This is a genomic window from Pseudomonas sp. CFII64 (assembly GCF_000416235.1).
Classification (GTDB): domain Bacteria; phylum Pseudomonadota; class Gammaproteobacteria; order Pseudomonadales; family Pseudomonadaceae; genus Aquipseudomonas.
Map to the genome: position 1 here is coordinate 1 of NZ_ATLO01000011.1, position 55,565 is coordinate 55,565.

Genomic DNA, 55,565 nt, shown 5'->3' on the forward strand with positions numbered 1-55,565 from the left:
AGCCGCCGTTACCGCAGCAATGGATATGTACCCAATCAACAAACCCGGCAAAGACCCATCGAATCAGTGATTCGCTTGAGACATCTCCGGCTGCTGAAGCAGCGCCTGATCAATCTCGCTGAACCGCAACACACGACCGCCTTGCTCGGCAGCAAGCTTCTCAGCCGCCTGCTGACTGGAAAACGACGCCAGCACCACGCCCATTGCCCCCTTGAGTCGAGTGCCAACCACATAAAAAGCATCCCGGGCATTGATCAGATGAGAATCAGCCGGAGCGTTCCACGCACTGCGGCCCATGTCGTGAACATACAGCCTGGCATCGCCATGATGATTCTCCGGCTGCAACCACCAACCGATCATCTCCGCCGTAGAGCAAAATTTCTTGACCCCGGAACGCTCCACCACTTCGCCCTTGGGTCCGGGGAAGCCGTCGATGATCATGCCGCAGACATGACACTCATCGCTCGGGTGAAACGCCACGGCAGCGTCGCTGTAACTGGCTTTAGCGGGTTCGTCACAGGCCGCCAGCAGCACACAGACCATCAGGCCAGCCACCGCACGTGCCGTCGTCGAAAATAGAGTGTTGATCATCAGATGCTCCAAAACCAAAGTGTAAATTCATGTCACCCGACGGCGGAACAACAGCCAGGCAGAGCTCAACGGCAGCGCAACCCATGCGATCAGGCATAACCAGAGCATTGCGCCGGGTACCGGCAGATCGCTGCCCAGCGTCAGCACGCCTGCGGCATGGGTCCCGTCCGCAAAACCGGAAAGGTTGATCAAGCGATAGATATCGGCGGGATTAAGCAGCAATAGCCAGGGCAGCACCTTCGGGTTGAACTGCCCCTCGCTGAGCACCAGCAATGCCAGCAGCGCCAGGTCGAACACCAGCACAAAGAAGAACCACACCCCCAGCGCGAGTCCGGCCGCCGTGGATTTTTCGGCAGACACGCTGCTCAGCGCATAGGCCAGCCCCAGAAAACCCCAGCCCAGTAGCGTCGACGACACCATGAAGCGTCCAAACGCCCAGAGCAGCAGGTTCAGTTCAACGTCCTCCACCAACAGAGCGATGGCCAGCATGGCGCAGCCGAATCCGATCAGCGTCGCCAGTGCCAGGATCAACCCGTGGCCAATGAATTTGCCGAGCAGGATGTGCCCGCGCCCGAGCGGATAGGTCAACAACAGCAGCAATGTGCCGCTTTCGTCTTCGCCGACGATGGCGTCGTAGGCCAACAGCAAGGCAATCAGTGGCATCAGGAAAGTCGCCAGGCTGGCCAGACTGGCGATGGTGGCAGGCACCGAGGTAAATCCCAGTTGGCCGGAAGCCGCGGCCCCGAGCCAGGCGATGCCGGTGGCCAAAATCGCGAACAGCAGGCTGATCGCCAACAACCAGCGGTTGCGCATGCCGTCGCTGAACTCCTTGCGGGCCATGTTCCAGATCGGGTTCATACGATCGCTCCGTTGGGACTCGCACCCGCCCGCCCCATGTAATAGCGGTAGATGTCTTCCAGGGATGGTGGAGTGATTTCCACGTCAGCCGGCTCGTCTTCATTGAGCAATTGGCGCAACAGGTCAAGCTTGCTGCCATTGAGCGCGGCCACTTCCAGGCCTTCCGCGCCCCAGCGCTGGGTGACGTATCCGGCGGCGTTCCAGGATTCCTGCAAGGGACCCGCACGCTTGAGCCCGTTGGCGCGAATCAGCGTCGGCAAGCCGGCTTCCTCGCGCAGGCTGCGCAGACTGCCCAGCGCCAGCAGACGCCCCTGGGTCAGAATCGCCGCGCGGTTGATATGCGCCTCGACCCCCGGCAGTACGTGGGAACAGAGAATGATGCTGCTGCCCTGGCTGCGCAGCCGATCAAGCAACCGATATAGGTCCTGGGTGGCGATGGGATCGAGGCCGACGGTCGGCTCGTCGAGCAACAACAGGCGTGGTTCGCCGAGCAAGGCTTGCGCCAGCCCCAGGCGTTGGCGCATGCCTTTGGAGTAGGTCTTGACCCGTCGCTGCGCCGCTCCGGTCAGGCCGACTTCTTCCAGCAGCACGTCCACCTGAGCCGGTGCGGCCCCCTTGAGTCGTGCGAAATGACGCAGGGTTTCCAGGCCGGTCAGCTGCGGATAAAAGGTCACGTTCTCCGGCAAATAGCCCAGCATGCGCCTGACGTGCGGATCGCTGGGCAAGCGGCCGAAGACCCGGACCTGACCTTCGCTGGGTTGCAGCAGACCGAGCATCAGTTTCATGCTCGTGGTCTTGCCCGCGCCGTTGTGCCCGAACAGGCCCAGCACTTCGCCTGTGCCCAGGCTCAGGTTCAACTCGTGCAACACGGTGGTGTGCCCATAGCGCTGGCTGACGCCGTCCATGTCGATAACATTCATGCGTCGGGCTCCTGGGTCAGGGTTTGCAGGGTGGATTTCATCAGCGGATGGCTGTCCAGTACGCCCGGCGCTTTCACCACCGGAAAGGCCCGTTGCACGCCGCGCAGCAATTCGATGCCGGGGCTATTCATCAACAGCCGCACCTGCGGGTAAAGCCACAGCAGCCGGTCGACGTTGTCGTTGGGTTCGTAGGCGACATCGCCCAGGCCGTCGTTGTTACGGTCCCAGCCCAGGTAATCGCTCCAGTAATTACCCCGGCCATCTGCCGACCATTCCTGCAGGCGGGTGGCAACGTATTTCACCTGCCGCTGGTTGCCGACAAACGCGTTGTCGGCGATGCGGTTGTCTTCGGAGCCGGCCGTGAGGTGGATGCCTACGGCGCTGTGTTCGAATTGGTTGTGTTCAATGCTGTTGAACAGTGAGTTGTAGATGAACAGCGCTTTGCCTTCGGCGCCGCTGATCATGCTGTCACCCGTCGAGCCGTCGCGCACGTCCGTGACGAAGTTGTCGCGCAAGGTTGAATAGGTGATGTAGTTCATCAGGATGCCGTAGTTCTGATCCTGTTCGGAGCGGTTGCCGATCACCGTGAGCTTGCGGCTTTGCATCAAGGCATAGCCGGTGCGGGTGCGACGCGTGATGTTGCCGATCAGTTGGTTGTCGTTGGCGAACATGTAATGCACGCCGTAGCGCAGGTCTTCCAGGGTGTTGCCTTGCAGCAGGTTGCCGTTGGAGGTGTCGATATAGATGCCATCGCGGGTGTCGCGCACCTGGTTGCCAATGACCCTGGCACCGTGCACCGCATACAAATGGATACCGTTGCCGCGATCCTGGGAACGCAGCAACGGATCCCCCTGAATCCGGTTGTCGATCAGACTCACGTCCTGAGTGCCATCGACCCAGATACCGAAACCCTGGCCCTGCATGCGATTGCCTTTGATGAGCGCACCACCGGCCTTGGGCTGGATGAAAATCGCGGCATTCATTGCCGTGAGATCGTGCCCCCAGTCCAGGAAGGTGCAGCCCTCGATGCCGACGTTCGGCGCGCTGACGATCACACCGTTGCCCTGCCCTTGCCCCTGAAACACCGCACCGGGCTCGCAGAGAATCTGCATCGGTTGATCGACGCTGAACGAGCCACGGTACTCGCCCGCCGGCAGGTGCCAGCGCTGTTCGGCATCCATCCGCAGCGGCAAGGTGGTGATGGGCTGCACTGCCAGCGCACTGCCGGACATCAGCAGGAGCGCAAGCGCGATTACCTTGATCGGGTTTCCCTTGATGTCAGTCATCGGCTGGCTCCTGTCGACGGCAAACGGTCAGGCCCGCTCGACCTTCATGCGGCCAACCATTTCCATGTGCAGCGCGTGGCAGAACCAGCTGCAGTAATACCAATGCAGACCGGCCTTGTCGGCGGTGAAGGTGATGGATGAGGTTTGCTGCGGGCTGATCTCCATACTGGCGCCATGGTTGGTCATGACGAAGCCGTGGGACACGTCCTCGATCTGGTCGATGTTGGTGATGGTCACCGTCACTTCGTTGCCCTGCTTGACGGTGAACTCGGTCAGGCCATAGGCCGGCGCCATGGAGGTCATATAGACCCGCACATGATTGCCATCGCGAATGACTTTGTTGTCGGTCTCCAGCTTGATGCCATCCTTTTTGGCCAGCTCTACGGTGGCGGCGAAGAACGGATCGTTGCGATCCCAGATCTTTTTGGTCTTGATCTGGTCCCGGCGCGCCAGAATGCAATCGTGGGGTTCGGCAAACGCCGGACCGTCGTGCACCAGTTTCATTTCTTCGCCGGAAATATCGATCAACTGGTCGTTTTCCGGGTGCAGCGGCCCGGTCGGCAGGAAGCGGTCCTTGGAGAATTTGCACAACACCACCAGCCATTTGCCATCCGCTTCGCTGGTTTCGGTGAGCGAGGCATGGTTATGGCCAGGCTGGTAATGCACGTCCAGCTTCTGCTTGATGTAATTGATCTTCTCGCCTTTGTAGGCCCGAACCGCTTCCGCCATGTTCCACTTCACCACCTGGCTGTCGATGAACAACGTGGTGTAGGCGTTGCCGCGCCCGTCGAAGGTGGTGTGCAGCGGCCCCAGCCCCAGCTCCGGTTCGGCTTCGATAACCTCGCGCGGGTCCTTGAATTTATCGGCGAACAAGTCGTCCAGGCGGTCGATGGCAATCATCGATACGGTTGGCGAAAGCTTGCCGTTGGCAATGAAGTATTTGCCGTCGGGTGAGGTGTTGAGGCCGTGGGGGTTCTTCGGAATCGGGATGTAACGCGTGAACTCGGAGTCTTTGCCATCGGTTTTACGACCATCGACCACCGGCACTTTCGAGTTTTCCAGGGTGATGAACTTACCGGCCTTGATGGCGGCCTCGATACGCGGAATGTTAAACACCACGACCCAGTCGCGTTCGTTGCGCATCATGCCGCCCAGGTCGTAGGCCTTTTCCGAGTTGTAGCAGGTGGACGCCGCGTACTTGCCGGTGTAATCGGCGTCGGCGTTGTCCAGGTTGCCGTCGACGATGACCTGGAACGCCATTTCCATTTTTTCGGCATCGATGGCGTTGAACATGGTGAAGCTGTTCTTGTCTTGCAGATCAAACGTATGGCCGTCATTGGGGTGCGGGATGACGAACTCGGCATTGGCGAAGACATACTTGGTGTAGGGCACTTTCTGCAGACGCAGGCCGTGAATCGCCTGTACGTTCGGCACCGTGAGCATCTTGTCGCACTTCATGATGTCCAGACGGATGCGCGCGACCCGGGAGTTGGCCTTGTCATTGATGAACAGGTACTTGCCGTCGTATTTGCCGTCGGTCATGGAGATGTGCGGGTGATGGCAGTCACCGTTCTGGAACTTCGCGCTGTCGCCCAGAATCCGTTTGCTTTCGTTGGTCAGGCCCCAACCGGTGGCCGAGTCGACGTTGAACACCGGAATCCGCATCAATTCACGCATCGACGGTATACCCAGCACCCGCACTTCGCCCTGATGACCACCGCTCCAAAAACCGTAGTATTCGTCCAGCTCGCCGGGGCCGACATGGATCTTCGCCTGGGCGTCCTTGACCGCCGCCGCCCAGGATTCGCGGCTGAACACCGCGCTGCCCAGACCCGTGGCGCCCGCCAGCACCGCGCCGGCCACCGCACTGCTGCCCAGAAAACCGCGCCGGCTGAGGCCGACGTGTTCTTCTTCCTGCCCGTTTTTTTTGGATTCTGTGTCAGTCATCTTGTGTTACTCCTTGAAGGGATAAAACGGTCACTGCAGCGGTGCGCTCGCGAGCTTCAGTCAGGCGCGCTCACTTCCACGACAGGTATCAATTGCGCCCCCACGGACGTGGGTTTGCCGCGCTTCTTGCGCTTGTTGACCAGCGGCGGGCATTTGTTTTCGTTGTGATAGGTCATCTGGCAATCGAGGCAGTAATGGCACTCGTTGGCATTGATATGACCATCCGGGTGAATTGCCTGGATCTCGCATTCCTTGGCGCACAGCCGGCAAGGATCACCGCACTCCTTGCGGCGTTTGAGCCAGTCGAACAGGCGTAATTTGCTCGGGATCGCCAACGCCGCGCCCAACGGGCAGATGTAGCGGCAATAGACTTTGCGCGTGAAAATGTTGATGACCAGCAGCGCCACGGCGTAGAGGACGAACCACCACTGGCGATCGAACCTGAGGGTGATGGCCGTCTTGAAAGGCTCTACTTCGGCGAACATCTCGGCGGTGGCCATCGACTCCAGGGAAATCCCGAAGAGCAGCAGCAAAATGAGGTACTTGATCGCCCACAACCGCTCATGGACCGCGAATGGCAATTCGTATTGGGGAATCTTCAGCTTGCGCGCGGCTTCATTGATCAGCTCTTGCAAGGCACCAAACGGACACAACCAACCGCAGAACACCCCACGGCCCCACAGCAAAATGCTGGCGGCCGCGAAAACCCAGAGCATGAAGATCAGCGGATCGGTGAGAAACAGTTCCCAGCGAAAATGCTCGAACAACGCGTGCACGAAGGTCAGCACGTTGACCACTGACAGCTGGCCCAAGGCATACCAGCCCAGGAACACCACGGTGAAGAGCAGGTAACCGCGACGCAGCCAGTGCAGAAACCGTGGCCGGCGAGTGAGTGTGTCCTGCAGGAACAGGATCGCCGTCAGCAGCAGCAACGCGCTGGCGAGTACCGCGATCTGGAAGTATTTCTGATACCAGATGGTCATCCACATTGGGCGACTGGCTTCCTCAATGGCGGCCAGTTCCTCGGCACTCGGGGCCGGACGCGCAAGGTATTGCTCGGGCATCTGGTAAAGCAGTTCGAAGCTGCTGAAGGTGCCGCTGACCGGCCCCGTCTGACGCCGAACCAGTAACTCCAGGGTCCACGGCGATCCCGGATCGAATCCGGCCGGTTGGCGGACAATGAAAATCGACATCTCATTGAAGTCGGGCATGCCCTTGGCGAACACGTCAGAGAGTCGCTGATGGTCCATGTCGCGGAAACTGATGACATTGCCGAACTGACGCAATTGCACCCGATCGAAGATCCCGCCACGCACGTAACCTGAACCCTTGTAGGAATACAGCCCACGACCCAGCACCGCGATGGCCTGCTCGCCGGGTTTGAGGTCCTGCATCAGAAAGCGATACTGGTTGTCGCCCAGCAGCGCGCGGCCAACGGTCGGCGGGTTCAAGTCGGCGGTGTACAGCTCGATGAAGGTGTCATCGACCTGGTCAGGACCGGCGCTTTCGACGCCTTCGGCTTCGGTGCCCTTGAAGGCGGCGTCGACTTGCCCACGGGTCAGGTTCAAGCGACGGATCGCGCCGTTGCCGGTCAGTTGTTCCCAGCTGGCGGGTTGGAAAAAATCGGCGCGGACGGTGGCGGGCTTGTTCACCATCCCGCCTTTGTCTGCAACCAGCTTCAGCGACACGGCCACCTCATGGGCGGCACGCATGATCACCTCATTGACCACCATCGCGGTGACCGTTGCACCGGCAATCGCATCGACAGTGACCGCGCTGGGGTCGCTGGAATGGCCGACGACTACCCGCTGACTGACGTTGATCCCTTTGTATCGGCTACTGAAGCCGTGAAGTTTTTCTTCGGGAATGCCGATCAGCAAGATCGGTTCGTGGTGCTCCAGCACATAGGCATCCTGAATCACGCCAGCAGTATCGAGAATCACCTGGGTATTGATCGGCTTGCCCGAGTAGGCAGGGATATCCACCACATCCAGGCTCTGGAATACGTAACCGAGGACCTTGCCGGCTGCGGACAGCGTGCGCACTTTATAGCGGCCTTCGGGCGCGGAAACCGCATCGGTGTCGGGAAACGCCCTGTCGATACGCTGCTGCTCGATGTCGCCGTACGACTTGGCCTGAACCGCCGTGAACGTCGAGAACATCAGCCAGACCATCACCATCAGCCCGACGCTCAAGGCGCGTCGGTTGCCATGTATCGAAGGCTGATGGATTGTCATGGATTCGCTGATTTCAAGGGTCTTGCACGCATGTTAGGGTGCGTGGCGCAGCCTGCCCTTGATTGAAATCAACTTGATGCAATCCCTTGCGATAGAGCGCCTCGCAGCTCAAACCGTGCGTGAAAAACGGCCTTTCTGCTCGCCGCCCAGATAGGCATCAAACGCCATCGCCGCGCTGCGCATCATCAAATGCCCGTGGGGCAACAGCACCAGCGAGTCGTCGTGAATCTGCAGCAATCCATCGCGCACATGCTCGTCCAGTTGCGCCAGGGCATCGGCAAAATACTCGGTAAAGCAGAAGTCATGCTGCGCTTCAAATTTGCCGAAATCGATGCGGCCATGGCACATCAGATCGCTGATCACTTCACGGCGCAGCTGATCATCAGCGCTCAATCGATAACCCCGATGCACCGGCAACAAGCCTTGATCGAGCCGGGCGTAATACTGTGAAAGCTCCTTGACGCTCTGGCTGTAGCTGTCACCGACCTTGCCGATCGAAGACACGCCGAGACCGATCAGATCGCAATCGGCATGGGTTGAATAACCCTGGAAATTGCGCTGTAAGGTGCCATTGGCCCGGGCCAACGCCAGCTCATCGTCGGGCAAGGCGAAGTGGTCCATGCCGATATAGACGTAACCGGCTTCGGTCAGACGGCGGATGGTCAGTTCAAGCAACTCCAGCTTGCGTTCCGGGGGCGGCATGTCGGCGGGGCGAATCAGCCGTTGGGCGCGTACCAGCTCCGGCAAATGGGCGTAGCTGTAGGCCGCAATCCGGTCCGGACGCAACGCGATGATCTTGCCGAGGCTGACATCGAAGCTGTTCACGGTCTGCAAGGGCAGACCGTAGATAAGATCGACGCTGATCGATTTGAATTGCGCCTGGCGTGCCGCAGCGACCAGCGCGTAAATCTGCTCTTCACTTTGCTGACGGTTGACCGCGGCCTGCACGTGCGGATCAAAGTCCTGCACACCAAAGCTCAGGCGATTGAACCCCAACTGGCGCAATGACTGAATCTGCTCGGTGCTGATGGTGCGAGGATCGACTTCGATGGAAAACTCATGGTCATCGCTGTCGTCCATGTCAAAAGCCTGGTGCAGACAGTCCATCAGGTCAGCCAGTTGTTCGCTGGTCAGATAGGTCGGTGTGCCACCACCCAGGTGCAGTTGCGTGAGTTTGCGCGACTTGTCGAACAACGCGGCCTGCATGCCGATTTCCCGCTTGAGGTAGGTCAGGTATTCGACGGCGCGGTGGGTCTTCTGGGTAATGATCTTGTTGCAGGCGCAGTAATAACAAAGGCTTTTGCAGAACGGAATATGGATATAGACCGACAGGGCCTTGGGCACCGGAGCAAGGTTGCTGTCGGCGGCGGCGCGCTGATAGTCATCCACGGCAAAAGCCTGATGGAACTGCGGCGCAGTCGGGTAAGAGGTGTAGCGCGGCCCAGGACGGTCATACTTTTCGACCAGAGCGCGATTGAAATCAAACGAAGTTGTCATGATCAATCCACTTGCATTGGGGTTCATGCCTCGCAGCGCCAACCGCGACTCGTCGGCAATTGGTCCCTGTCCAGCTGCTGCTGATAGCGCTGCAGATCGTCGGTATTTTGCGTGTACACATTGTCGATCTGGCTGATAGCGCCCAAACCCAGTCCGATATGGTCGCAATAGCCGTAACGGGTAAATCCCTCACAAGTGCGCCGCAATCGGCCGCGCTCCTGAGCAATCGCCAGATCGTCATCGTGCCGGACAAACTGCCCCAGGCCGATGTAGTGATAACCGGCACCGATCAGCAGGGTAAAACAGATGCGGCGCATGGCGCCTTTATCGTCCTGGCTGCACGCCGCGCGGATGTTGTCTGCGGCCATTGGCCGATAGCGTAGCGGTGGCCGGGCATAATCAAACACCAGCAGCCGGTCCGGCTCCAGCTCGATGAGGGTTGCCAGTTTCAGCGCAAAACTTTCGGGGGTCTGCCAGGCATGGCCATAACCCAGATCTACATTGATAGAGCGATAGCCAAAGGTGCGAGCGGCATCGACCAGCGAATGGATGGGCGCCGGATTCTGGTAGCAAGCCCCCGACATCTCACTGTCGACACCGATATCCGGAACGCCGATGCTGACCCGGTTGAAGCCCAGGTCACGCAGCACGCCCATGGTCGACCAATCGGTATGGTGCAGGTCCACTTCGATGCTGTTGTCACCACACTCATGGCCGAGAAAGTTGAAACGGCGACGCAGGTGGTTCATCAGCTGCCGCACAGGTGCAGTAGCCGGTGTGCCACCCCCAAGATGAAACTGCTCGACCTGCTGCTCCGACCCCAGGTGACAACTGACGAGGTTGATTTCATGCTCCAGACACTGCAGAAAACGTTCGATACCACCGTGCTCGCCGGCGCTATCGCGAGCAGGCAACTGCACATTCAGTGATAGCGGGCGGCCCCTCTTGCGACTGACGCGCAAGGCGCGAAGCAAATCCAGGGAGCCGATACCTTCATGGAATTTTTCAGTGTCGACAGGGCCGTTGGGATCGAGCACGCTTTGCTCACACCGAGCGTCAAGCGCGCCGGGATCGTGAAATAAATTGAGCATGACAGGTCTCCGAGACAGGCTGCGGACCACCAGTGTCGGGGTTGGACGGCCCATGCTCCTTGACTTGTATCAAGCATGAGCAAAGTGCTGGTTGCGCAAAGGACCAGCGGGCAAGTCCGCTCACCAGGTCAGATAAAACATGCCCTTGGCCAGCAGCACGATAACAATCATGTGGCAGAACAGGCTGCCATGGATGAAATGCAGGAATCGAGCTTTCATCCGGCCAGTTTTGAACAGCGCCATGGCGACCAGGAAATGCAGCAGCACGCTGGCCGCGACGACGATTTTCAGCATCAGCAATGTGCCAAACGATGACGCCATTGGTGTGGCGAGAACGGGCAAATAACGCAGCCAGACCATCCCCGACCCGGCACCGAACAACACCAGCAGAACCCATGGAATCAAGGCGCGGGCACGTCGACCAATGCCCTGCTCGACCAGCAGCATGACCTTGACCGGCAGTTGTTTGCGGATGCTCTCCAGGAACAGCACTTCGAAAAATACCGTGCCGATAAAAATCAGCGCGGCAAACAGATGCAAGGTGAGAAACAGCGGATAGAGCATGGGATTCTCGCTCTCGATACAGCAACAGGATTCACCCACAGTGAGAAATCCACCCCCGCGAGTTCCTGAGCGCCTCTGCAGGATACAGAGCCCGCCGATCCAGGCGTTTGACGCCAATCAAGATGACGCGCAATTCAGCGAGCCCCGAGATGAGCAGGTCAGGATTTCAGGGAACGAGTATTTCCTTGAGAAACTCTATGAACACATTGATCCGACTGGAACCGCGATGATTGGGCAGATACAGCGCATTGATGCAGGTACTTGCGCTCCCGGGGTTGACCTCGTATTGCTCGAGCACGCGGGTCAGGCGGCCTTCGCCAACGTCGTCACGCACCAGCCAGTCGGCCAACAGCGTCACCCCGCCATCCGCCAACGCCGCCTCGCGCAGAATGTCGGCATTGTTGCTCTGCAGCCGACCCTGCACATTCACGCGGACGACTTCCTCATCGCGTTGGAACGTCCAGTTTTGGTGTCCGGTGCGGTAATCAAAACGCAGGCACTGATGCTCCAACAGGTCACGCGGGTGTCGGGGCAGTCCGGTACGCGCGAAGTATTCGGGACTCGCCACCACCCAACGCTGGAAATCACCCACCCGCTTGCTGACGATGTCATCACTGACGACCGATGAACCAAGACGCACTGACACATCGATTTGCTCGCTGAGCAGGTCAGTCACCTCGTCGCTCAGCGAAAGACTGATCTCCAGCCCGGGATGGCGATCAAGCAAGCGGCCCAAATGGGGAGCGATGATGCGTCGGCCGAATTCCACCGGAACGCTGGCCCGTAAACGCCCCTGGACTTCGCTGCCTCGGTCGGTAACGACGGCATCGGCTTCGTCAATTGCGTCGAGGATCGCCACTGCCTTTTCGAAATAGTTCTGGCCCGCCACTGTGACGCTCGTATTGCGCGTGGTGCGGTTAAGCAAGCTGGCGCCCAACTCGTTTTCCAGCGCCGCCACCTGCCGGGTCACTGACGAAGTGGAGATGCCAAGCTTGCGCGCCGCTGACGAATAACCACCACAGCGCACGGTTTCGACAAACATTTTCAGCGCCAGCAACTTATCCATAGACGGAGTCCGAGATTGAAACGTAAAGATAACCACTGTGCATTGCCAGCCATCGGCAGTCTTGCATGGATGTGCTCACCGGTTGTGGGTGTGACCTGGAAAATCAGGATCGGGGGATGCCCATGATCCGGTTGCCCATACTGACACCCCATTCGCCCATGCGCTTGCCCTCGCCAAGTTGCTGTTGCTCCCAAACCAACAGTGCTTTGTCGATGTCGCCAATGTCGTCGATCGCCTGAGCCAGGCACAGCGCGTTCCTGGCCGCCTTGGCCGTGCTTCCGGCTGTGTGTGGGCGCGGCACAAAGGCAGCGTCGCCCGTCAACAGCACGCGGCCAAACACCATCTGCGGGACTTCGAGATCAAGGATCGCCTGCACAAAAATATCCCGGGTCTGCCGAATCAATTCACGAAAAGCCGGGTTGGCATGCTGTTCACCCATTTCCCGTATATAAGCATCCTGCTCAGGTGCCAAGATCCCCGGTGGAATGGAGTGGTTACGCCGGCGGCCATTATTATCAGTGAGCACGGCATTCAGCTCCGGTCCTTGAGCAGCTTTCAGATACCAGACCCAGTTGAACCGTCGCTCACCAGGATTAATCGAGCCATTCAAGCCTGGCACCATGTACTCCAGCATCAACGATTCAGGTTCCTGCTGAAACACAAAGTTCTCGTAAAGCTGCGCTTTGGCGAAGTCTGGAAGACTGGCTTCATCGGTCAGTCCACGCCAGGCCACATACCCCGAATAGGTATGTGCCGTCCCAGGCAACATCACACTTCGCACAGTTGAACCTGCGCCATCGGCGCCAATCAGCAGGTCCCCATCGGCGCTGCTGCCATCTTCAAAAATCGCCGTCACCCGTTGCTCACTTTGAGTCAGGTCTACCAGGGTCTTACCCCGGTGATAATGCTCGGCAGGGAATGCAGAGAATAATGCGTTGTACAGTGTGTTCCAGGATGTCTGAGTTTGTGGCATCGGCTCTTTATTGACGACGGAACCCGCTTGATCCAGATACAGACGATCATGTGAGCGGACCCCGAGCGCGCTAACAGGTTTGATACCTGCATAGCGAAGATGATGCAAGACATCCGCTTGCAGCACGATGCCACCGCCTCGACTATCCAGTGCGGCGGGGGATCGCTCGAAAACTTCGACTTGCCAGCGGATTGCACGCAAGGCCGTGGCGACGAATAAACCACCCAGCGAGCCTCCGATGACCAAGGCCTTCGGAATATCTGGACTCTTCATAACCTTCTCCCCGTAAAGTCCGGATGCCCCATGGCATCTGGATGTGTCGCTGCGTTATGCCAGCACCGGATAATCGGTATACCCCTTGGCGTCGCCGCCAAAAAAGCTGTTGCCATCAGCCAGGTTGAGTTCGGTACGACCACGCAAGCGAGCAGGCAAATCGGGGTTGGCAATGAACGGGCGCCCAAAAGCGATGAGGTCGGCACGACCCTGCGCGATTGCCTGTTCTGCGGTTTCGCCGGTGTAACCACCCGCCAGCATCAGTACGCCGTGAAAGTCAGTGCGCAACTGTTTGATGATGGCGTCCCAGCGTGGATCGTTACTGTGGTCGAGCACTGTGCCAACCATCATGGGTTCTACCAGGTGCAGGTAAGCGAGATTCCAGCTATTGAGCCGGGAAGCAATGTAGCCAAAGGTATGTTCTGGCGTGTCATCGCCCATCCCCATAAAACGCCCCATCGGTGTCAGGCGCACCGCAACGCGTTCGGCACCTATTTCTGCGGTCACGGCTTGCACGACTTCAAGCAGTAACCGCGCACGGTTTTCGATACTTCCACCGTAGCGATCACTGCGCTGATTACTGGCGCTGTTGATAAATTGGTCAAGCAGATAGCCATTACCCGCGTGAATTTCCACACCGTCCATACCCGCCAGAAGCGCATTGCGCGCGGCCCTGCGGAAGTCTGCAACAATCGCTTCAATCCCCGGAATGTCCAGTTCCTGAGGGACCGGTACATCGCCCCAGACGCCCTCACCTTGTTCATTCAGGATGAAGGTCTTGCCGGGCACCGGCTGCGCGGTCGGTGCCACTGGCAAGCCGCCGTTGGGTTGGAACACCGGGTGCGACACCCGCCCCACATGCCAAAGCTGCAGGAAAATGTGTCCGCCTTCAGCGTGCACGGCCGCGCTGACAGCCTTCCAGCCCTGAATCTGCTCGTCGCTATGGATGCCGGGCGTCCAGGCGTAACCCTGGCCCTGCTGCGAAATCTGCGCAGCCTCGGTAATGATCAACGCGGCACTGGCGCGCTGACGGTAGTATTCAACGTTCAGCGCTGTCGGTACGTTGCCCGGCTGGCCCGCACGTGAGCGGGTCAGAGGGGCCATGGCGACGCGGTGATCAAGGGTGAGTTCGCCGAGTTTGATCGGGCTGAACAAGTGATGAGTCATGATGATTTCCTGAACGAATAGCGATTGAAAAGCGGCTTAAGCTGCCTGGCTTCGTTTTAGTATCTGGACAATTATTCCGGTGGGCTGGGCACCGCTGATCACGTCATCCGCAATCTGAATACTCGGTACCGAGCGCACACCGGATGCCTTGGCTCTGGCTTCGAGTTTCAGGACTTCAGCAGTGCCTTCATCGGTATTGAGAAAGTCGACAATGGCCTCTCGGTCCCGGCCGATTTCAGCAGCGATATCGGCCAGCACATTGAGGTCGCCGATATCCCGCCCGTCCCCGAAGTACCCCTTGAAAATGGCCTTGACCAGCAAGCAAGCGTCTCTACCCGTCTGTTGCTCCCGCCATACCAAACGATGCGCTGCCAGGGTGTTGGGGGTTTTTTCGACTCGCTTGTAATCGAATTCAAGACCGACTGCCTTACCGGCGTGAGCGACCTGGGCGTCCATGGCCTGGCTACGTGCCCAACTGCCGAACTTGCCAGAGCGATAGGCTTTACGGTCCATGCCGCTAATCGGCATGTCCGGATTCAATTGATAAGGCAGGAAAGTCATTTGGCGGTCAGTTGAAAAACCCGAGGCGGCAAGCGCGCGTTCGAGATTTTCTTCCCCGATCCAGCACCATGGGCAGATGAAGTCGTAGGTCACCTGTATATCGGTTGAGTGCAAACTCATGACGGTCTCCGTTGTGGAATATTCACACTTCCACGTTAGGTCTTCGGGCTCCATCAGAGAATCCGCTGGCGGCGCAACGTTGTTTTTCGCGAAACGCAACGACAAGGCGATCACTGCGCCGGCGGACCGCGTCGTTGCACCCGGCGCAATATAGCGTTGCGCCTTGATGGGGTACTCCCTCACAACCGCCCTCTCTAAGCTCACTCCACAGGAAAATCGCCGTAAGCCAATTGCTCGCGGCGGATTGAAAAATCTGTCGTTAACGCAGCTCGAGAGGTAAGGCGATGAAGCGCAAGACGATCATCGGTGCCGTACTGGCGATGGGTGTCGTGGGAATAGGGTTCGCATTCTGGATGATGTGGAGGCCGGAAATTGCCGCTGTCAGCCAGCCTCAGAGTGCGGGCCGCGATACCCTGGACAGAGGCCGACAGATTGTCGAAGCGGGAGACTGCGCGGTCTGCCACACGCGGCCAGGGGGCGCGTATATGGCGGGCGGCTTACCGCTGAAAACGCCGTTCGGAACGCTCTTCACCACCAATATCACCCCGGACCGGGATACCGGTATCGGTGCATGGTCGCTGGAAGCGTTTGAACGGGCCATGCGTCAAGGCATCGCGCGAGACGGGCATTTTCTCTATCCCGCCTTCCCCTACGTGCATTACCGAAAGATGGGCGATGCCGATATCGCGGATGCCTATGCCTTCCTGATGAGCGTGGACCCGGTCAACTACACCGCACCTGAAAACCATATGGTGTTCCCCATGAATTTCCGTGCGCTGGTGTCTTTCTGGAACCTGCTGTTCCTGCATGGGGATCCGCTGGAACCACTGCCCAACCGCTCGGCGCAATGGAACCGCGGACGCTATCTGGTCGAGGGCCCCGGACACTGCTCATCCTGCCATTCGCCTCTGAACCTGATTGGCGGGGAAAAAAGCAGCGAACTGTTTACTGGCGGTATCGTGGACGGCTGGACGGCCCCTGCCCTGCGCGGAATGACCGATGCGCAACAGCCTTGGAATGAAAGCCAGTTGGTCGCCTATCTGACGGGTGAGGTCGCTGCAGAACACGGCGCAGCGGCAGGCCCGATGTTGCCGGTCAGCCTGAGCATCGCGCAGTTGCCGGCGCAAGACGCCCAAGCCATTGCGCACTACATTCTTGACCTCAAGAAAACCTCATCGGATGCGAAACCGCCGCCCTGCGCCCCTGAGCCCAGGCGCACGGAAAAGGCACTTCTGGGCGCCTCGTTGTTCGACGGAGCATGCGCGAGCTGCCACGGCAGCGCCGCACCCATGCGGGCCATTGAAGCAAGGCCTGCTCTGGCCAATACCTCGGCGGTGACAGCGGACTCGCCGCGTAATTTGATCAAGACCATCGTGCAGGGCATTCCGATGTCCACCGCCGCACCCAGCCACTACATGCCTGCCTTCGCCGATAGCCTGGACGATGCCCACGTAGCCGCGATTGCCGAATATTTGCGCAACGAGAGCTGTGGCAACAGACCCTGGACGGACCTGGACAAGACAATCAAGAGCATTCGGGCTCAGGAGCAACAACCGTGATCACACTCGACATAAACGGCAAGACTCATGAGCTGGACATCCCGCAGGACATGCCGCTGCTATATGCCTTGCGCAATCAGGTGGGGCTCAATGGCGCCAAGTACGGCTGCGGTTTGGGTCAATGCGGTGCTTGCACGGTTTTAGTGAACGACAAACCGGTATTTTCATGCCTGACACCGTGCGGTGCGCTGGAGGGCAAATCAGTGCGTACGGTGGAGAGCCTGGGCAGCGCCGATCAACCGGGGCCGTTGCAAAAAGCCTTTATCGACGAACAGGCGGCGCAGTGCGGTTATTGCATCGCGGGGATGATCGTACGGGCGCAGGCTTTGTTGGAGGCCAACCCTCATCCGGATGATGAAACGATCCGGCGCCACATGGCGCCCAACTTGTGCCGTTGCGGCACTCATGTGCGGATCCTCGCTGCTATCAAGTCGGTCATCGCGCAAGGGGCCAAGGTATGAAAACCGCAACGCAAAACGTCAATCTGAGCCGCCGCGCCTTTGTGATAAACGGCGCGTTGGTGATGGGTTTCGCGATGCTCCCGGGTATTCCGCGCGCCCTCGCTGACACCGAGGTGGACACCTTGGGCACGGAAATCCTGGCACCTGATCTGCCCGGCAGCCTGCGGGCCACCCCCTATCTGGACGCCTGGATCCGCATCGATGCGAAAGATGGCATCACCGTCTACACCGGCAAAGTGGAACTGGGCACCGGTGTCAAAACTGCGCTCCTGCAGATCGCCGCCGAACGCCTGGAGGTGCCCCCAACGCTCATCCGTTTTCTCACCGCCGACACCGCGCTGACACCCAATGAAGGTTACACCGCCGGCAGTCATACGATCGTCGACAGTGGTACCGCGCTTTTCAATGCGGCGGCCCAGGTGCGTCAGCTGTTACTCGAGTCCGCGGCACGGCAATGGCAGAGCAACATTGACAGCCTGACCACGCGAGACGCCGTGATCTACGATGCGCCAGGCCGCAGCATGACCTACGCACAAGCGGTTGTCGGGGTTCAACTGCATCGCTTCGCATCGGTCAGCTCCCCTTTCAAACCAGCCGACAGCTTCACCCTGATCGGCACATCATTGCCTCGTCTGGATATTCCAGCCAAAGTCAGCGGCGGTGCGGCCTATGTGCAGGACATGCGCCTGCCCGAGATGCTGCATACCCGTGTGATACGTCCGCCCCGGCGCGGCAGTCAGTTGCTGGCCATCGACGAGGGCGCCGTCAAAAAACTCCCCGGAGTGGTGAAACTGGTCCGCAACGGCAGCTATCTCGCCGTGGTCGCTACCGATGAATGGCTGGCGGTCAAAGCGATGCGCGAAGGCTACGCCACTGCCCGCTGGACAGAAGGTAATCCGCTGCCCGACTCAAGCCATATCCATCAACTCCTCACCGAGCTGCCAGCACGGCACTACCCGGTCAGCGCCAAGGGCAACCTCGCGCAACAGGCGCCTCGCGCCTATAAAGCTCGGGTGACCAAGCAATACCTCATGCACGGTTCAATCGGGCCGTCCTGTGCAGTGGCCTGGTTCCAGGAGGGGACACTGACCGTCTGGACCCACACTCAAGGAGTCTATCCTCTGCGCTCGGGGATCGCCGAGATGGTCGGTCTGCCCGTGGCTCAGGTGCGTTGCATCCACGCCGAAGGCTCCGGTTGCTATGGTCACAACGGCGCGGATGACGCCGCTGCCGATGCCGCGCTGATCGCCATGGCCATACCTGGCAAGCCCATACGGGTGCAGTGGATGCGCGAACAGGAAAATCTCTGGGAGCCCTACAGCTCGGCGATGCTTGCCGAAGTGGAAGCGGACCTGGACAACAGCGGGCGCCTGCGCGACTGGAAATACGAAATCTGGAGTACCCCGCACAACGAACGCATCGTCAATGCCGGGCGTTTGCTACCGGCGTGGCTGTTAGCCAGACCCTTCACCCCTGCCCCCTCGGTCCCGATTGCCCAACCTGAGGGGGACGGCGACCGTAACGCGGTTCCGCTGTATGAAATCCCCAACCTGAAGGTCGATCTGAATTTCGTTCTGACCATGCCATTCAGAACCTCGGCCATGCGCTCGCTCGGTGCCCATATCAACGTGTTCGCCATCGAGAGCACGGTCGATGAACTGGCAGCGCAGGCCGCCGTGGACCCGGTGCAATTTCGCCTGAATCACTTGAGCGACCCGCGCGCACGTGCGGTTGTGGAACGTGTGGCCAGCGCCTTCGGTTGGCCGCAAAAGGCAACAGGCCCCGGCAGCGGAATCGGCTTCGCCTTCGCTCGCTATAAAAACATCATGGGTTACTGCGCGATCGCTGTGCAGTTGCATGTGCAGCGCCAGACCGGACAAGTGACAATTGATCGGGTAGTTACTGCGGTCGATGTGGGGCAGATTGTCAGCCCCGACGGCCTGCTCAATCAGATCCAGGGCGGCATTGTGCAGTCCGCCAGCTGGACGCTCTATGAACGTATCCTCTATGACGCCAAGGGCATGCACAGCTTCGATTGGAGCGGCTATCCGATCATGCGTTTTCCCGAGTTGCCGGAACAGGTCGAGGTGCACATGATTGATCAGCCAGGGCAGCCGTTTCTTGGAGCGGCAGAAATCGTCCAGGGGCCCATGGCCGCGGCGCTGGGTAACGCCATCAGCGATGCCACTGGCAAGCGTCTGCTGGACCTGCCGCTAGCACGCCGCGGCTGGCAAAATACGCCGGGATCATGAACGATCCCGGCCCGCATCAACGGCTCGTGCGGTAACTGTTCCTCGGTCCAAGCAAATCGATCAGTGAGTCGATTGCGCGACCGGCTGGCGACCCTGGAACGCCAGGGAAAAACAGAAAAAAATCGCCAGGGCGAACGCTGCCGGAAACAACCAGATGCTTTTCCAGTCATGGCCTTGAGTCAAAACGTAATGATCGGTCACCTTCCCGGCGACCCAGAAGCCGATCAACATGCCCAACCCGTAGGTAGCCAGCGTGATCAGGCCCTGAGCCGAACTTCTGAAGCGTTCCGAGGCTTTGGCGTCCGTGTAGATCTGGCCTGAAACGAAGAAGAAGTCGTAGCAAATGCCGTGCAGCGCGATGCCGGTGAACAGCATGAACACCAGATCAGCATTGTTGCCATAGGCGAACAACAGGTAGCGCAAGGCCCACGCCAGCATGCCGACCAAAAGCGCGATCTTGATGCCGAAACGCTGAATGAACAGCGGCAGAAGCAGCATGAACAGCACTTCGGAGACCTGACCGATGGCCATTTTCGCGGTAGGGTTTGCCACGCCGATTTCCGCCAGAAACGGATTGGCATTCTGGTAATAAAACGCCAGCGGAATGCAGATCAGGATCGAGGCGATGAAAAACACCAGATAGCTGCGGTCTTTCAGCAAACCCAAGGCGTCCAGCCCGAGCATTTGTTTGAGGCCGCCGCTGCCCGATTCAGGTGGTAGAGGTGCGGTGCGCGGCAACGTAAAGCTGTAGATGCCCAGCGCAAGTGACGCAATCGCCGACATCAAAAAGGTATTGCGCAGCCCACCCGAGGAAATCGCAGCCTGGGAGTCCCAGGCAAACACGAAGCTGATCACCACGCCGGCCACGATCCAACCGATGGTGCCCCACACCCGTATGCGGGAAAACTCCAGTGCAGGGTCGCTCATCTGCCGGAACGCCACTGAATTCACCAGGGCCAGGGTCGGCATGTAGATAATCATGTAGGCCAGGACAAACGGATAAAACGCGCTGAAGTCCGGCGCGCGGTAGAGCTGGTACAACAAGACGGCGCCAATCAGATGCAGCACCGCAAGGATGCGCTCGGCATTGAAGAAACGGTCGGCGATCAGCCCAATCACGAAAGGCGCAATGATTGCGCCCCAGGACTGTGTGGAGAACGCCATGCCGATCTGCCCGCCGCTGGCGCCCAGGTTACTGGCAAGGAATGTACCGAGGGTGACGAACCATCCGCCCCAGATAAAAAACTGCAGGAACATCATTGCGCTCAATCGCGCGGTCATCGTGGTCATAACAGTTACCTTTTTATTGTTTTTTTGGTGGGAGCGAGCGGCAAGGCAAAGGCGCTATTCAGGCGTCGGGCAACCCCAGCAGGCGTCGATTGAAACCTTGGTCGGACGCCACGCTGGCGAAATCATCGAAGGCTTTTCGGGTCTTGCTGATCATGTGGTTCTCGATGAATGCCGCCCCTTCTGCTGCGCCCTGCGCGGAGTCCTTCAGGCAACACTCCCACTCCAGCACGGCCCAGCCTGTGAAGTCGTATTGGGTCAGTTTGCTGAAGATTGATTTGAAATCGATCTGGCCATCGCCCAGAGAACGAAAGCGTCCTGGCCGCTCGACCCAGCCCTGATAACCGCCATAGACACCCGAGCGAGCATCAGGCCGAAACTCGGCGTCCTTGACGTGGAACATGCGGATACGCTCGTGATAGCGATCGATGAAGCCGAGGTAATCCATTTGTTGCAGGAGTAGATGACTCGGGTCATAGAGGATGGCCGCGCGTGGATGATGATCGACCGCGTCCAGGAAGCGCTCGAACGAGGCGCCGTCGTGCAGGTCTTCGCCAGGATGGATCTCATAGCAGAGGTCGACACCGGCTTGCTCGAAGCAGTCAAGAATCGGCAGCCAACGCTTGGCCAGCTCGGCAAAACCTTGCTCGACCAAGCCGCTCGGCCGCTGCGGCCAAGGGTAGATGTAGGGCCAGAGCAATGCGCCGGAAAACGTCGCGTGGGCGGTTAAACCCAGGCGCTGACTGGCACGCGCGGCGAGCTTCAACTGCTCGATGGCCCATTCGGTGCGCGCCTGGGGCTGACCACGCAAATGGACCGGTGCAAAATCATCGAAGAGCTGGTCAAACGCCGGATGCACCGCCACCAACTGACCCTGCAAGTGGGTCGACAACTCACTGATTTCCACGCCGGCGTGGGCGCAGACCGCTTTCAGTTCGTCGCAGTAATCCTGGCTTTCGGCGGCGCGTTTCAGGTCGATGAACGGGCCGAGGGTCGGCAGCTGGATGGCTTTGTAGCCTTGCGATGCCGCCCATTGGGCAATGTTGGCCAAGCTATCGAAAGGCGCTTCTGCGGACATGAACTGGGCGAGGAAAATCCCCGGCCCACGTACGCCGGTAGCGGCTTGGGGAGTGTCGTTCATACAAGTCTCCAGAGTCATGGGGTGCACGCCAGTTCGGTCCATTTCGCGTCGCCGCGATGGTTGGCGATGACGGCCTCGATAAAGGCCATGCCGCGCAGACCGACCGTGATGCCGGGTACACCGGGGGCATCGTGACCCGCCACGTCGCCACGAATGGCGCTGGCAAGATCGCCGTAAAGATTGGCCATGGCTTCGAGATAGCCTTCCGGGTGCCCGGCGGGCAAGCGCATGCGTCGGCTGGCCGCTTCACACAACCAGGGCTGGCCCACACCGGAGCGCAAGACGCGCATGGGTTGATCGAGGGCGCGGTGGATCAGGCTGGCGGGTTCTTCCTGCCGCCACTCCAGGCCGCCCTTGTCGCCGTAAACACGGATTTTCAGCGGATTTTCTTCGCCTGCGCAGACCTGGCTGGCAATCAGCACGCCGCTGGCACCCTCGGCCATCTTGAACAACATCGAGGCGTCATCGTCCAGCTGACGCCCGGCAACGTGCACGCCCAACAAGGCGCACAGTTGCTGGATGGGCTGATCGGCGACGAACTCGGCCAGAGAAAAGGCATGAGTACCGATATCCCCAATGCAGCCGCCCGCCCCGGACAACTCCGGTTGATCACGCCAACTGGCCTGCTTGTTGCCCTGCCCGGCCACGTCCTGGCTGAGCCAGCCTTGGGGATATTCGACGATCACCTTGCGCACCGCGCCAATCACGCCGCTGCGCAGCATCTCCCGCGCCTGCCAGACCATCGGATAACCCAGGTAGGTGTGCGCCAGGCCGTAGATACGGTTACTGCGCTCAACCACCTCTTTGAGGGCGAGCAATTCGGCCAGATTCAGCGCTGCAGGTTTCTCGCTGAACACATGGAAACCCGCACTTAGCGCCCGACTGGCCACCGGCGCGTGCAAATGATTGGGGGTGACGATCACCACCAGCTCCATGCGCTGCTCGGCGGGCAACACACCCTCGGCGTCGAGCATGTGCTGCCAGTCGCTGTAGCAGCGCGAAGCCGGCAAGCCAAGCGCCGTGCCAGTGTTCTGATTGTTTTGCGCATCGCGACTGAACGCGCCGCAGACCAGCTCGAAACGCCCGTCGAGCCCGGCCGCCTGACGGTGGGCTGCGCCGATAAAGGCGCCCTCGCCACCACCCACGAATCCGATTCTTATTTTTGGTACTGCAACGTTCATCGCAATTGTTCTCTGTGTGAGGCGGTTTCCGGATTACAAATGCTTTAGATGTAACCGGTTACATCAAGATGGAAATCTAGCCCCGGTTGTGCGAGGTGTCAAACCCCGGATTAAAATTCACAGACATTTCAGGGCATGCCCGACCTGCGGTAAGCTCGCCGACCGCGCTGTTCGATAACGAGGTGGTCTTGTCCAATATCCGTGAAGTAGCCCGGCTTGCCGGCGTTTCGGTGGCCACGGTGTCCAGAACACTGAAGTCGCCTGAGCGCGTGCTGCCCAATACCCGGGACAAGGTCAACGCTGCCGTGGAAAAGGCCGGTTACCGGCCGAACCTGATGGCCGTGCAATTTCGCTCGCGTCGAACCGGGAATCTGGTAATTCTGGTGCCGGCCATCGCCAACGTGTTTTTCGCCCGCGTGATCAGTGGCGCGCAGCAAGCCGCACAGGCCGCCGGGTATCGCCTGCTGCTGTGCGACACCCAGGGCCGCGAGGAAGTCGAACGGGAATTCGCCGAGCTGGTTTATGCCCATCAAGCCGATGGTGTGATCCAGCTGCGCGCCTATGACCCGTTTGCCGCGCCCTTTCCCACCGCCGAGTTGCCGCCCATCGTCAATGCCTGCGAGGTGATTCAAGGTGGCCGCCATCCGACGATCAGCCTCGATAATCGCGCCGCCGCCAAGGCCATGACCGAACATCTGATTGAACTGGGCCATCGGCGCATTGGCCTGATCAAGGGCCCGAAAAGCAGCCCGTTGACCCGTGATCGAGTGGCGGGCTATCAGGATGCATTGCAGCAGGCCGCAATCACCTGCGATCCCGCGCTGATCTGTCACGGCGATTTCACCTTGCAGGCGGGTCTGGATGGCGCGGCAGCGATGCTCAACCTGCCCGACAGTCCCACCGCGCTTTTTTGTGAGAACGATGAGATGGCCATCGGCGCGCTGAAACAGATCAAAAGTCAGGGCTTGCGGGTGCCCGAGGATGTTTCATTGGTGGGGTTCGACGACATCCCCTTTGCGGCGTACTGCGACCCGCCGCTGACGACCATCGCCCAACCCGCCGAAGCCTTCGGCCGCAAAGCCGTTGAGATGCTGATCGCCTTGATCGAGAAGCAACCGCTTGCCCAGCGTCATGTGGTGCTGCCGTTTGAGTTGGCATTGCGCAGTAGCACGGCAGCCCCGGCCGACCGGTAAGATTCGCGTAGCGCTAGGGTTGCAACGCCACATCCGCCAGATCGACACCGCACATTGCCGCCAAGACCTGCACCACCAGAATGTGATCCTCGCGCTGCGGCAGCCCGGACACCGTGACGACGCCAATAAAGTCCCCATCTGTCAGTTTCAGCGGGAAGCTGCCGCCATGGCAGGCATAGTCTCGCGGCGGCAAACCCATCAAGACCTCAAACGCGACACCCTCCTCGTCGGCTGCCAAACCGACGCCATAGGAACTGCGGCTCATCATCTCCACGACGTTTCGCTTGCGACGTGCCCAGTCGGCATTTTGCGCAGCGGTGCCGGTCATCGAATAGAAAAATACGGTTTCCCGACCGAGCCGGATTTCAATGGTCGTGGACACGTCCGCTTCCTCGCTGGCGATTTTCAAACGCTGCCCGAGGTCCCACGCCGCGCTCTTGTCGAACGCCCGGAAGCGCAGCACCTGTTCCTGATACGCGATACGTTGAAGGTCTTCCTGGCGTTTCGTGTTCATCTGCTAACCCCGTTCCGAATGGCGGACGTCCAAGAGATTCCATCTCGATGTTTCTGGCGGCGCATTGTAACCTGACGTCATTCAGGAACTTACAAGCCGGGTAGAAGATATGAACCGTCGCAAAAAGATACAACAGCTATTGAAGGCTCATGCCAAAAAGGCCAGCGCCAAACTGGCACCGGCGGGCAAGTCCAAATACGTGAGTAAAGCTGACCGCTTGAAACTGGCCGCTGAATCCGGTCACGACGAGATCATTTCCTGACCCCGGCAACCTCCACAGCTCACTTGCGCACGTTCTGATACAGCATCAGCCGCGAGGTTTCGTGCATGCCGCGCGTCAGCTCGGACAGGCGCTTGAACTCGCTCGGGTTTTGCGCGGAGACGTCATCCAGTGGCGTCGGTGATGCCAGGTCGTGCAACGTTGGCGAGCTGCCATCGTGCTGCATCTGCACCATGTAGTGTTGCGTGACACCGGCGATCAGCGGGAAGGTCCCTTCACGCAAGACCAGCGGCACCACACGCTCACCTTCAGGCGCAGGCTGCTGAATGTCGCGCCCCAGACCGCTGTTGCGGAACTCAAGGCCAGCCATCCCCGCAACCGTAGGCAGCAAATCCACCAGACCGACCGCTTCCTTGACGTTGCGTACTCCCAGCAAAGCGGGCGCGTGGATGATCATCGGCACTGCGTTGCTTTCCAGACCCAGTAGCTCGTAAGCCGGCGCCAGGAACGGGATCTGCGCGATACGTGTGTTGTGGTCGCCAAACAATACGAAGATGGTGTTCTCGTAGTACCCGCCCTTTTTGGCGATTTCCATCAAGCGCCCGATGTTGAAATCCAGCAGGCGCACGGCGTTGTACTGCTCGACACTGCGCGAGCCTGCCGCCTGCACTTCAGCCAGGGTCGGATGCTTGACCTCAAACCCGTCGTTGGTTTTGGGAATCGTGAACGGCCGGTGATTGCCAGCCGTCTGCACATACGCAAAAAACGGTTTGTCCTTGGGCAGCGCTTGCAGAATCTGGTCGGTTTCCTTGAACAGGTCCAGATCTGAAATACCCCAGACATCCACCACCGGGGACTTCCAGTCGCGCTCCTCAAACAGACGCACGCCATCGATGCTTTGCCGGATCAGGGCATTCATGTTCGCCCAGCCGGAATTACCGCCAATGGTGTAGATCTTCTCGTAGCCAGTGAAGGCATTGATCAGTGTGTGCTGGCGGGTAATGAGCGGGTTACGCGTGGCCGTCTCCTGACGAGTAACGTCCGGCACCCCGGAAATGCTCGCCCAGACGGTTTTCGCGGTGCCCGTCACCGGCACGTAGAAATGCTCGAAGAACCAGCTTTGGCTGGCCAGTCGATCAATGTTCGGCGTCGGGTTGATCGGGTTGCCATACGCGCCAACCGCGCTGGTGCCCAGGGACTCAAGCATGACGAACATCACGTTCGGTGGCCGGCCGCCGGGTACTTTGTAGGGCTGCGGCGCCTGATGCCGCACGAAGTCGAGGGTTTGCGCATCCGGCTTGTCGACGCCCAGATACTTGGCCATCACCGGGTAATGTTCACGCACCTGCGCTTCGTCGTAACGAGACTGGCCGACCTTGACCGTGTCGTAGAGGAAAATCACCGGATTCAGACCCAGTGCAGCAATCTGATTGTTGCCGGAGAAAAACGCATCGCTCCAGCGCAGCGGCACCGGATTTTCAAGGTTCATGTTTTCGACGCGGCCCAGAATGCCCATCAGCACCAACACCACCATCAGCGCACCGCCCCAGGTCGCGGACAATGGATGAATGATCCTGCGGGGCCGATCCAGAGTGAGGCGTTCGAGCCTCACCAGGATCAGCGTCATCAGTGCGACTGTCAGCAGCCATCCCAGGGAAATCCAGATGACCGGGTAGGTTTGCCAGACCATGTCGCGGGAAATCTGCGCATCTTCCAGAAAACGCAAAACGGTGGCGTTGATTCTCACGCCCAGGTACGCGTAATGGCCCAGGTCGATGATGTAGATCAGCAGGATGATGCCCAGGGCTGCGCACAGATAACCTCGCGCCAGCCAGCGCAGCGCACGGCTGCCGAGCAGGTTCCAGCGAGGTATGTAGGCCAGCACTGCCACCGGCAGCATGACCAGGATGGCCAGGCGCAAGTCGAAACGTAAGCCGATGCCCAGGGTTTCCAGGACTGCGCTCTGGTCGCTCAAGGCTTGAGCGTCGAAGCCGGAAAAACCCAGGAAAAACACCATCCTCAGCACAGCGAACAGCGCAAATAAAAGTACTGTTGCGCCTAGCCAATAATGCAAGCGTCTCGCGTGCAACCAACCCATTCCTGCTCCCCTGTTAAATAATGTCGTGAAGCTCAAGTTGTCTCGCCAGCAAGCGCCGGAGCGCGAGAGCGTCTGACGCGGCTATACACCCAGAGCGCGCCACGCATCAGCAATGCCATGCAGCAGAACAGACCGAGCAGCGGATCAACCAGATAGTCCCAGTAATTTTGCGAAGGCTTTATCCCGACATTGAAGGCCAGCGTTGCGCTGGCGAGCATCACCACAGCCAGGCCGTTGCGCAGGTAAAACAGGCCCAGCGTAAGCGCTGCAAAAACCATCAGCATGGGACGCGGGCTATAGCCAAAGCGATAAGGGTCCAGATGACTCAAACCCAGGGTTGCCGGGTACAGCACCAGCGCCATCACGGCAAAAATGATCAATACGCCGGTAACAGAGCGACGCGCGGGCGGCAGTAACTCCAGCTTGCGCAAACATCCCCACAGCATCAACACCATTGACGTGGTGGCAAGGTCATCAATGTAGCTGCGCAGATAGGTTGCCAACGACAAACCGTCCAGCACGATGAAACTGCATGCCAGCAGAGCAAACAGCACAACGACGCGCAGGGGCTTGTTCAGGCCGAACGAAGGCAGCAGCAAAAAGATCAGCATGGCGAAACTGACGTGGGCCTGCCACAGGTTGATCAATTGATACGCTCGGAAAGCCATGCATCGTTGAAGGTAACGTGCTTGATGAAGGTGTTATTCCAGGAATAAACCACGTGATACATCCCGTCGGGGCTGCGGATGAAATACGGATATTCATATTCGAATTCACACCCGCGCGTGGTGCACACCCGTGTGTCGAGATTGCTCAGGAACTTTGCCTCAAGCGGCAGACGCACCGCCCCGCTGGAGCCTCGAAATTGATCACCGATGATTTCCTTGTAGGCTTCAGGTGAAAACGGATTGCCCTCCGGATCGGGGGATTTGTCCAGGTCGCGCAGCGATCGCCAGTCATCCATTTTCGCGTCGGTGCCGTAAAGGCTCAGTTTGAAACGGCCGTCCCGCAGGTCGTTGAGCGCGACCAGCAGGCCGTGCTCGGGCGTGACAATGGCCGCCAGTGAAGAATTTGGATTGGACGGGGCAAGCGGATAAGGCTCACTCCAGGTTTGCCCAGCGTCTTCGGTGCGGGTTGCCAGCACGCGGTGGTGAATGTTCCCGGCGTAACGCAGCAGGGCGATACCACGCTGCCCATCCAGCGGAACCACGGTGGGTTGCAGCGAATTGTTACCGTGACTGATACGGAATTTGTCGATCACGTCGCCGTCGGCGCTGAGGTACAGGTATTCAGCAAACTTGCCGAGAAACTCGTGGTAAACCGGCAAGCCAATGGAGCCGTCCGCATGAAACACCGGGGCCGAGCGCACCAGCGTGCTGATGTTCAAGAAAGGTGAAGTAATCAGCTGGCGCGGTTCGGACCATTGTCGACCGAAGTCGTCCGACACCATCACGTTGACGGCGCTGCCCGCCCAGCCGCCCATGGACACCGACACGTAGAACAGCCACAAGCGGTTGTCCGGCGCCAGTGCGACCACCGGATTGCCCAACTTGCGAATGTATTTTTGCGTACCGCGCTGGGTCGAATCCCGCGTCGCCAACACCTGCTCAGCCCCCCACTCGCCGGAGCCTGCATCAAAACGCGCAGAACGAACCTCGACATCTGCCGCGCCTTCGCGCGAACCTGCAAACCAGACCGTCATCAGGCTGCCGTCCGGCAAGGCGGTGACCGCCGAGGAATGCACGAAATCCACCAGCCCGGACGAAGCGAAGCGGCTGGTGTAGATGGGCTTGGCAACCTGGCCCGCCACCGCCAGCACCGGATTCATCAGGGCAAAGGAGGAGTGGATGTTGCCGGGGTGGGTGAACCACGCGGCGGCAAAAAGGCAGGTCAGTGCGAAGTAGACACCGAGGGCCGGGAAACTGGGAATATTGACGCGCATAAGTGGATTCTGTGCATCTCGGGCCCGATCAAGCGCCGTAAGCTAACACTGGATGTTACAGACGCAGCGTTTAACTCGTCGATTATATGTAAGCAATTGTTTTCGGTGCGGGCTAGAGGTGTCGCAGGCCTTTAAGCGGGCTGTTTTTCGACAAGCAGCAATTCTGTAATTCCCCGCTCTGCCAAGAACCTCTCGGTATACGCCGGGCTATGTGAAGCGATTTTCAGACATGAAAAAGCCCAACCTTTTCAGGTTGGGCCAAGTCAATGATAAATAAATGGTCGGGACGGAGTGATTCGAACACTCGACCCCTTGCACCCCATGCAAGTGCGCTACCGGGCTGCGCTACGCCCCGACTAGGCGTGTATCAGCTTCGCTCTGTGCGAAAACTTCGAGGAATATACCCTAAGCTTTTGAATTATGGAAGTATCCTGGAAGGTGGCTAGTTAGCCAGAACCACCAATACATCTTCCAGCTCGGCAATCATTTGCCGCAACAATTGCTTGTACTGCTGAGAGTCATCTTCAGTGTCACCGTTGGTCATCCGCAAGCGGGCACCACCGATGGTGAAGCCTTGCTCGTAGAGCAAACCGCGAATCTGGCGAATCATCAGCACATCCTCGCGCTGATAATACCGACGGTTTCCGCGGCGCTTGACCGGGTTGAGCTGAGGAAACTCCTGCTCCCAATAGCGCAAAACGTGCGGTTTTACCGCGCAGAGCTCGCTGACCTCACCGATGGTGAAGTAACGTTTGCCTGGAATGGGCGGTAGCTCGTCGTTATGACTTGGTTCCAGCATAAGCCTCAACTCGGGCCTTCAACTTCTGCCCCGGACGGAAAGTAACCACACGGCGAGCCGTAATCGGAATTTCTTCCCCGGTCTTTGGATTTCGACCAGGCCGCTGGCGTTTATCGCGCAGGTCGAAATTGCCGAATCCGGACAATTTCACCTGCTCGTTATCTTCCAGAGCGTGCCTGATTTCCTCAAAGAACAGCTCAACCAATTCCTTGGCTTCTCGTTTATTCAGGCCCAGCTCTTCGTACAGACGTTCGGCCATCTCAGCTTTCGTCAGAGCCCCCATACGCTACTTCCTTAACGTGGCGTTTAACCGTTCCTCGAGAGAGGTGAGGATTTTATGCGTCGCCGCATTTACCTCATCGTCATTAAGAGTGCGCGATGGATGCTGCCAGGTCAAGCCGACTGCAAGGCTTTTTCTATGCGGATCAATGCCTTTACCTTGGTAAACGTCAAATAACCTGAGGTCTGTGAGCCATTCGCCTGCATTTTCTCGAATAACGTCAAGAACTGCGCTGGCTGCGACGCCCTCATCCGCCAGCAATGCCAGGTCACGACGCACTTCAGGAAAGCGCGATAACTCCTGGAATTTTGGCATTTTTCCGAGTGCTACTTCAGTCAGAACCAGCTCGAAAACGAAGACCGGACGATCAAGGCCGAGGGTTTTCGACAATTCAGGATGGATGGCGCCAACATAGCCCACTTCGCGACCATCACGCTCGATGCGCGCAGTCTGCCCAGGGTGCAATGCTGGGTGTTTACCCGGCACGAATGAGAACGAATCCAGTGCACCGGCAAAACCGAGCACTGCTTCAACATCTGCCTTGACGTCGAAGAAGTCGACCACGTCGCGGCCCTGCGCCCAGCCTTCCGGCAGACGGCTGCCGCAGACGACACCGGCGAGCATCGGCTCTTGTTTCAAACCTTGCAGCTGACCGACAAAACGCAGACCGCTTTCGAACAAACGAACCCGATCCTGTTGGCGATTGAGGTTGTGCTGCAGGGACTTGACCAGACCCGGCCACAGCGAAGCACGCATCGCCGCCATGTCGTTGGAGATCGGATTGGCCAGCAACAGTGGCTCGACGCCGGGGCTGAACAATTCGAATTGCTTCGGATCAATAAAGCTGTAAGTGATCGCTTCCTGATAACCACGGGCCACCAGCAGACGACGTAGTTCAGGCAGATCGCTGCGCGCTTCAGCCTTGGCCTGCGGAGCCAGACGTGCTTGCGGGTAGCGAACCGGCAGGCGGTTGTAGCCGTAAAGACGCGCCAGTTCTTCGATCAGGTCGACTTCAAGCGAGATATCAAAGCGATGGCTCGGTACTTCGACCTGCCACTGCCCGGCGACTTCTGACGAAATTTCCAGACCCAACCCGGTCAGCAGACGCTCGACTTCTGTCGAGTCCATTGGCATGCCCAGCATTTGTTCAATGCGATCAGCACGCAATGTTACCGGGGCAATCGACGGCAAGTCTTGCTCGCTGACCGCTTCGATGACCGGCCCGGCTTCACCACCGGTGATTTCCAGCAGCAGGCCGGTGGCGCGCTCCATGGCCTTGCGAGCCAATTGCCAGTCCACGCCACGCTCGTAGCGGTGCGAAGCATCAGTGTGCAGGCCATAGGAACGGGCCTTGCCAGCGACGGCGATCTGATCGAAAAACGCGCTTTCAAGGAAGATGTCGCGAGTCTTGGCGGAAACACCACTGTGTTCGCCCCCCATCACACCAGCAATGGCCAACGCACGCTGATGGTCAGCGATGACCAAGGTGTCGGCACGCAGACTGACTTCCTGGCCATCCAGCAGAACGAGCTTCTCGCCCTCCTCCGCCATGCGCACACGAATGCCGCCATTGATTTCAGCCAGGTCGAACGCGTGCAGCGGCTGACCCAGTTCGAGCATGACGTAATTGGTGATATCGACTGCCGCGTCGATGCTGCGCACGTCTGAACGACGCAGGCGCTCAATCATCCACAGCGGAGTCGGGCGGGACAGGTCGACGTTGCGAATTACCCGACCCAGGTAACGCGGGCAAGCGTCTGGTGCCAGCACTTCCACCGAGCGCACTTCATCGTGAACCACGGCAACCGGCGCAACCTGAGGCACGGTGACTTGAGCGGCATAAAGCGCACCGACTTCACGAGCCAGACCGGCCACGGACAGGCAATCGCCACGGTTCGGGGTCAGGTCGACTTCGATACTGGCATCGTCCAGTTCGAGGTAGACACGGATATCCTCACCCACCGGGGCGTCGGCAGGCAGCTCCATCAGGCCGTCATTGCCCTCGCCCACTTGCAGCTCGGACTGGGAGCACAACATGCCGTTGGATTCAACGCCGCGCAGTTTGGCCTTCTTGATCTTGAAGTCGCCGGGTAATTCGGCGCCGATCATGGCAAACGGAATTTTCAGGCCCGCACGCACATTTGGCGCACCGCAGACTACCTGAAAGGTTTCCGAACCGTTGCTGACCTGGCAAACGCGCAGTTTGTCGGCATCGGGGTGTTGTTCGGTGCTCAGCACTTCGCCGACGATCACGCCGCTGAATACACCAGCAGCCTGCGTGACGCTATCGACTTCGAGGCCGGCCATCGACAGACGAGCAACCAGCTCGTCGCGGGAAACTTGCGGGCTTACCCAGCCACGCAACCATTGTTCACTGAATTTCATCCTGCTCTCCTAAAGATTCGTTACGACTAGCGAAATTGCGCGAGGAACCGCAAGTCGTTATCGAAGAACAGACGCAAGTCGTTCACGCCGTAACGCAGCATGGCCAGACGCTCAACGCCCATGCCGAAGGCAAAGCCCGAGAACTCTTCCGGATCAATGCCGGACATGCGCAGCACGTTCGGATGAACCATGCCGCAACCCATGACTTCCAGCCAGCCGGTCTGCTTGCAGACGCGGCAGCCTTTACCGCTGCACATCACGCATTCCATATCGACTTCAGCGGATGGCTCGGTGAACGGGAAGTACGAAGGGCGGAAACGCACCGCCAGCTCTTTTTCGAAGAACACGCGCAGGAACTCTTCGATGGTGCCTTTCAGGTCAGCGAAGTTGATGTCGCGATCGACCAGCAGGCCTTCGACCTGATGGAACATCGGCGAATGGGTGATATCAGAGTCGCTACGGTACACACGGCCTGGACAGACGATGCGGATCGGCGGCTTCTGCGCTTCCATGGTGCGGACCTGAACCGGCGAGGTATGGGTGCGCAACAGCATGTTCGCGTTGAAATAGAAGGTGTCATGCATCGAACGGGCCGGGTGATGGCCTGGGATGTTGAGCGCTTCGAAGTTGTGGTAATCGTCTTCCACCTCAGGGCCTTCGGCGATGCCGTAGCCAATGTGGGTGAAGAATTGTTCGATACGTTCCAGAGTACGGGTAACGGGATGCAGACCACCGGAGGTCTGTCCGCGGCCAGGCAGGGTCACGTCAATGGACTCGGCGGCGAGTCTGGCAGCAAGATCCGCCTCCTCGAACGACGCCTTGCGGGCATTGAGAACCTCTGTGACACGCTCCTTGGCAACGTTGATCAGCGCGCCGACTTGCGGGCGCTCTTCGGCCGGCAGACTTCCCAGGGTCTTCATCACCTGAGTCAGCTCACCTTTTTTGCCAAGGTAGTGGACCCGGATTTGCTCCAGGGCATTGATATCTTCGGCGCTATGCACAGCCTCAAGTGCTTGAGAGACCAGCGCGTCCAGGTTTTCCATGTACAGACTCCAGATACGAAATAGGGGAAGAGCTTAAAAGGCTCTTCCCCTATTTATGACGTTTAACACCGAACCCCAGAAGCTGGGGCCCGGTGATTGTCGGGGACTTAGGCCAAGGTGGCTTTAGCTTTCTCGACAATCGCAGCAAACGCCGCTTTTTCGTTCACTGCCAGATCAGCCAGAACCTTACGGTCGATCTCGATGGACGCTTTTTTCAGGCCGGCGATGAAACGGCTGTAGGACAGACCGTTGATACGTGCACCAGCGTTGATACGAGCGATCCACAGAGCGCGGAACTGACGTTTTTTCTGACGACGGTCACGGTAGGCGTATTGGCCTGCCTTGATTACCGCTTGCTTGGCAACACGGAATACGCGTGAACGCGCGCCGTAGTAGCCTTTAGCAAGTTTCAGAATTTTTTTGTGACGCTTACGGGCAATGACGCCACGCTTTACACGAGCCATGAGTTACTTCCTCTATTCTTGATCAAAAAATCAGCAAAGGCGCAGCATGCGCTTGACTTTTGCAACGTCAGACGGATGCAGCAAGCTGCTACCGCGCAGTTGACGCTTACGCTTAGTCGACATTTTGGTCAGAATGTGGCTCTTGAAAGCGTGTTTGTGCTTGATGCCGTTAGCAGTTTTCAAAAACCGCTTAGCTGCACCACTTTTAGTCTTCATCTTTGGCATGTTCGGATACTCCGCATTCAGTTGATAAACATAACCATAAGGCCTGCCGTGCCCTGGTGGTTATTTCTTCTTTTTCGGGGCGATGACCATAATAAGCTGGCGTCCTTCCATCTTAGGATGCTGCTCCACGGCGCCGTATTCGAGCAGGTCAGCTTCAACCCGCTTCAACAGCTCCATGCCCAGCTCCTGGTGGGCCATCTCACGGCCGCGGAATCGCAAGGATACCTTGGCCCTGTCCCCATCACTCAGGAAACGTACCAGGTTGCGCAGTTTTACCTGGTAATCCCCTTCCTCCGTCCCTGGACGAAACTTGATTTCTTTAACCTGGATCTGCTTCTGGTTTTTCTTGGCAGCGGCAACCTGTTTCTTCTTCTCGAAGATCGATTTGCCGTAGTCCATCAGCTTGCAGACAGGTGGTACTGCATCGGCGGAAATTTCCACCAGATCCAGTTTGGCCTCTTCAGCCTTAAGAAGCGCGTCTTCAATTGACACAATCCCAAGCTGCTCACCCTCAGCCCCAATTAAACGAACCTCACGTGCCGAGATATTCTCGTTGATCGGGGCCTTCGGTGCAGCTCGTTTATCTTGTCTCATTTCACGCTTAATAGTAATTACTCCGAATCATGGCGACCACGCCGGGAAACCGCTTGTGCGAGGAACTCAGCGAATTGGGCGACCGGCATCGAGCCAAGGTCAGCACCTTCACGTGTACGCACAGCGACAGTTTGCATTTCGACTTCCCGATCTCCGATAACCAAAAGATAAGGAACCTTGAGCAAAGTATGCTCGCGGATTTTAAAGCCGATCTTTTCATTTCTCAAGTCGGACTTGGCACGAAACCCGCTTTCAGACAGAGTTTTTTCTACTTCAAGGGCAAAATCTGCCTGTTTGTCAGTGATATTCATGATCACTGCTTGAGTAGGAGCCAGCCAGGCCGGAAATGCACCTTCGTAATGCTCGATCAAAATCCCGATGAAACGCTCGAAGGATCCGAGAATTGCACGGTGCAACATGACCGGATGCTTGCGATTGTTATCTTCCGAGACGTACTCGGCACCCAACCGGATAGGCAGGTTGAAATCGAGCTGCAATGTACCGCATTGCCACACACGACCGAGACAATCTTTCAACGAAAATTCGATTTTCGGACCGTAGAACGCACCTTCACCCGGTTGCAGGTCGTAAGGCAGGCCCGCGCTGTCCAGTGCCGCGGCCAATGCGCTCTCGGCGCGATCCCAGAGATCATCGGAACCGACACGCTTTTCCGGGCGAGTCGAGAGCTTGAGCTCGATGTCCTTGAAGCCGAAGTCCGCATACACGTCCAGGGTCAGCTTGATGAACGCCGCCGACTCGGCCTGCATCTGCTCTTCCGTACAGAAGATGTGGGCGTCGTCCTGGGTGAAGGCGCGCACGCGCATGATGCCGTGCAGCGCACCGGATGGCTCGTTACGGTGGCAGGCACCAAACTCGGCCAGACGCAGCGGCAACTCGCGGTAGCTCTTCAGGCCCTGATTGAACACCTGCACGTGGCATGGGCAGTTCATAGGCTTGATGGCGTAATCACGGTTCTCGGACTCAGTGGTGAACATGTTCTCGGCGTAGTTGGCCCAGTGTCCGGACTTCTCCCACAGGGAGCGATCAACCACCTGCGGAGTCTTGATCTCCAGATAGCCATTCTCGCGCTGCACTTTGCGCATGTATTGCTCAAGCACTTGATACAGCGTCCAGCCTTGCGGGTGCCAGAACACCATGCCCGGCGCTTCTTCCTGGGTATGGAACAGCCCAAGGCGCTTGCCGATCTTGCGGTGATCGCGTTTTTCGGCTTCTTCAATGCGCTGGATATAAGCAGCCAGTTGTTTCTTGTCAGCCCATGCCGTGCCATAGACACGCTGCAGCTGCTCGTTCTTCGCGTCGCCGCGCCAGTAGGCGCCGGACAGCTTGGTCAGCTTGAACGATTTGAGGAAACGCGTGTTCGGCACGTGCGGACCGCGGCACATGTCGACGTATTCTTCGTGATAGTACAAGCCCATGGTCTGCTGCTCGGGCATGTCTTCGACCAGTCGCAGCTTGTAGTCTTCGTGACGGGCAGTGAACACCTCGATCACTTCGGCACGCGGTGTGACCTTCTTGATGACGTCGTAGTCTTTTTCGATCAATTGTTGCATGCGCTGCTCGATCGCCGCCATGTCGTCAGGCGTGAACGGGCGCTCGTAGGCAATATCGTAATAGAAGCCGTCATCGATAACCGGGCCAATCACCATTCTGGCGGTCGGATACAGCTGCTTGACTGCGTGGCCGACAAGGTGAGCGCAGGAGTGGCGGATAATCTCCAGGCCTTCCTGATCCTTGGGCGTGATGATTTGCAGCGTTGCGTCGTTTTCGATCAGATCACTGGCGTCGACCAGTTGACCGTCAACCTTGCCGGCAACGGTGGCCTTGGCAAGACCTGCGCCAATGGAAAGCGCAACCTCGGCTACGGAAACCGGGTGATCGAAAGAACGTTGACTGCCATCGGGAAGAGTAATGGTGGGCATGGCGCCTCCTCTCCTAGTGGTGACCCCTACCAAAGGTCACGTGGGTTGGGATGAGCCAGTAATTGATCCGGTGGTGTGCCTGCCTCACAGTGGCAGGAGCCGTTTCGGGCGACCTTGAACCGAACCAGATGACTGGATTGGACTTGAAAAATGGACCTGTTCAGGCCGGACAATCGTTCAATTGTCACCGACCAGCGAATCTACAGGACGCGCATCCTACCACAGCTGGGCAAAATGACATGCACGGGTGCACAAATGAATTCCAGCAAGGCACCTGCGTCGATGGATTTGCATCTCGCGCTGAACTGGCGCCGCTGATCACCGTCAGATGGTCGGAGAGCCTGCACGAGTCTCTACTGTCCCTATAAAGGAGAACGTCATGAAGCTGTTACGAATTCTGGCCCTGCTGGCCCCCGTCGCCCTGGCCTTGCCAATGAGCGCCCATGCCGCGATGGACAAGGACACACGCAACATGTTCATCACTCAATGCGCCACGACAGCTGGACAAAAGCTGGATGCGAATTCAGCCAAGACCCATTGCGAATGTGGTGCGGATCAGGTCGACAAGAATTTCAGCAACGCCGAGATCGCTCGACTCAAGGACACCACCAAGGCGCCGGATGAGAAATTGACCGCCCGACTGCAGAAAGTCGTTGCGGACAACTGCGTTCAGACAAAAAAATAAAATTATTTTGTCGATGCCACGAGTCGGCGATGGCACAGCGGTGCAGCACCAGCTGGCTCCGCTGAACTCCGCGTGGATCGTGGCTTGCGCGGGTGGTCCGAGAGCGACCGAGGCGGTTTTCAAACCTCGTTTTCAGGACGCTATAAACGCCTAATGCCAGACTTATTTGCGACTAGTACTCAATCTTCTTACCGAAATGACTCCACATTCCCACAATTGGACTATGATAGCCCGGTGTGCCCAGTTGGCCTGAGCAGCACGTACTACTGAAAAATTATGTTCTTGGAGATACACCATGTCTAATCGCCAAACCGGCACCGTAAAATGGTTCAACGATGAGAAAGGCTTCGGCTTTATCACTCCACAGGGTGGCGGTGACGACCTGTTCGTACACTTCAAAGCTATCGAAAGCGACGGTTTCAAAAGCCTGAAAGAAGGCCAGACCGTTTCTTTCGTTGCAGAGAAAGGCCAAAAGGGCATGCAAGCTGCTCAGGTTCGCGCGGAGTAATCCACCCGGCCAAAAAAAACCCGTCTCGCTAGACGGGTTTTTTTATGGGCGCTATTCCTGCCAAATCAGCCGCAGTTGACCCGGGCAACCTTGCCGCCCGCTTCAGTATTGAGATTGACACGGTCAGAACGGTATTCCAGGGTCACCATGTCGTTGGGACCGATGAAGCGCGCGTCTTGCGCCCCGGCCTTGCTCTTGGCTTGAGCCAGCAACGCAGCAGAAGCCTGCTGGCCAACGGCGAACTGGGCAGCGGCAGCATCACAGCGAGTACCCGCCGCTGCGGCAACGGGCGCGGAAGGACTTGATTCGGACGAGTTTGATTCACGATTGCTGCTGCAACCTGCCAGCAACGATGCAGCGACAACCAAACCCAGTGATGCGAACTTCCACGGCATACAGCCTCCTTTGACATAAACGTAACCAGAACCCTTGCGACCGCATTGCGACCCGATGGTTGCATTATGCGGGTCAGGCGATTCGCAGGTTCCAGGACTTCAAAGAGGCGCAGTGTGCCCGAGGGTTTTGGAACAGGCGCAGGCAAATCGTCACTAAATATTAGTAAACGTCTACGTAGTCCAGACGTGGATCGGCCCAGTTATCCTTCAGGGCGTTGTAGATCTGCATGACCCAGACGCCATCACTGGCTGCGATAGGGCCTACACAGCCTGAGCCTGCAGACCACGTCTCCAGGCGAAATGACAGTGCTTCGATATTCGCGCCGCCTACAGCGTTAGTTGAAAGCCAGGCGAGACCGGCTTTGTTCACGCGTAGCTGGTTGTGCACGCTGTCGTCACCCGATGCGAGCATCTGGCGCACTGTATCAAGGGTGAACACGGCAGGATCGGTCAGGTTGATTGGCACGGTATCTGTCCTTGGCTATTTGCCGGGAGTTTGCCATGGCCCGCACCTCATGCCTAAGTAGCAGTGCCAAAAAACGTCGAAAATGTTTAACTGCGCGCACGGTTGTCCGTCCCACAAGCAATGGGCGGCGCTCCGACTCTGAATTTCAAAGAAGACGAGACAGTAATGGCAGTCGTTTCCATCGATGCGAACATCAAGGCCAAATGGCCGCAAGGACAATGCGCACACAGCCCAGGCAGCCCGGAAGAACTGGCAATCATTGCCATTGATTTGCTGGTCAAGGAACTGGGCACCGAAGGCGCCCAAGCCTTCATAGGTCAGGTGCTGGGCCGTTATCCGGCCCAGCAGGATAGCTGACGCTTATTTCAATCGGGCAAGTCGGCTGGTGAGCAAATCGAAAAAACCCTGCGCATCGCCGTTTTCGATCCAGAACACATTCTTGTCATGCCCGAGCGTGTCGTACCAGTCGGCTACTGTCTGACCAAAACCAATGCCTTCACGGCTGTCGACCGCGACGTTGATCTGTTTGCCCGTGAACAGCTCCGGCTTGAGCAACCACGCAATTACGCTGGCATCATGCACCGGCCCGCCGGGCAGACCGTAATGGATCATGTCCGCCTTGACGTACTCATTGAGGATGTCGCCCACCAGCTTGCCGGCCTGATTATTCAAAGCCGCGATCTGCGCCAGGCGCGGTTCGCTGGTGAGAATCCTGTGAGTAACGTCCAACGGCAAATAGGTCAGCTTCACGCCGCTGGCGAGCACGACCTGCGCCGCATGCGGGTCGGCGAACAGATTGAATTCCGCGACCGGCGTGATGTTACCGCCGTTGAAATGCGCGCCACCCATCACCACGACTTCCTTGATGCCCTGGGTGATTTCAGGCGACTGAACCAGCGCCAGGGCCAGATTGGTCTGCGGACCCAGCATCGCTACCGTGATGCTGTGGGGCTTGGCCTTGGTCAGGGTCTCGATCAGGTACTCCACCGCATTGCCCTGTGCCAGGCCTTGCTTGGGCTCATGCACCGCAACACCGGGCAAGCCTTCCTGGCCATGGATGTTCTCGGCGTAGATCGGCGTGCGCACCAGCGGTTTGGAGGCCCCGGCATAGACCGGCACCTCTTCGCGGCCCGCCCACTCCCGAGCCAGCCGGGCATTGCGCGAGGTTTTGTCGATGCGCACGTTGCCCGCCACCGTGGTGATCGCCAGTACGTTCAACTCTTCGGGCGATGCCAGCGCCAGCAACAACGCCACAACATCATCGGCGCCAGGATCGGTGTCGATGATCAGATCGCGCTTTTCGGCGGCATGAACGGCGGTTGCGCTAAGAAAAGACACAAGCAATAGACTCCGAACCAGCTGTTTGATGAGATACAGATTTTGCATGAGAAACTCCCTGTTTCCGGTTTAGTGTTTGCAAAGAAAACCGCCGATCAAAAGACCACGCCGGCGACCAAAGCGATATTGCTGTACGGCTGACATTCCCCCGTGCGCACGATGGCCCGGGCCGTACGACTCAGTTCTTTCAACGCCTCATGACTCATCATGCGCTGCTCGCCCAGTTCTCCATCCAGGTTCAAGCCTTCAATCACACACAGCGCCGGAGGCTGCACGCGCAGCATTTCTTCGGCCAGCACATGGCTTTCAACCTGCATTTCCGAGAGCACGGTATCGAGCACGCTGACGAAGTCAGGCACACCACGGGTCAGGGCCAGATCAATCAGCTCTACACCGGCAGGCACCGGCATGCCGGCGTCGACAATCATCAGGATGTCGCCGTGCCCCAGGGAAGCGATGACTCGGGACAATGCGATATTGAGTAAAGGTGTCTTTTTCATGCGGGCTTGAACCCCTGAACTTCGCGGGAGGTTGGAATCGATGGCTGCGCCCCGGCGCGCGTTACAGAAAGCGCGGCTGCGGTCTGACCAAACCGTATGGCGTCGTCCTCATTACGGCCTTGCGCCAATGCAGCGGCGAAACCGCCCACGAAGGTGTCGCCGGCAGCCGTGGTATCCACGGCAACGACTGCAGGTGCCGGATAATGCCGAACGCCCTGGGTGCTGGCGAACAATGAGCCCAGCTCACCCAGGGTAATGATGACCTTGGCCGCACCCGCCGCGAGCAACGCGTTGGCGGCGGTTTCTGCGGAACTCAGGGAATCGACGGGTATGCCGGTGAGGATCGCCGCCTCGCTTTCGTTGGGGATCAGGTAATCGATCAGTGGAAACCATTGCGCCGGCAGCGGCGCCGCAGCCGGTGCAGGATTGAGGATCACCGTCTTGCCCAGTTCCCGGCCGCGCGTCAGCGTATGGCAGACGGTTTCCATGGGCACTTCAAGCTGACAGACGACCACATCAGCATCTGCCAATAACGCATCGAAGCGCGTCACGACCTTGGGCGTCAGCAGCCCATTGCCACCTGCCACGATGATGATTGCGTTCTGGCTGCTGGCGTCGACCACGATCGCGGCGATTCCCGTCGACACGTCAGCCGTCGTTGTCACCGCCTGACAATCGATCTGCTCGGCAACCAGCGCCGCACGCAGTTGCTCACCGTAGGCATCGTCGCCCACGCAGCCGATCATTGCCACACGAGCGCCGAGACGGGCTGCGGCCACCGCCTGGTTGGCGCCCTTGCCGCCCGGCACCGTTGCGAACGATTCACCCGCCAGGGTTTCACCGGCCTTGGGCAAGCGGCAAGCGCGGGTCACCAGATCCATGTTCAAGCTGCCCACTACCACTACTTTTCCTGACATGACGTCTGCACTCTTTTTTCCGGTCATTACGCCGAATCAGCGTAATTCATTGAATACGTTGGTGGGTGGCGCGGTGGATTCACGCACGACAATGCTCGGTGCCACGATCACCTGCTGCACCTCGCCGCCACAAGGTTCGGTGATGCGCCGCAACAATAACTGCGCCGCCGTCTCGCCCAGTTGCAGGATCGACTGCCCCACAGTGGTCAGCGCCGGGTAGACGAACTGACTCATCTGGATGTCATCAAAGCCCACCACTGACAGATCCCGTGGTACGCGAATATTGCGCTCGGCGGCAGCGCGCAGCACGCCGATGCCAATCATGTCATTACCAGCAAATATCGCGGTGGGCGGATCGCGTTCCAGCAACGTCACGGCCGCCTGATAACCGCCAGGGCTGGTGTAGTCGCTTTCTACTATCCAGTGCCCGGCTGTTTCGATCCCGGCTTCCTGCATCGCACGTTGATAACCGGCCAGTCGCAGCTGAGCCACGCTGGTTTGCGCCGGTCCCCGGATACAGGCGATGTGCCGGTGACCAAGGTCGAGCAGATGCCGCGTCGCCAGGTAGGCGCCCAGCTCGTGATCGATACGCACCAGATCAGCGGCGACGCCTTCCAGCTCGCGGTCGACAATCACCAGCGGCGTACGCACACCGGCGAGCCCCCCCGCCAGCCAGGTGTCGCCGCCAACAGAGGAAACGATCAAGCCGTCAACACGCTTCTCCAGCAGCACCCGCAGGTAACCCCGCTGTTTTTCCGGGTTGTCGTCGGAGTTGCACAGGATCACGCAGAAACCATTGCGCTCGCAGTAATCCTCAATGCCCCGGGCCAGTTCGGCGAAATACGGATTGATCCCATTGGGGATCAACAAGCCGATGGTGGACGTGGTTTTCGCCTTGAGCGAACGGGCAACGGCGCTGGGCACGTAATCCAGCTGCGCAATCGCCGCCTCGACCTTGATCCGCACCTGTTCGCTGACCGGCCGGGTTTTGTTCAGCACGTGGGAAACGGTGGTGTAGGAAATCCCTGCCAGCGCCGCTACATCCTTGATGGTTGCCATGTCAGCTCTGCCGCCGGGCGCGGTTGCTGCGATAGGTGTCCAGCACCACTGCAACCACGATCACCGCACCGGTAATGATGCGCTTGGTGGGTTCGGTCGCGCCGATCTGAGCCAGGCCAGCCGCCAGCACCGAAATGATCAGCACTCCGAAGAAGGTGCTGATCACCGAACCTCGACCACCCATGAGGCTGGTGCCGCCAATCACTACCGCCGCGATGACTTGCAATTCCAGGCCGGAACCGGCGTTGGGATCAGCCGCTTCAAGCCGGGAGATCTGGAACAGCGCCGCGACCCCGGCCAACAGGCCCATCAGGGAAAACACCAGAATCTTGTACGGCTTGGGATTGATCCCCGCCAGACGCACCGCCTCTTCGTTGGTGCCGATGCCGATCAGGTACCGGCCAAACACAGTACGGGTCAGTACCGCCTGAGCGATGAAGATCACCAGCAAGGCAATGATGAACGATGGCGAAATGCCAAATGCAAAGGGGTTGGACAGCCACGCGAAGGAATCGCCGATGTACGCCGTGCGCGAATTGGTCATCTGATACGCAACGCCCCGCGCCATCTCCAGCACGCCCAGCGATACGATAAAGGACGGGATGCGCCAGGCGACTGTGATCGAGCCGGTGATCGTACCCGCCAGCGTTGCGCACGCCATGCCGAGCAAGGCCGCCGGAAATACACTCCAGCCCCAGCCCAATATCGCCACGCTGACTGCCGATGCAGCCAGTGCCAGCACCGAGCCCACCGACAAGTCGATGCCGCCGATGATCAACACGAACGTCATGCCGACCGCCAACACCATCAGGTCCGGAATCTGGTTGGCGATCGTGCTGAAGGTCTCATACGACAGAAAGTGATCACTGAGCAGGGAAAACAAGGCAATCATTGCCAGCAAAGCGCCAGCCAGACCCAGGTAAGTACCCAGGCCGAAAAAGTTACCGCTGCGCTTGCCCGGCGACGGCAACGCCTGGGAGGTGGAGGTTTTCATGAGTCATTCCTGGGCGCGGCTTCAGTGAGCAGCGCGTCACGTTTCTGGTAACCGGCAAAGGCGGCGGCAAGCAGTTCATCCTGAGTCCAGGACTCGCGCTCGAAGGTGTCGATCAAACGTCCGGCAGACAACACGCCGATGCGGTCACAGATCAGCATCAGCTCGCGCAAGTCGCTGGACACCACCACCAGCGCCCTGCCCTGTCGGGTCAGTTCGCCCAGCAGGGCGTAAATATCGAATTTGGCGCCGACATCAATGCCCCGGGTCGGCTCGTCAAACAGCATCACGCTGCAATCGCGCTCCAGCCAACGGCCGATAACCACCTTTTGCTGGTTGCCGCCCGACAGTTGCGAGACCAGTTGGGTCGGGCTTGAACTGCGGATTCGCATGGCGTCGATCTGGCGTTGGGCGAGCGCCATTTCGTCACGCCCGTTGACCAGCCCGCCCCGTGAAATCGCACCCATGTTGCCCAGCGCGATATTGGCGCTGATGGATTGCGAAAGCAGCAGCCCCTCGCCTTTGCGGTCTTCGGTAATCAGCGCGATGCCTTGCCGGACCGCATCGACCGGCGAGCGAACCGTAACGGCGCGCAGCGGATTGCCCAGCTCAATGCTGCCGCTGTCGGCCGGATCGGCGCCGTAGATCAGGCGCAATAGCTCGGTACGACCGGCGCCAATCAGTCCGGAGATACCAAAAATCTCGCCGCTGCGCACCTCGAATGAAACGTCCTGCACCTTGCCAGCACGGCTCAGGCCATTGACCTTCAGCGCGACTTCGCCAATCTGTCGCGGGCCCAGATCAATCTGCTCGCCCAGCTCGCGCCCCACCATCAAGGTCACCAGCTGTTCGCTGTTGTAACTTGATATCGGCTCGACACAGACCAGCTTGCCGTCGCGCAGCACGGCGATGCGCTGCGCGACCCTGGCCAACTCCTCCAGACGATGGGAGATGTAGATGATCGACACGCCCCGCGCCTGCAAGCGAGTGATCTGCTCGAACAACATCTCGACTTCCCGGGCGGTGAGCATGGCGGTCGGCTCATCGAGAATCAGCACATGGCAGTCGCCAATCAGATTGCGCGCGATCTCCACCATTTGCTGATGACCGATGCCCAGCTCACTGACCAGCGTATCCGGATCAATGGCTTCGAGGCCAACCTGTGCCATGGCCTTGAGTGCGTCTTCGCGCAGGCGTTTGCGATTGATCCAGCCCGCACGGCGCGGCAGGTTATCCAGAAACAGATTCTCGGCCACGGACAGGGTTGGCAGCAGGTTCAGCTCCTGCATCACCATGCGAATACCGAGTTTTTCAGCCTGGGTGCGACTCAGTGGCTGATAAGGCTGCCCCTGAAACTGCATCGTCCCGGTGGTAGGGGTTTCCAGGCCGCCGATGATTTTTGACAGGGTACTTTTACCCGCGCCATTTTCACCGGTCAGGGCCAGCACTTCGCCGCGCATCAGCGTCAGGTCAATGTCGCCCAACACAGGTTGAGCATAGGTTTTACCGATGCCGGTAACGGATAGAACAGCGGCTTGAGGGGACGCCGACATAAAGCTCTCCATGCACCTGCCCGGGTTGGGCAGATGCAGTTGTTCGGCAAGGATTACGGCTTGGTGACCAGTTCGACCGGTGTTTCGATCACGCCGTTGGCGCTGTCGACTTTCTCACCTTTGAGCATCTTCAGAGCAGTCTCGATGCCGAAGACAGCCTGTTTGGCGGCAAACTGATCGGCAGTAGCCAGCACGCGGCCATCCTTGAGCATGGGCTTGATGGCATTGATGTTGTCATAACCCACCACCTGGACCTTGCCCGCCTTGCCTGCGGCACGAACGGCCGCAACCGCGCCCAGCGCCATGCTGTCGTTACCTGCCAGCAAGGCTTTCAGATTCGGATATTCAGTGAGCATCGCTGCGGCAATCTTATTGCCCCCGCCGATTTCCCAGTTGCCGGACTGCGTGGATACCACCTTCATCTGCGCGGCGTCCATCGCGTCCTTGAAGCCTGCAGTGCGCTGCTGGGCGTTGGTGGTGGTCGACACACCTTCGATGATGCCGACCTCATCGCCAGCGGTCAGTTGCCTGGCCAGGTATTCACCCACCAGGCGTGAGCCCTTGCGGTTGTCAGGCCCCACAAACGGCACAGTGATGCCTTTGCTTTTCAGCACATCGGGGTCAAGTTGATTATCGATGTTGACGACGGTGATCCCGGCGTCCTGCGCCTTCTTGATCACCGCGACAAGCGCCTTGGAGTCGGCGGGAGCAATGACCAGCGCATTGACCTTGGAACTGATCATCTGCTCGACAATACGGATCTGACTGGCCGTGTCCGACTCGTCCTTGATGCCGTTGGAAATCAGGTCAAAGTCACTGGCGTGTTCTTTCTGATAGGCCTTGGCGCCGTCTTCCATGGTCAGGAAGAATTCATTGGCGAGGGACTTCATCACCAAAGCGACTTTTGGTTTATCAGCGGCCTGGGCAATTTGAGCAGTGAGGGGCATGACAGCGGTAACGGCGGTCAGCATTGCAACAGCGAGGAGACGTCCAGCAAAGGGCAGCTTCATGGGTTCACTCCGATCTTATGATTATTGTGTCGGGCAAGGTTACGAAGTAATGGATGCATCACTGCGCAAACGTTTGCGAGAAACGAACTATGAGAACCGGCCTAAATTTTGTCAACCCTGAAAACGGCCGCTCAAAACGCAGCGGCCGGGATAACGCAGGAAAACAGCGTAGCGGTTTTATGCGGTGGTGTTGACGCCGCCAGACTTGGACATTTCCTTCATCAACTGAGCAGAAACCTGCTGAATAGCACCGGTGATGGACGATACCTGGCTCTGAAAGCCCATCACAGCGGTGGTCTTGGCTTCAGGTGTCGGATAGCTGGCGTTCTCGGCGGCCTGCATCTGCTGCTGGATTTTCTCCAGTTGCTGCTGCAACTCGGCCAGACGCTTGAGCAGATTGGCGGTGGTTACGCTGAGGCCCTCGGAGCTGCTGCCGGAAGCCCCAATTTCGTTCATGTCGACGTTGACATCGTCCTTCTTATCGCCCTCTTTATCTTCGGCAGCCGCTTGAGTAGCGGTCTGTGCGATCAGGGTTTTCGAGGCTGTAGTGGCTGCCGCGGCGGTCTGACCGTTGATCAACAGGGAAGACGCTGGAAATCCGATCGAGAGTGACATGTTGATTCCTGGTGGGTGAGTACTGCCAGCTACATCGGCCGCAACCGCAAACTCTTTACCCTACCAGGACACGATAAAAGCAATCGCGTGCCGGGTCCGGATTGAACCGGGCACGCGCGGCCCCTCAATCCTCCGGTTTGACCGTGGCGACTTCATCGGCGCGCACCTTGATCATCTTTCCAGAGATATCCTCGAACTCATAAAAACCATCCTTGGTCTTGGTCTTCGGCGCGTCCTTGGTGATGTATTGAGTGCCATCCTGCAGCGTGACGACTGTCGGTGAAGAACAACCGGCCAACACCAGGCAGCCTGCTATTACCGCAGGAAAAGCCCAAAGTCTGATATTCATGTTCCCTCCTTGATTCATTTGCGACCAGCGAGGCAAACCTGCCTGCTGAACTCATCAGATTGATTCAACGGACAATGGTTCGAATCTGCCGATAATCCATGGGAAAAGTCGCTATACCGACCGCTTCACCCGCTTGACCCTACAAGAGAGTTGCGAAACAGCGCGCACTGAAATACTGTATGCCCGTACAGCAAATCAGGAATTCTATTCGTGGCAAAACAATCTTCAGCAACTCCGGCGACTCCCAGCTCCTACGAACGCCTTGGTGTTCGGGTGCAGAAAATAATCAATTCGCCCACCGCCCAAAAAGCCAAGGCCGCCCTGGTGTTTCGTCTGCCGGATGAAATCGAGGACGAGTGGAATCAGATGCTCGAGGAAATTGCCGAAAACGACAACGTTACGCTCGCCTGGCGGGACGACGGCGGCGTGCAAATATTCTGGACCGTGCCGAAGGAAGACTGACGGCATGCGGGTTCGACTGTTTACCCTGCTGTGTATCACCCTGTTCCTTACTGCTCCGGTCAACGCTTACGCCGATGCGCCCCATACGTTCAGCCAGGCCAAAAAGATCGCCTGGGGCCTTTATGCGCCCCAGTCGACCGAGTTCTATTGCGGCTGCAAATACAATGGCAACAAAGTGGACATCGCCGGCTGTGGCTACGTCCCGCGCAAGAACGCCACTCGCGCCAGACGCATCGAATGGGAGCACATTGTCCCGGCGTGGCAGATCGGGCACCTGCGTCAGTGCTGGCAAAATGGCGGGCGCAGGAACTGCACAAAAAACGACGATATCTACAAACAAGCCGAAGCCGACCTGCACAATCTGGTGCCCAGCATCGGCGAGGTAAACGGCGACCGGAATAACTTCAGCTTTGGCTGGCTACCGGTCAAAACCGGGCAGTACGGCTCCTGTTTGACGCAAGTGGATTTCAAAGCGAAGAAAGTCATGCCACGTCCGTCGATACGCGGGATGATCGCCCGGACTTATTTCTACATGAGCAAACAGTACAACCTGCGTCTCTCGCGTCAGGACCAACAGCTTTACCAGGCCTGGAACAAGACTTACCCGGTTGAGGGCTGGGAGCAGCAACGCAACCAGCGCGTCGCCTGCGTCATGGGCCACGGCAATGAGTTCGTCGGCGCTGTGGACCTCAAGCGCTGCGGCTGAGCCCTGCATGAACCTGCTCTGAAAAACACAAAAGGCCCGACGCGATAAGGCGCCGGGCCCTTTTGCTTGCGCAGAAACGCCGGTCAGGCGTTGTCTGCCGCATCCTCTTCAGACTGGATACGCAAGGCCCGTTGGATCATTAACTGGGACGCATAGTCAGCAGCCAATTGAGCCGCATCGGCGGGCTCGATAGCACCACGAGTGATCAGCCCGGTCAGCGCCGAAGCGGCAAACATATCCCAGATATCCTGTTCATCATCCAGCAATGACATGTGTAGGCCCTCGTTTGAATTTGAAGCGGCACTGTATCACTCACGGCCACGCAGATCTTCGTCCAACCCAAACGAATAGACGCTGAAACGCTTAAGTCAATTTCCTGCATCCAAGCGTACCGAAGACAAAACTGGCCTATGGCCGCTGATCGGACGATGGCTCAAATCGGTACAAATCCGTGTAATTTTTCCTCCTGGGATACTGAAAACGAACTACGTTTGGAGACCTGACCCGCAGTACGATTCATGGCCGCTTGAAGTTTATTTGCACGCCTGTATCGATCTTGAAATGAAATGGCCACATCCAGAACGCAATGGCAGCTCACTGTGGCAAGTACAACGGATGTACCCATTTTTTAAGATTATGTAGCCAATACATCCACAGGCGGAAACGTTGATGACTGACCAAACGGATTTCGAAATTCATTACCAGTTTCGCGGAGAGCCGCGCCACTTCAACCACCAGGCATGGCATTTGTGCGAGAGCGATGCCTTGCATTTCGCAACCCTGCACGCCGGCGTCTGGAGCGTCAGCGAGAATATTGCCGCAGGACCGATCCGGCTCGCCATTCTTCACGCCGAAGGCGTAGGTGTGACGGCGGTTCACTGGAAAAAAACGTTCCCGGGCACGCAGATTTAAACAAAATGGAATCGCCACTGTCCCAATACCAAGCAGCGCTCATTAACCAGCAACGCGAGGTAAGCATGACAATCGACAAAGCACTTGAAAAAGAAGTACTGACCCGACTCCTCCACGCTCATCCGAATGGCTTGGGCAAGGAAATCCTGGACAACTACAGGGGGGAGAACGCAGTTGCCGACACCCTTGAGTATCTCCAGCAAAACGGTTTGATTCATGACGGCAGCGTGGATGCCGCAGGCAAATCCGGACGTAACCTCAATTACCCTATCAAGCTCAGCTCTTCAGGTGTGAACACCGCGAAAAGTCTCGAAGCCTGACCCAGCTTGTTAAAAGACCCGACCTGTTGCCAGGCCGGGTCTTTTTGTTTGCGGTGTCCCGTCCTTCGTGGGAGAGGACTTGTCCTCGATAAGGCGTTGGGGTGCAAACCTGCTCAAGGACTAGACACGGGCTTAAATGGCGGGGTATTCGCCGGTACCTTCGGGCCATGGGGTCAGCAATTCAAACCCGGTGTCAGTCACCGCCACCATGTGCTCCCATTGCGCTGAAAGCGACAGATCGCGGGTCAGCACGGTCCAGCCATCAGCCAGCACCTTGGTTCCCGGTTTACCGGCATTGATCATCGGTTCAATGGTGAAGACCATGCCTGGCTTGAGTTTCATACCTTTGCCCTGCGCACCGTAATGGAGGACTTGCGGGTCTTCGTGATAATTACGGCCAATGCCGTGACCGCAATACTCCCGAACGACGCTGAAGCCTTCACGATGCGCGACCGTTTGGATGGCATTGCCAATGTCGCCCAGGGTGGCGCCTGGGCGGACGGCATGAATACCCGCCCGCGTTGCTTCGTAGGTGGTTTGCACCAGTCGCTTTGCCAAGGGGCTGACTTCACCCACGAAATACATCCGGCTGGTATCGCCGAACCATCCATCCTTGATGACCGCGACATCTATATTGATGATGTCGCCGTCCTTGAGGATATCCGACGCCGACGGAATGCCATGGCAGACCACTGCGTTGGGCGAAATGCAGGTCGTCTTGGTGAAACCGTGATAACCCACATTCGCCGGAATCACCTTGAGTTCTTTGACAATGTACTCGTTGCAGATGTCATCCAGTGCCTCGGTGCTGACACCGGCCTTGACGTACGGACCGATCATCGCCAGCACATCGGCAGCGAGCCTTCCGGCGATCCGCAGTTGAACCAGATCTTCTTCGGTCTTGATGCTGACTGCGCCACTCATCGCGAGGCCACCTTAGCGTGTTCGGTAATATCGGAAATATCGCAGCTTTGCGCGCTAAGCACGGTGCCACCTGAGTGCTCGGCACGAATGAGCATCTGACAGATCTGGCTGTAATCCAGCGTCGGATGCAACTCGGCCAGCATCCCTATGCGCATCCAGTGTTCGGCTTGAGCGTTGATGGAGCGGCTCAGCGCGGCGCTGGCCGACCGGATATTGGCATGCATCTGCTCGGAGATTTTTACGAGACCCATGATTCACCTCAAATGGAATATACGAAGCATATATGTTTCGTATATCAAAAGGCAACACATGGGCCGCTGAAGCGAGGGATTACTCGGGGACCGGTAGGCATTCAGAAAGGGACTGCGCCAACTGCCCGATGGCGTCCTGATCGATGAGCGTCAGGTTACGGTAGTGAACGATGACCTCGCGCTCGGCATCATTAAGCGCTTCAGAGCTTAACGGTGTACGTCGGCCGGAAAGCAGGTAGAGGATGTCCACCCCTTTTATGCCCAGTGCAGCGAGATAGTCGGAACGCGGCGTTCGCTCGCCACTTTCATACTTTCCTTGTGCGTTTGCCTCTACGCCACCGATGGCTGCAAACTGCTGCTGCGAAAGCCCAAGAGACTTCCGCTCTTCTTTCAATCGTGCGCCGAGGTTATTCATTAGGGTTTACCTGAAGCGGAATGTCATCCATTACCATACTCCCCATTTGCGTGGGTCGTTGCCTTAATAGAGGGTCAAGTCCCACTATCTCGGTCTAGCGCGCAGGGAATAGGCTATTTGACGATATAACGCTACAGACCTGATCGACGTATTCTCAGGACGGCGTACAATGCGCAACTTGTCGCAAAAGTACAGAAGTAGTCGGAGACTCTAATAGTGGTGACCTTCCTGCTGGGCTGGTGTGTGTTTTCTATTCTTGGCACCTTGCTGGCGCTTCAGCTGATCCGAAGTGGCAAAAGAAGCCACACGGAACGCCGAGGCGACTTCGATGCGCAAGCCGAATCCCGTTCGCCTGCAACGAAATCCACCAGCGGATTTCCTCGCTGACTATTCGCTGGCCAGGCTCGCATAGCGCTCGCCCCCATACTGAGCGTTGGCAATGACCATCGATACCGGCGACTGGCAGGCATTGAATTGACGCAATGCGCTGGCCAGGGCAAGAAAATCCTCGCGCTGCATTTCATGGATACCGCCCATTGCGACTGCATGATCGGCGGCGACGTTTTCAAATTGCTCCAAGGACATGGCGAACCCCTTTCTCGATACTGTTTGAATATACAGTAGTTGCCTCGCGAGCGGAACGCAAGCAGGTGCACGACGAGCGGTCACTTCAACAGATGACCTTGCGACCGCCCTCCTCCTGACCGGTAATAGCCAATCGTGATCAGCACTGCGCAAGGCATTCAGGATGTCTAAAAATCGCGAACGCGCAAAGGGGTGGTATTACGGAGATATCCAGCCTCTAAGCCAGCGTTTCAGGCAAACAGGGCCAAGCAACGCGCTGGCAACAGCATCAGGCAATAACCAGGCAGCAATCGGCTAACGCTCAAGCGTGGCGACTTTTAAGCTGAACGCTTGCTTAAGAACCGCCATGGAGCATCGCTCATGAAAACCACAATGACCTTTTTTGCCGCACTGTTGGTCGCTGCCCTGAGCGCCAGCGCCCTGGCGATGCCTTGCGGGCAAAATCGTCAGACCGAGGAAGTGATGCCGAGCAACAACGAGTGGGTGCGCCTGAATGTTGCCCAGGCGCGAACCGTCAGATTGCTGCCAGCAATCTAGACCGCTGCCAGTTGTTCAAGACTCGCCCATTCAGCGCGGGAGATTGCGATGCCATGGGTCAGGGATTTGGCCCGTTCGGCATAACGCCGGTCGCCGGGCATACGCTCCTGGCCGACGCCATGCATCTGCCTGACCAGCTCTTCACTGCGCTCGGCGAAATGCTGCCCGCTGCCCTTGTCTGGATCGATGACGATAAACAGCTGGCCCGTCCAGGGAGTCTGGGCGCCGGGATGTTTCGACCAGTCGAACTCGAAGGAAAAATTGCCCCCGGTCAAGGCCGCGGCCAGTAGCTCAACCATCATCGACAACGCCGAGCCTTTGTAGCCACCGAATGGCAGCAGCGCGCCACCGTCGAGGATCGCCTTGGGATCCTGGGTCGGCTGACCGGCCCGATCGACGCCCATACCGGCGGGCAACTGGCGCCCTTCCCTTGCCGCGATCTGCACGTCGCCATTGGCGATGGCACTGGTGGCCAGGTCGAAAACAAGTGGATCACCGCCGGCGCGTGGCGCGGCAAATGCTATCGGGTTGGTGCCGAATAACGGTTTCTGTGCGCCATGGGGTACGACGCAGGTCATGCTGTTCACCACGCTCAAGGCCACCAGACCTTGCGCGGCAAACGGTTCGACATCGGGCCACAACGCCGCGAAGTGGTGCGAGCTGCGGATCGCAAGAATCGCAATGCCCGCACTGCGGGCTTTTTCGATCAACAATGGCTGCGCTGCGGCCAGGGCCGGCTGGGCAAAACCGTTGGCTGCATCAACGCGGATGAACGCGGCGCCGACGTCTTCGACCACCGGCACCGCCTTGCCGTCCACCCAGCCACTGGCCAGTGACGACAAATAGCCCGGGATACGGAATATTCCGTGGCTGTGAGATCCATCGCGCTGGGCGCTGGCACAGTTCTGCGACAAGACTTGAGCAACTTCCGGCGAAGTACCGTGGCGCAGGAATATCTGGCGCAACACCTCTGCCAGTTCGGTAAACGTGACGTGATGCAGGTCGAGACTGTCGCGAGGTGCGGACATCTGAAGCTCCGGTGTCGTTATTGGAAGAGCGGGATTGAGGGACCAACGTCGAGATTACTGCTCATCTTCAGGCAGGTAAACCGGACTCCCCGGCCAGGTCCAGACGCTTCTGGAAGAAGAATCGCTGATGACCCGGCGGATAATCGGCCAGTGTTGCGAACTCGGTAAAACCAAGACGGCGGTAGAACTCCGGTGCCTGAAAGTCAAAGGTGTCGAGCCAGATCCCGACGCAGTTTTTTTCCAGCGCCAGCTCCTCGGCCATTTTCATCAAGCGCGACCCGAGTCCCTGGCCGCGCGCCTGTTCCGGCACCGCCAGCAGTTCGATGAACATCCACCGATAAAGCAATTTGCCGGACAGCCCGCCAAGCACTTCATTGCCATTGTCGTCGCGCACCAGCAGTGCAAACTTTTCCGCGCCCGCATCGCCGGCCTGGGAAACATTATAGGCCCGCAGCGGCGTAAGGATCGCCAGGCATTCCTGTTCCGTGGGGTTCAAGGTCGTTTCGATACTCAGGCCCATGCGATGCTCCTTCAATAAATGATGACGGCAGGCAGCCTAGGCGGCTGGGCAGTTCGAGTAAATAGCTTCGTGGGGCGATACGGGAATGGGAATCGTGCTCTGTTACGGGAAAAATCTGTAGGACATTGATATTCAAACGCCATGCCTGTTCTCGTCGACTCCTGCGCAGAGGTAGAATGCAGGCATTACCGGAGTGCCAATGAGCGATCCCATTTTTAGCGAAGCCGAATACGATGCCATCACCGATGCCGCTGCGCATTGGTGCATGCGTCTGCACGCCAGCGATTGCACCGCCCAGGAACGTCGGGCGTTTGAGCAATGGCTGCACGCGCATCCGCTGCATGCCGTCGAATACGAGGCGGTGCTGGAAATCTGGGATGTCTCCGAGGCGATCACCCCGGTCAATCCTGCGCCGGTATCGGGCAACGTAGAAATGCTCGATGTCACCCGCCTGCGCACCTCCCCTCGCTGGCGCGCTTATGCCGCGGCGGCGGCCGTGGCGCTGCTGGCGCTGCCAACGGCGGGATATGTCGGCTGGAATCAGGGCTGGCTGCCCAATGCTTACGACTCCTATCAGGCAAACAACACGACGCGCTTGATTACCCTGGCCGATGGCAGTCGGGTGGAGTTGAACCTGGGCACCGAACTGACCTTTGCCAATTACAAGGACCGCCGCAGCGTGACGCTCAACAAGGGCGAAGCGTTCTTTGAGGTCAGCCACGACCACCAGCATCCGTTCGTGGTGAAGGCAGGGGCAGGCAGCGTTACCGTGACCGGCACCCGCTTCAATATCTGGATGTATCAGGATCAGGTCAAAGTGATGCTGGTTGACGGCTCGGTTCAGGTCACCAGCAATGCCTCACAATCAGGGATAGGCACGCATCTGGATGCGGGTATGCAGGCCAGCTACAAAACCGGCGACTTCCAGCCGCAGATCAGCGAAACCTATGCCAATGACACCAGCCTGGCCTGGCGCAGTGGCAAGCTGGTGCTCAACAACCTGCCGTTGCATCAGGCGCTGCCACTGATCAATCGTTATCTGCCGCAGCCTATCCTGCTGGCGGACAGCGCCACGGGTGCTATCCGCCTCGGCGGCAGTTACAACACCGGCGACATGGCCAGCCTGCTGGCATCCCTGCCCAAGGTCTTGCCGGTGTTCCTGACCCACAATTCCCAAGGCAACCCGGTCATCAACAAACGACCCGCCGGGATGCCCAAAGGCTAGGCGTTGGACGCCAGCCCGCCTTAGCGCTGCCCTTCCTTGATAACTTGCACGCGATACTGCGGATCCTGCTCGATCTGCTGTTCAGTGAACGGCAACACGCCCCAGCGCTTATCGGAAAACGCCCGGGTCTGGTCGTTGCTGTGGGGCGAATCAGGATTGCTGGACTGCGATGACGCCAAAAGCCCCAAGGCTTGAGGGCCCTGTTCGTCGAACGTCACAACCTGCAAATAACTGCTGCCGCTGACCACTTCGCGCTTGCCATCGTTACGCGGTATCGCAGTCATCGCGTTATAGATGCCCAGCACTGACGGCCCGCCATGGATCGGCGTCTGCTGCGCGCCCACGGTCGAGACCTGCACATCGCGCCAATGACTGTCGCTGCCCAGGCCGGCCTTTTCCAGCTGCTCGGCCGAGGCCAATAACGCCCCATGCAGCGCTTCAACTACCGCCGGCTGGCTGATGTCCAGGCCGCGTGGGGTGTGCAGCGGATTGGCAGGATCGAATGCGATGCGCCATGCGTTCGGCGCTTTCTGCAATGCCTTGGCGAGATTCTGGAAATACACGA

The 55,565-nt window shown here is 58.4% G+C and carries 60 protein-coding genes, 1 tRNA gene and 1 pseudogene (1 of these 62 running past the window's edge); 14 read left to right on the forward strand and 48 right to left on the reverse strand.

From position 1 onward, the window contains the following. Positions 1-63: 63 nt before the first annotated feature. From CFII64_RS06920 to CFII64_RS06980, 13 genes and pseudogenes are all read right to left on the reverse strand, one after another. Complete coding sequence (locus CFII64_RS06920; protein WP_020290072.1) at positions 64-591, reverse strand: nitrous oxide reductase accessory protein NosL; 528 nt, start codon at positions 589-591, stop codon at positions 64-66. Positions 592-618: 27 nt separating this feature from the next. Beyond that, positions 619-1,449, reverse strand: a complete 831-nt coding sequence (locus CFII64_RS06925) for an ABC transporter permease (RefSeq protein ID WP_020290073.1) — start codon at positions 1,447-1,449, stop codon at positions 619-621. Beyond that, positions 1,446-2,369: an ABC transporter ATP-binding protein gene (locus CFII64_RS06930; RefSeq protein WP_020290074.1), complete on the reverse strand. Its 924-nt coding sequence runs from the start codon at positions 2,367-2,369 to the stop codon at positions 1,446-1,448. Before CFII64_RS06930 ends, CFII64_RS06925 begins: the two co-directional genes overlap by 4 nt. After that, positions 2,366-3,655: a nitrous oxide reductase family maturation protein NosD gene (locus tag CFII64_RS06935; RefSeq protein WP_020290075.1), complete on the reverse strand. Its 1,290-nt coding sequence runs from the start codon at positions 3,653-3,655 to the stop codon at positions 2,366-2,368. The genes CFII64_RS06930 and CFII64_RS06935 overlap by 4 nt, the downstream gene beginning before the upstream one ends. Positions 3,656-3,682: 27 nt before the next feature. After that, positions 3,683-5,602: a TAT-dependent nitrous-oxide reductase gene (gene nosZ, locus CFII64_RS06940; RefSeq protein ID WP_020290076.1), complete on the reverse strand. Its 1,920-nt coding sequence runs from the start codon at positions 5,600-5,602 to the stop codon at positions 3,683-3,685. 56 nt (positions 5,603-5,658) lie between these two features. Further along, entirely contained in the window at positions 5,659-7,782 is a 2,124-nt protein-coding gene (gene nosR / locus CFII64_RS06945) for a transcriptional regulator NosR (RefSeq protein ID WP_020290077.1), read from the reverse strand. Between the two features lie 165 nt (positions 7,783-7,947). Next, on the reverse strand, positions 7,948-9,336 hold the full coding sequence (hemN, locus tag CFII64_RS06950) for an oxygen-independent coproporphyrinogen III oxidase (RefSeq protein ID WP_044901225.1): 1,389 nt from the start codon (positions 9,334-9,336) through the stop codon (positions 7,948-7,950). Between the two features lie 26 nt (positions 9,337-9,362). Continuing rightward, positions 9,363-10,427, reverse strand: a pseudogene (locus tag CFII64_RS06955) (coproporphyrinogen III oxidase); the annotation flags it as partial. Between the two features lie 120 nt (positions 10,428-10,547). Further along, positions 10,548-10,991: a CopD family copper resistance protein gene (locus CFII64_RS06960; protein ID WP_020290080.1), complete on the reverse strand. Its 444-nt coding sequence runs from the start codon at positions 10,989-10,991 to the stop codon at positions 10,548-10,550. A 166-nt stretch (positions 10,992-11,157) separates the two neighbouring features. Continuing rightward, positions 11,158-12,057, reverse strand: a complete 900-nt coding sequence (locus CFII64_RS06965; RefSeq protein WP_020290081.1) for a LysR family transcriptional regulator — start codon at positions 12,055-12,057, stop codon at positions 11,158-11,160. A gap of 103 nt (positions 12,058-12,160) precedes the next feature. Continuing rightward, the gene (locus tag CFII64_RS06970) at positions 12,161-13,303 is read right to left on the reverse strand and encodes an FAD binding domain-containing protein (protein ID WP_020290082.1); all 1,143 of its coding nucleotides are present in this window, start codon (positions 13,301-13,303) and stop codon (positions 12,161-12,163) included. A 54-nt stretch (positions 13,304-13,357) separates the two neighbouring features. Next, the gene (locus CFII64_RS06975) at positions 13,358-14,470 is read right to left on the reverse strand and encodes an alkene reductase (protein ID WP_020290083.1); all 1,113 of its coding nucleotides are present in this window, start codon (positions 14,468-14,470) and stop codon (positions 13,358-13,360) included. Between the two features lie 36 nt (positions 14,471-14,506). Continuing rightward, positions 14,507-15,205, reverse strand: a complete 699-nt coding sequence (locus tag CFII64_RS06980) for a DsbA family oxidoreductase (RefSeq protein ID WP_256208036.1) — start codon at positions 15,203-15,205, stop codon at positions 14,507-14,509. A 230-nt stretch (positions 15,206-15,435) separates the two neighbouring features. Between CFII64_RS06980 and CFII64_RS06985 the strand changes: the two genes are divergently transcribed. Genes CFII64_RS06985 through CFII64_RS06995 form a run of 3 tightly spaced genes read left to right on the forward strand, consistent with a single transcriptional unit; the run spans position 15,436 to position 19,423 of the window. Continuing rightward, on the forward strand, positions 15,436-16,710 hold the full coding sequence (locus tag CFII64_RS06985) for a c-type cytochrome (protein ID WP_020290085.1): 1,275 nt from the start codon (positions 15,436-15,438) through the stop codon (positions 16,708-16,710). After that, positions 16,707-17,171 (forward strand): (2Fe-2S)-binding protein, encoded by a 465-nt coding sequence (locus CFII64_RS06990; protein WP_020290086.1) that lies wholly within the window; start codon positions 16,707-16,709, stop codon positions 17,169-17,171. The genes CFII64_RS06985 and CFII64_RS06990 overlap by 4 nt, the downstream gene beginning before the upstream one ends. Then, the gene (locus CFII64_RS06995) at positions 17,168-19,423 is read left to right on the forward strand and encodes a molybdopterin cofactor-binding domain-containing protein (protein ID WP_020290087.1); all 2,256 of its coding nucleotides are present in this window, start codon (positions 17,168-17,170) and stop codon (positions 19,421-19,423) included. Before CFII64_RS06990 ends, CFII64_RS06995 begins: the two co-directional genes overlap by 4 nt. Positions 19,424-19,483: 60 nt before the next feature. Here CFII64_RS06995 and CFII64_RS07000 read toward each other — a convergent pair whose 3' ends face one another. From CFII64_RS07000 to CFII64_RS07010, 3 genes are read right to left on the reverse strand one after another with little or no spacing between them, the layout of a single operon-like run. Beyond that, on the reverse strand, positions 19,484-20,713 hold the full coding sequence (locus tag CFII64_RS07000; RefSeq protein ID WP_020290088.1) for a nucleoside permease: 1,230 nt from the start codon (positions 20,711-20,713) through the stop codon (positions 19,484-19,486). 58 nt (positions 20,714-20,771) lie between these two features. Then, a complete protein-coding gene (locus CFII64_RS07005; protein WP_020290089.1) occupies positions 20,772-21,851 on the reverse strand; it encodes a sugar phosphate isomerase/epimerase in 1,080 nt (359 codons plus the stop codon). A 14-nt stretch (positions 21,852-21,865) separates the two neighbouring features. Further along, entirely contained in the window at positions 21,866-23,032 is a 1,167-nt protein-coding gene (locus CFII64_RS07010; RefSeq protein ID WP_044901226.1) for a Gfo/Idh/MocA family protein, read from the reverse strand. Positions 23,033-23,220: 188 nt separating this feature from the next. On the opposite strand from CFII64_RS07010, the gene CFII64_RS07015 reads away from it, so the two are divergent. Continuing rightward, positions 23,221-24,225: a LacI family DNA-binding transcriptional regulator gene (locus CFII64_RS07015; protein WP_020290091.1), complete on the forward strand. Its 1,005-nt coding sequence runs from the start codon at positions 23,221-23,223 to the stop codon at positions 24,223-24,225. Between the two features lie 13 nt (positions 24,226-24,238). On the opposite strand, the gene CFII64_RS07020 is transcribed toward CFII64_RS07015, so the two are convergent. After that, positions 24,239-24,739: a heme-degrading domain-containing protein gene (locus CFII64_RS07020; RefSeq protein ID WP_020290092.1), complete on the reverse strand. Its 501-nt coding sequence runs from the start codon at positions 24,737-24,739 to the stop codon at positions 24,239-24,241. Between the two features lie 109 nt (positions 24,740-24,848). On the opposite strand from CFII64_RS07020, the gene CFII64_RS29245 reads away from it, so the two are divergent. Further along, positions 24,849-25,001 carry a DUF2986 domain-containing protein gene (locus CFII64_RS29245; RefSeq protein ID WP_020290093.1) on the forward strand — a complete coding sequence of 51 codons (153 nt, stop codon included), beginning with the start codon at positions 24,849-24,851 and terminating at the stop codon, positions 24,999-25,001. A gap of 19 nt (positions 25,002-25,020) precedes the next feature. On the opposite strand, the gene CFII64_RS07025 is transcribed toward CFII64_RS29245, so the two are convergent. The 12 genes from CFII64_RS07025 to thrS form a co-directional block, all read right to left on the reverse strand. Then, positions 25,021-27,057, reverse strand: coding sequence for an LTA synthase family protein (locus tag CFII64_RS07025; RefSeq protein ID WP_020290094.1), 2,037 nt, complete (start codon positions 27,055-27,057; stop codon positions 25,021-25,023). A gap of 32 nt (positions 27,058-27,089) precedes the next feature. Further along, the gene (locus tag CFII64_RS07030; RefSeq protein ID WP_020290095.1) at positions 27,090-27,704 is read right to left on the reverse strand and encodes a hypothetical protein; all 615 of its coding nucleotides are present in this window, start codon (positions 27,702-27,704) and stop codon (positions 27,090-27,092) included. Beyond that, on the reverse strand, positions 27,701-28,999 hold the full coding sequence (locus CFII64_RS07035; RefSeq protein WP_020290096.1) for an exo-alpha-sialidase: 1,299 nt from the start codon (positions 28,997-28,999) through the stop codon (positions 27,701-27,703). The genes CFII64_RS07030 and CFII64_RS07035 overlap by 4 nt, the downstream gene beginning before the upstream one ends. A 278-nt stretch (positions 29,000-29,277) precedes the next feature. Continuing rightward, positions 29,278-29,354, reverse strand: a tRNA-Pro gene (locus tag CFII64_RS07040). 87 nt (positions 29,355-29,441) lie between these two features. After that, a complete protein-coding gene (locus CFII64_RS07045; RefSeq protein WP_020290097.1) occupies positions 29,442-29,798 on the reverse strand; it encodes a MerR family transcriptional regulator in 357 nt (118 codons plus the stop codon). Further along, a complete protein-coding gene (gene ihfA / locus CFII64_RS07050) occupies positions 29,779-30,081 on the reverse strand; it encodes an integration host factor subunit alpha (protein WP_002553164.1) in 303 nt (100 codons plus the stop codon). Before ihfA ends, CFII64_RS07045 begins: the two co-directional genes overlap by 20 nt. A gap of 3 nt (positions 30,082-30,084) precedes the next feature. Beyond that, entirely contained in the window at positions 30,085-32,463 is a 2,379-nt protein-coding gene (pheT, locus tag CFII64_RS07055) for a phenylalanine--tRNA ligase subunit beta (protein ID WP_020290098.1), read from the reverse strand. Positions 32,464-32,489: 26 nt separating this feature from the next. Further along, on the reverse strand, positions 32,490-33,506 hold the full coding sequence (gene pheS, locus CFII64_RS07060; RefSeq protein ID WP_020290099.1) for a phenylalanine--tRNA ligase subunit alpha: 1,017 nt from the start codon (positions 33,504-33,506) through the stop codon (positions 32,490-32,492). 107 nt (positions 33,507-33,613) lie between these two features. Further along, positions 33,614-33,970: a 50S ribosomal protein L20 gene (rplT, locus tag CFII64_RS07065; RefSeq protein WP_007905879.1), complete on the reverse strand. Its 357-nt coding sequence runs from the start codon at positions 33,968-33,970 to the stop codon at positions 33,614-33,616. A gap of 30 nt (positions 33,971-34,000) precedes the next feature. Beyond that, complete coding sequence (rpmI, locus tag CFII64_RS07070) at positions 34,001-34,195, reverse strand: 50S ribosomal protein L35 (protein ID WP_003442181.1); 195 nt, start codon at positions 34,193-34,195, stop codon at positions 34,001-34,003. A 60-nt stretch (positions 34,196-34,255) separates the two neighbouring features. After that, a complete protein-coding gene (infC, locus tag CFII64_RS07075; RefSeq protein ID WP_170826312.1) occupies positions 34,256-34,807 on the reverse strand; it encodes a translation initiation factor IF-3 in 552 nt (183 codons plus the stop codon). After that, positions 34,807-36,729, reverse strand: a complete 1,923-nt coding sequence (gene thrS / locus CFII64_RS07080) for a threonine--tRNA ligase (protein WP_020290101.1) — start codon at positions 36,727-36,729, stop codon at positions 34,807-34,809. Before thrS ends, infC begins: the two co-directional genes overlap by 1 nt. A 379-nt stretch (positions 36,730-37,108) precedes the next feature. Between thrS and CFII64_RS07085 the strand changes: the two genes are divergently transcribed. Together CFII64_RS07085 and CFII64_RS07090 are read left to right on the forward strand one after the other, a co-directional pair. Further along, on the forward strand, positions 37,109-37,414 hold the full coding sequence (locus tag CFII64_RS07085; protein WP_020290103.1) for a hypothetical protein: 306 nt from the start codon (positions 37,109-37,111) through the stop codon (positions 37,412-37,414). A gap of 295 nt (positions 37,415-37,709) precedes the next feature. Beyond that, entirely contained in the window at positions 37,710-37,922 is a 213-nt protein-coding gene (locus CFII64_RS07090; protein ID WP_007905882.1) for a cold-shock protein, read from the forward strand. A gap of 65 nt (positions 37,923-37,987) precedes the next feature. Here CFII64_RS07090 and CFII64_RS07095 read toward each other — a convergent pair whose 3' ends face one another. Both CFII64_RS07095 and CFII64_RS07100 read right to left on the reverse strand, forming a co-directional pair. After that, the gene (locus CFII64_RS07095) at positions 37,988-38,317 is read right to left on the reverse strand and encodes an I78 family peptidase inhibitor (RefSeq protein ID WP_020290104.1); all 330 of its coding nucleotides are present in this window, start codon (positions 38,315-38,317) and stop codon (positions 37,988-37,990) included. Positions 38,318-38,477: 160 nt separating this feature from the next. Then, entirely contained in the window at positions 38,478-38,783 is a 306-nt protein-coding gene (locus tag CFII64_RS07100) for a hypothetical protein (protein WP_020290105.1), read from the reverse strand. A gap of 165 nt (positions 38,784-38,948) precedes the next feature. Here CFII64_RS07100 and CFII64_RS07105 point away from each other — a divergent pair, with 165 nt between their 5' ends. Next, positions 38,949-39,140: a hypothetical protein gene (locus CFII64_RS07105; protein ID WP_020290106.1), complete on the forward strand. Its 192-nt coding sequence runs from the start codon at positions 38,949-38,951 to the stop codon at positions 39,138-39,140. Positions 39,141-39,143: 3 nt separating this feature from the next. Here CFII64_RS07105 and CFII64_RS07110 read toward each other — a convergent pair whose 3' ends face one another. From CFII64_RS07110 to CFII64_RS07150, 9 genes are all read right to left on the reverse strand, one after another. Next, complete coding sequence (locus CFII64_RS07110; RefSeq protein WP_020290107.1) at positions 39,144-40,169, reverse strand: nucleoside hydrolase; 1,026 nt, start codon at positions 40,167-40,169, stop codon at positions 39,144-39,146. 47 nt (positions 40,170-40,216) lie between these two features. Beyond that, positions 40,217-40,621, reverse strand: a complete 405-nt coding sequence (rbsD, locus tag CFII64_RS07115) for a D-ribose pyranase (RefSeq protein ID WP_020290108.1) — start codon at positions 40,619-40,621, stop codon at positions 40,217-40,219. Next, the gene (gene rbsK / locus CFII64_RS07120) at positions 40,618-41,538 is read right to left on the reverse strand and encodes a ribokinase (RefSeq protein ID WP_044901227.1); all 921 of its coding nucleotides are present in this window, start codon (positions 41,536-41,538) and stop codon (positions 40,618-40,620) included. The genes rbsD and rbsK overlap by 4 nt, the downstream gene beginning before the upstream one ends. Before the next feature lie 36 nt (positions 41,539-41,574). After that, entirely contained in the window at positions 41,575-42,597 is a 1,023-nt protein-coding gene (locus CFII64_RS07125; RefSeq protein ID WP_020290110.1) for a LacI family DNA-binding transcriptional regulator, read from the reverse strand. Between the two features lies 1 nt (position 42,598). Continuing rightward, positions 42,599-43,591, reverse strand: a complete 993-nt coding sequence (locus tag CFII64_RS07130; protein WP_020290111.1) for an ABC transporter permease — start codon at positions 43,589-43,591, stop codon at positions 42,599-42,601. After that, complete coding sequence (locus tag CFII64_RS07135; protein ID WP_020290112.1) at positions 43,588-45,141, reverse strand: sugar ABC transporter ATP-binding protein; 1,554 nt, start codon at positions 45,139-45,141, stop codon at positions 43,588-43,590. Before CFII64_RS07135 ends, CFII64_RS07130 begins: the two co-directional genes overlap by 4 nt. Positions 45,142-45,194: 53 nt before the next feature. After that, the gene (locus tag CFII64_RS07140; RefSeq protein ID WP_020290113.1) at positions 45,195-46,151 is read right to left on the reverse strand and encodes a sugar ABC transporter substrate-binding protein; all 957 of its coding nucleotides are present in this window, start codon (positions 46,149-46,151) and stop codon (positions 45,195-45,197) included. Between the two features lie 177 nt (positions 46,152-46,328). Next, on the reverse strand, positions 46,329-46,766 hold the full coding sequence (locus tag CFII64_RS07145) for a hypothetical protein (RefSeq protein WP_020290114.1): 438 nt from the start codon (positions 46,764-46,766) through the stop codon (positions 46,329-46,331). 124 nt (positions 46,767-46,890) lie between these two features. After that, complete coding sequence (locus CFII64_RS07150) at positions 46,891-47,115, reverse strand: YgdI/YgdR family lipoprotein (RefSeq protein WP_020290115.1); 225 nt, start codon at positions 47,113-47,115, stop codon at positions 46,891-46,893. Between the two features lie 210 nt (positions 47,116-47,325). Between CFII64_RS07150 and CFII64_RS07155 the strand changes: the two genes are divergently transcribed. Both CFII64_RS07155 and CFII64_RS07160 read left to right on the forward strand, forming a co-directional pair. Further along, entirely contained in the window at positions 47,326-47,577 is a 252-nt protein-coding gene (locus CFII64_RS07155) for a DUF1654 domain-containing protein (protein ID WP_044901228.1), read from the forward strand. 4 nt (positions 47,578-47,581) lie between these two features. Further along, entirely contained in the window at positions 47,582-48,283 is a 702-nt protein-coding gene (locus CFII64_RS07160) for an endonuclease (RefSeq protein ID WP_020290117.1), read from the forward strand. 83 nt (positions 48,284-48,366) lie between these two features. Here CFII64_RS07160 and CFII64_RS07165 read toward each other — a convergent pair whose 3' ends face one another. Then, positions 48,367-48,555 carry a hypothetical protein gene (locus tag CFII64_RS07165; RefSeq protein ID WP_020290118.1) on the reverse strand — a complete coding sequence of 63 codons (189 nt, stop codon included), beginning with the start codon at positions 48,553-48,555 and terminating at the stop codon, positions 48,367-48,369. Between the two features lie 397 nt (positions 48,556-48,952). Between CFII64_RS07165 and CFII64_RS07170 the strand changes: the two genes are divergently transcribed. Both CFII64_RS07170 and CFII64_RS07175 read left to right on the forward strand, forming a co-directional pair. Continuing rightward, positions 48,953-49,195 carry a DUF6555 family protein gene (locus CFII64_RS07170; protein ID WP_020290119.1) on the forward strand — a complete coding sequence of 81 codons (243 nt, stop codon included), beginning with the start codon at positions 48,953-48,955 and terminating at the stop codon, positions 49,193-49,195. A gap of 65 nt (positions 49,196-49,260) precedes the next feature. After that, entirely contained in the window at positions 49,261-49,515 is a 255-nt protein-coding gene (locus tag CFII64_RS07175) for a hypothetical protein (protein WP_044901231.1), read from the forward strand. A 132-nt stretch (positions 49,516-49,647) separates the two neighbouring features. On the opposite strand, the gene map is transcribed toward CFII64_RS07175, so the two are convergent. The 4 genes from map to CFII64_RS07195 form a co-directional block, all read right to left on the reverse strand. Continuing rightward, positions 49,648-50,439, reverse strand: a complete 792-nt coding sequence (gene map, locus CFII64_RS07180) for a type I methionyl aminopeptidase (RefSeq protein ID WP_020290121.1) — start codon at positions 50,437-50,439, stop codon at positions 49,648-49,650. Then, positions 50,436-50,690: a ParD-like family protein gene (locus CFII64_RS07185; protein WP_020290122.1), complete on the reverse strand. Its 255-nt coding sequence runs from the start codon at positions 50,688-50,690 to the stop codon at positions 50,436-50,438. Before CFII64_RS07185 ends, map begins: the two co-directional genes overlap by 4 nt. A 79-nt stretch (positions 50,691-50,769) precedes the next feature. After that, positions 50,770-51,105: a helix-turn-helix domain-containing protein gene (locus tag CFII64_RS07190; RefSeq protein ID WP_020290123.1), complete on the reverse strand. Its 336-nt coding sequence runs from the start codon at positions 51,103-51,105 to the stop codon at positions 50,770-50,772. 387 nt (positions 51,106-51,492) lie between these two features. Next, positions 51,493-51,690 carry a hypothetical protein gene (locus CFII64_RS07195; protein ID WP_020290125.1) on the reverse strand — a complete coding sequence of 66 codons (198 nt, stop codon included), beginning with the start codon at positions 51,688-51,690 and terminating at the stop codon, positions 51,493-51,495. Between the two features lie 360 nt (positions 51,691-52,050). Here CFII64_RS07195 and CFII64_RS29730 point away from each other — a divergent pair, with 360 nt between their 5' ends. Beyond that, positions 52,051-52,227, forward strand: a complete 177-nt coding sequence (locus CFII64_RS29730; protein WP_020290126.1) for a hypothetical protein — start codon at positions 52,051-52,053, stop codon at positions 52,225-52,227. Here the strand turns inward: CFII64_RS29730 and CFII64_RS07200 are convergent. After that, positions 52,224-53,255, reverse strand: a complete 1,032-nt coding sequence (locus CFII64_RS07200) for an Ldh family oxidoreductase (RefSeq protein WP_020290127.1) — start codon at positions 53,253-53,255, stop codon at positions 52,224-52,226. The two genes, CFII64_RS29730 and CFII64_RS07200, sit on opposite strands and share 4 nt — an antisense overlap. 67 nt (positions 53,256-53,322) lie before the next feature. Next, positions 53,323-53,775, reverse strand: a complete 453-nt coding sequence (locus tag CFII64_RS07205) for an N-acetyltransferase (RefSeq protein WP_020290128.1) — start codon at positions 53,773-53,775, stop codon at positions 53,323-53,325. A gap of 199 nt (positions 53,776-53,974) precedes the next feature. Here CFII64_RS07205 and CFII64_RS07210 point away from each other — a divergent pair, with 199 nt between their 5' ends. Next, on the forward strand, positions 53,975-55,000 hold the full coding sequence (locus CFII64_RS07210) for a FecR family protein (RefSeq protein ID WP_020290129.1): 1,026 nt from the start codon (positions 53,975-53,977) through the stop codon (positions 54,998-55,000). Between the two features lie 20 nt (positions 55,001-55,020). Here the strand turns inward: CFII64_RS07210 and CFII64_RS07215 are convergent, their stop codons facing one another. Further along, a protein-coding gene (locus tag CFII64_RS07215) for an acylase (protein ID WP_020290130.1) crosses the window boundary here: on the reverse strand, positions 55,021-55,565 show its final stretch. Its footprint extends 1,795 nt past the window's final position; only the last 545 of its 2,340 coding nucleotides appear in the window; its start codon lies beyond the right edge, outside the window — the gene reads right to left on this strand; the stop codon is at positions 55,021-55,023.

Bases quoted from the DNA above. Each gene is read 5' to 3' on its own strand.
- CFII64_RS06920 (WP_020290072.1), bottom strand. From the start codon at position 591: ATGATCAACACTCTATTTTCGACGACGGCACGTGCGGTGGCTGGCCTG.
- CFII64_RS06925 (WP_020290073.1), bottom strand. From the start codon at position 1,449: ATGAACCCGATCTGGAACATGGCCCGCAAGGAGTTCAGCGACGGCATG.
- CFII64_RS06930 (WP_020290074.1), bottom strand. From the start codon at position 2,369: ATGAATGTTATCGACATGGACGGCGTCAGCCAGCGCTATGGGCACACC.
- CFII64_RS06935 (WP_020290075.1), bottom strand. From the start codon at position 3,655: ATGACTGACATCAAGGGAAACCCGATCAAGGTAATCGCGCTTGCGCTC.
- nosZ (WP_020290076.1), bottom strand. From the start codon at position 5,602: ATGACTGACACAGAATCCAAAAAAAACGGGCAGGAAGAAGAACACGTC.
- nosR (WP_020290077.1), bottom strand. From the start codon at position 7,782: ATGGTGATGGTCTGGCTGATGTTCTCGACGTTCACGGCGGTTCAGGCC.
- hemN (WP_044901225.1), bottom strand. From the start codon at position 9,336: ATGACAACTTCGTTTGATTTCAATCGCGCTCTGGTCGAAAAGTATGAC.
- CFII64_RS06960 (WP_020290080.1), bottom strand. From the start codon at position 10,991: ATGCTCTATCCGCTGTTTCTCACCTTGCATCTGTTTGCCGCGCTGATT.
- CFII64_RS06965 (WP_020290081.1), bottom strand. From the start codon at position 12,057: ATGGATAAGTTGCTGGCGCTGAAAATGTTTGTCGAAACCGTGCGCTGT.
- CFII64_RS06970 (WP_020290082.1), bottom strand. From the start codon at position 13,303: ATGAAGAGTCCAGATATTCCGAAGGCCTTGGTCATCGGAGGCTCGCTG.
- CFII64_RS06975 (WP_020290083.1), bottom strand. From the start codon at position 14,470: ATGACTCATCACTTGTTCAGCCCGATCAAACTCGGCGAACTCACCCTT.
- CFII64_RS06980 (WP_256208036.1), bottom strand. From the start codon at position 15,205: ATGGAGCCCGAAGACCTAACGTGGAAGTGTGAATATTCCACAACGGAG.
- CFII64_RS06985 (WP_020290085.1), top strand. From the start codon at position 15,436: ATGAAGCGCAAGACGATCATCGGTGCCGTACTGGCGATGGGTGTCGTG.
- CFII64_RS06995 (WP_020290087.1), top strand. From the start codon at position 17,168: ATGAAAACCGCAACGCAAAACGTCAATCTGAGCCGCCGCGCCTTTGTG.
- CFII64_RS07000 (WP_020290088.1), bottom strand. From the start codon at position 20,713: ATGACCACGATGACCGCGCGATTGAGCGCAATGATGTTCCTGCAGTTT.
- CFII64_RS07005 (WP_020290089.1), bottom strand. From the start codon at position 21,851: ATGAACGACACTCCCCAAGCCGCTACCGGCGTACGTGGGCCGGGGATT.
- CFII64_RS07010 (WP_044901226.1), bottom strand. From the start codon at position 23,032: ATGAACGTTGCAGTACCAAAAATAAGAATCGGATTCGTGGGTGGTGGC.
- CFII64_RS07020 (WP_020290092.1), bottom strand. From the start codon at position 24,739: ATGAACACGAAACGCCAGGAAGACCTTCAACGTATCGCGTATCAGGAA.
- CFII64_RS29245 (WP_020290093.1), top strand. From the start codon at position 24,849: ATGAACCGTCGCAAAAAGATACAACAGCTATTGAAGGCTCATGCCAAA.
- CFII64_RS07025 (WP_020290094.1), bottom strand. From the start codon at position 27,057: ATGGGTTGGTTGCACGCGAGACGCTTGCATTATTGGCTAGGCGCAACA.
- CFII64_RS07035 (WP_020290096.1), bottom strand. From the start codon at position 28,999: ATGCGCGTCAATATTCCCAGTTTCCCGGCCCTCGGTGTCTACTTCGCA.
- CFII64_RS07045 (WP_020290097.1), bottom strand. From the start codon at position 29,798: ATGCTGGAACCAAGTCATAACGACGAGCTACCGCCCATTCCAGGCAAA.
- ihfA (WP_002553164.1), bottom strand. From the start codon at position 30,081: ATGGGGGCTCTGACGAAAGCTGAGATGGCCGAACGTCTGTACGAAGAG.
- pheT (WP_020290098.1), bottom strand. From the start codon at position 32,463: ATGAAATTCAGTGAACAATGGTTGCGTGGCTGGGTAAGCCCGCAAGTT.
- pheS (WP_020290099.1), bottom strand. From the start codon at position 33,506: ATGGAAAACCTGGACGCGCTGGTCTCTCAAGCACTTGAGGCTGTGCAT.
- rplT (WP_007905879.1), bottom strand. From the start codon at position 33,970: ATGGCTCGTGTAAAGCGTGGCGTCATTGCCCGTAAGCGTCACAAAAAA.
- rpmI (WP_003442181.1), bottom strand. From the start codon at position 34,195: ATGCCAAAGATGAAGACTAAAAGTGGTGCAGCTAAGCGGTTTTTGAAA.
- thrS (WP_020290101.1), bottom strand. From the start codon at position 36,729: ATGCCCACCATTACTCTTCCCGATGGCAGTCAACGTTCTTTCGATCAC.
- CFII64_RS07085 (WP_020290103.1), top strand. From the start codon at position 37,109: ATGAAGCTGTTACGAATTCTGGCCCTGCTGGCCCCCGTCGCCCTGGCC.
- CFII64_RS07090 (WP_007905882.1), top strand. From the start codon at position 37,710: ATGTCTAATCGCCAAACCGGCACCGTAAAATGGTTCAACGATGAGAAA.
- CFII64_RS07095 (WP_020290104.1), bottom strand. From the start codon at position 38,317: ATGCCGTGGAAGTTCGCATCACTGGGTTTGGTTGTCGCTGCATCGTTG.
- CFII64_RS07105 (WP_020290106.1), top strand. From the start codon at position 38,949: ATGGCAGTCGTTTCCATCGATGCGAACATCAAGGCCAAATGGCCGCAA.
- CFII64_RS07110 (WP_020290107.1), bottom strand. From the start codon at position 40,169: ATGCAAAATCTGTATCTCATCAAACAGCTGGTTCGGAGTCTATTGCTT.
- rbsD (WP_020290108.1), bottom strand. From the start codon at position 40,621: ATGAAAAAGACACCTTTACTCAATATCGCATTGTCCCGAGTCATCGCT.
- rbsK (WP_044901227.1), bottom strand. From the start codon at position 41,538: ATGTCAGGAAAAGTAGTGGTAGTGGGCAGCTTGAACATGGATCTGGTG.
- CFII64_RS07125 (WP_020290110.1), bottom strand. From the start codon at position 42,597: ATGGCAACCATCAAGGATGTAGCGGCGCTGGCAGGGATTTCCTACACC.
- CFII64_RS07130 (WP_020290111.1), bottom strand. From the start codon at position 43,591: ATGAAAACCTCCACCTCCCAGGCGTTGCCGTCGCCGGGCAAGCGCAGC.
- CFII64_RS07135 (WP_020290112.1), bottom strand. From the start codon at position 45,141: ATGTCGGCGTCCCCTCAAGCCGCTGTTCTATCCGTTACCGGCATCGGT.
- CFII64_RS07140 (WP_020290113.1), bottom strand. From the start codon at position 46,151: ATGAAGCTGCCCTTTGCTGGACGTCTCCTCGCTGTTGCAATGCTGACC.
- CFII64_RS07145 (WP_020290114.1), bottom strand. From the start codon at position 46,766: ATGTCACTCTCGATCGGATTTCCAGCGTCTTCCCTGTTGATCAACGGT.
- CFII64_RS07150 (WP_020290115.1), bottom strand. From the start codon at position 47,115: ATGAATATCAGACTTTGGGCTTTTCCTGCGGTAATAGCAGGCTGCCTG.
- CFII64_RS07160 (WP_020290117.1), top strand. From the start codon at position 47,582: ATGCGGGTTCGACTGTTTACCCTGCTGTGTATCACCCTGTTCCTTACT.
- CFII64_RS07165 (WP_020290118.1), bottom strand. From the start codon at position 48,555: ATGTCATTGCTGGATGATGAACAGGATATCTGGGATATGTTTGCCGCT.
- CFII64_RS07170 (WP_020290119.1), top strand. From the start codon at position 48,953: ATGACTGACCAAACGGATTTCGAAATTCATTACCAGTTTCGCGGAGAG.
- CFII64_RS07175 (WP_044901231.1), top strand. From the start codon at position 49,261: ATGACAATCGACAAAGCACTTGAAAAAGAAGTACTGACCCGACTCCTC.
- map (WP_020290121.1), bottom strand. From the start codon at position 50,439: ATGAGTGGCGCAGTCAGCATCAAGACCGAAGAAGATCTGGTTCAACTG.
- CFII64_RS07185 (WP_020290122.1), bottom strand. From the start codon at position 50,690: ATGGGTCTCGTAAAAATCTCCGAGCAGATGCATGCCAATATCCGGTCG.
- CFII64_RS07190 (WP_020290123.1), bottom strand. From the start codon at position 51,105: ATGAATAACCTCGGCGCACGATTGAAAGAAGAGCGGAAGTCTCTTGGG.
- CFII64_RS07195 (WP_020290125.1), bottom strand. From the start codon at position 51,690: ATGTCCTTGGAGCAATTTGAAAACGTCGCCGCCGATCATGCAGTCGCA.
- CFII64_RS29730 (WP_020290126.1), top strand. From the start codon at position 52,051: ATGAAAACCACAATGACCTTTTTTGCCGCACTGTTGGTCGCTGCCCTG.
- CFII64_RS07200 (WP_020290127.1), bottom strand. From the start codon at position 53,255: ATGTCCGCACCTCGCGACAGTCTCGACCTGCATCACGTCACGTTTACC.
- CFII64_RS07205 (WP_020290128.1), bottom strand. From the start codon at position 53,775: ATGGGCCTGAGTATCGAAACGACCTTGAACCCCACGGAACAGGAATGC.
- CFII64_RS07210 (WP_020290129.1), top strand. From the start codon at position 53,975: ATGAGCGATCCCATTTTTAGCGAAGCCGAATACGATGCCATCACCGAT.